The sequence below is a fragment of the Halobacillus seohaensis genome (assembly GCF_042663045.1).
Classification (GTDB): Bacteria; Bacillota; Bacilli; order Bacillales; family Halobacillaceae; genus Halobacillus_A; species Halobacillus_A seohaensis.
This window is the reverse complement of record NZ_JBHSZV010000047.1, coordinates 57,672-115,342: the sequence shown is the minus strand read 5'-3', so window position 1 is coordinate 115,342 and position 57,671 is coordinate 57,672. Positions and strand designations below refer to the sequence as shown.

Annotated in this window: 58 protein-coding genes, 3 pseudogenes and 1 riboswitch (1 of these 62 only partly in view); of the genes and pseudogenes, 41 read left to right on the top strand and 20 right to left on the bottom strand. The window is 37.7% G+C overall.

Annotated features, from left to right (window positions below):
• Positions 1-1,143: 1,143 nt before the first annotated feature.
• Genes ACFQIC_RS16830 through ACFQIC_RS16820 form a run of 3 tightly spaced genes read right to left on the bottom strand, consistent with a single transcriptional unit; the run spans position 1,144 to position 3,291 of the window.
• Entirely contained in the window at positions 1,144-1,566 is a 423-nt protein-coding gene (locus tag ACFQIC_RS16830; RefSeq protein ID WP_204708574.1) for a universal stress protein, read from the bottom strand.
• Positions 1,567-1,590: 24 nt separating this feature from the next.
• Positions 1,591-3,051, bottom strand: a complete 1,461-nt coding sequence (locus tag ACFQIC_RS16825; RefSeq protein ID WP_204708573.1) for a SulP family inorganic anion transporter — start codon at positions 3,049-3,051, stop codon at positions 1,591-1,593.
• A gap of 57 nt (positions 3,052-3,108) precedes the next feature.
• The gene (locus tag ACFQIC_RS16820; protein WP_390217476.1) at positions 3,109-3,291 is read right to left on the bottom strand and encodes a helix-turn-helix domain-containing protein; all 183 of its coding nucleotides are present in this window, start codon (positions 3,289-3,291) and stop codon (positions 3,109-3,111) included.
• Between the two features lie 535 nt (positions 3,292-3,826).
• On the opposite strand from ACFQIC_RS16820, the gene ACFQIC_RS16815 reads away from it, so the two are divergent.
• Positions 3,827-5,167 carry an aspartate aminotransferase family protein gene (locus ACFQIC_RS16815; RefSeq protein ID WP_390217474.1) on the top strand — a complete coding sequence of 447 codons (1,341 nt, stop codon included), beginning with the start codon at positions 3,827-3,829 and terminating at the stop codon, positions 5,165-5,167.
• A 36-nt stretch (positions 5,168-5,203) separates the two neighbouring features.
• Positions 5,204-6,333 (top strand): annotated as a pseudogene (gene ald, locus ACFQIC_RS16810) (alanine dehydrogenase).
• A gap of 434 nt (positions 6,334-6,767) precedes the next feature.
• Here ald and madM read toward each other — a convergent pair.
• Both madM and madL read right to left on the bottom strand, forming a co-directional pair.
• A complete protein-coding gene (gene madM, locus ACFQIC_RS16805) occupies positions 6,768-7,535 on the bottom strand; it encodes a malonate transporter subunit MadM (RefSeq protein WP_204708571.1) in 768 nt (255 codons plus the stop codon).
• Entirely contained in the window at positions 7,516-7,926 is a 411-nt protein-coding gene (gene madL, locus ACFQIC_RS16800) for a malonate transporter subunit MadL (protein ID WP_204708570.1), read from the bottom strand. The genes madM and madL overlap by 20 nt, the downstream gene beginning before the upstream one ends.
• Positions 7,927-8,260: 334 nt before the next feature.
• Between madL and ACFQIC_RS16795 the strand changes: the two genes are divergently transcribed.
• From ACFQIC_RS16795 to ACFQIC_RS16765, 7 genes are all read left to right on the top strand, one after another.
• Positions 8,261-8,947 (top strand): GntR family transcriptional regulator, encoded by a 687-nt coding sequence (locus ACFQIC_RS16795; RefSeq protein ID WP_204708569.1) that lies wholly within the window; start codon positions 8,261-8,263, stop codon positions 8,945-8,947.
• A 68-nt stretch (positions 8,948-9,015) separates the two neighbouring features.
• Complete coding sequence (gene mdcH, locus ACFQIC_RS16790) at positions 9,016-9,945, top strand: malonate decarboxylase subunit epsilon (RefSeq protein WP_204708568.1); 930 nt, start codon at positions 9,016-9,018, stop codon at positions 9,943-9,945.
• Between the two features lie 21 nt (positions 9,946-9,966).
• Positions 9,967-11,628 carry a malonate decarboxylase subunit alpha gene (gene mdcA, locus ACFQIC_RS16785; protein ID WP_204708567.1) on the top strand — a complete coding sequence of 554 codons (1,662 nt, stop codon included), beginning with the start codon at positions 9,967-9,969 and terminating at the stop codon, positions 11,626-11,628.
• A 13-nt stretch (positions 11,629-11,641) separates the two neighbouring features.
• Positions 11,642-12,511, top strand: a complete 870-nt coding sequence (locus tag ACFQIC_RS16780; RefSeq protein ID WP_204708566.1) for a triphosphoribosyl-dephospho-CoA synthase — start codon at positions 11,642-11,644, stop codon at positions 12,509-12,511.
• 13 nt (positions 12,512-12,524) lie between these two features.
• On the top strand, positions 12,525-12,830 hold the full coding sequence (locus ACFQIC_RS16775) for a malonate decarboxylase subunit delta (RefSeq protein WP_204708565.1): 306 nt from the start codon (positions 12,525-12,527) through the stop codon (positions 12,828-12,830).
• The gene (locus ACFQIC_RS16770) at positions 12,817-14,475 is read left to right on the top strand and encodes a biotin-independent malonate decarboxylase subunit beta (protein WP_204708564.1); all 1,659 of its coding nucleotides are present in this window, start codon (positions 12,817-12,819) and stop codon (positions 14,473-14,475) included. The genes ACFQIC_RS16775 and ACFQIC_RS16770 overlap by 14 nt, the downstream gene beginning before the upstream one ends.
• On the top strand, positions 14,469-15,095 hold the full coding sequence (locus ACFQIC_RS16765) for a malonate decarboxylase holo-ACP synthase (RefSeq protein ID WP_204708563.1): 627 nt from the start codon (positions 14,469-14,471) through the stop codon (positions 15,093-15,095). Before ACFQIC_RS16770 ends, ACFQIC_RS16765 begins: the two co-directional genes overlap by 7 nt.
• 81 nt (positions 15,096-15,176) lie before the next feature.
• On the opposite strand, the gene ACFQIC_RS16760 is transcribed toward ACFQIC_RS16765, so the two are convergent.
• The 5 genes from ACFQIC_RS16760 to ACFQIC_RS16740 form a co-directional block, all read right to left on the bottom strand.
• On the bottom strand, positions 15,177-16,433 hold the full coding sequence (locus ACFQIC_RS16760; protein ID WP_204708562.1) for a M20 family metallo-hydrolase: 1,257 nt from the start codon (positions 16,431-16,433) through the stop codon (positions 15,177-15,179).
• 34 nt (positions 16,434-16,467) lie between these two features.
• Positions 16,468-17,178 (bottom strand): small-conductance mechanosensitive channel, encoded by a 711-nt coding sequence (locus ACFQIC_RS16755; RefSeq protein ID WP_204708561.1) that lies wholly within the window; start codon positions 17,176-17,178, stop codon positions 16,468-16,470.
• An 89-nt stretch (positions 17,179-17,267) separates the two neighbouring features.
• On the bottom strand, positions 17,268-17,978 hold the full coding sequence (locus ACFQIC_RS16750; protein ID WP_204708560.1) for a DUF5058 family protein: 711 nt from the start codon (positions 17,976-17,978) through the stop codon (positions 17,268-17,270).
• Between the two features lie 52 nt (positions 17,979-18,030).
• Positions 18,031-19,245, bottom strand: coding sequence for a M20 metallopeptidase family protein (locus ACFQIC_RS16745; protein ID WP_204708559.1), 1,215 nt, complete (start codon positions 19,243-19,245; stop codon positions 18,031-18,033).
• A 108-nt stretch (positions 19,246-19,353) separates the two neighbouring features.
• Positions 19,354-20,793 (bottom strand): amidase, encoded by a 1,440-nt coding sequence (locus ACFQIC_RS16740; RefSeq protein ID WP_204708558.1) that lies wholly within the window; start codon positions 20,791-20,793, stop codon positions 19,354-19,356.
• Between the two features lie 1,363 nt (positions 20,794-22,156).
• On the opposite strand from ACFQIC_RS16740, the gene ACFQIC_RS16735 reads away from it, so the two are divergent.
• The 8 genes from ACFQIC_RS16735 (at position 22,157) to ACFQIC_RS16700 (ending at position 28,234) form a co-directional block, all read left to right on the top strand.
• Positions 22,157-22,582, top strand: coding sequence for a hypothetical protein (locus tag ACFQIC_RS16735; protein ID WP_390217469.1), 426 nt, complete (start codon positions 22,157-22,159; stop codon positions 22,580-22,582).
• Positions 22,583-22,612: 30 nt separating this feature from the next.
• Complete coding sequence (locus tag ACFQIC_RS16730) at positions 22,613-23,095, top strand: GNAT family N-acetyltransferase (RefSeq protein ID WP_204708556.1); 483 nt, start codon at positions 22,613-22,615, stop codon at positions 23,093-23,095.
• A 1,033-nt stretch (positions 23,096-24,128) separates the two neighbouring features.
• Positions 24,129-24,323 (top strand): hypothetical protein, encoded by a 195-nt coding sequence (locus ACFQIC_RS16725; protein WP_204708555.1) that lies wholly within the window; start codon positions 24,129-24,131, stop codon positions 24,321-24,323.
• Positions 24,324-24,379: 56 nt separating this feature from the next.
• Complete coding sequence (locus ACFQIC_RS16720; protein WP_204708554.1) at positions 24,380-24,823, top strand: pyridoxamine 5'-phosphate oxidase family protein; 444 nt, start codon at positions 24,380-24,382, stop codon at positions 24,821-24,823.
• A 383-nt stretch (positions 24,824-25,206) separates the two neighbouring features.
• Positions 25,207-25,551, top strand: coding sequence for a MerR family transcriptional regulator (locus ACFQIC_RS16715; protein WP_204708553.1), 345 nt, complete (start codon positions 25,207-25,209; stop codon positions 25,549-25,551).
• Complete coding sequence (locus tag ACFQIC_RS16710) at positions 25,548-26,000, top strand: SRPBCC family protein (protein ID WP_204708552.1); 453 nt, start codon at positions 25,548-25,550, stop codon at positions 25,998-26,000. Before ACFQIC_RS16715 ends, ACFQIC_RS16710 begins: the two co-directional genes overlap by 4 nt.
• A 69-nt stretch (positions 26,001-26,069) precedes the next feature.
• Positions 26,070-27,899: a dihydroorotate dehydrogenase gene (locus ACFQIC_RS16705; protein WP_204708551.1), complete on the top strand. Its 1,830-nt coding sequence runs from the start codon at positions 26,070-26,072 to the stop codon at positions 27,897-27,899.
• Positions 27,900-28,015: 116 nt separating this feature from the next.
• On the top strand, positions 28,016-28,234 hold the full coding sequence (locus ACFQIC_RS16700) for a hypothetical protein (RefSeq protein WP_204708550.1): 219 nt from the start codon (positions 28,016-28,018) through the stop codon (positions 28,232-28,234).
• Positions 28,235-28,617: 383 nt separating this feature from the next.
• Here ACFQIC_RS16700 and ACFQIC_RS16695 read toward each other — a convergent pair whose 3' ends face one another.
• On the bottom strand, positions 28,618-29,076 hold the full coding sequence (locus tag ACFQIC_RS16695; protein WP_204708549.1) for a GNAT family N-acetyltransferase: 459 nt from the start codon (positions 29,074-29,076) through the stop codon (positions 28,618-28,620).
• A gap of 1,046 nt (positions 29,077-30,122) precedes the next feature.
• Here ACFQIC_RS16695 and ACFQIC_RS16690 point away from each other — a divergent pair.
• The 5 genes from ACFQIC_RS16690 (at position 30,123) to ACFQIC_RS16670 (ending at position 32,908) form a co-directional block, all read left to right on the top strand.
• Complete coding sequence (locus ACFQIC_RS16690; protein WP_204708548.1) at positions 30,123-30,335, top strand: hypothetical protein; 213 nt, start codon at positions 30,123-30,125, stop codon at positions 30,333-30,335.
• A gap of 21 nt (positions 30,336-30,356) precedes the next feature.
• Positions 30,357-30,689 carry a hypothetical protein gene (locus ACFQIC_RS16685; RefSeq protein ID WP_204708547.1) on the top strand — a complete coding sequence of 111 codons (333 nt, stop codon included), beginning with the start codon at positions 30,357-30,359 and terminating at the stop codon, positions 30,687-30,689.
• Positions 30,690-30,709: 20 nt separating this feature from the next.
• The gene (locus ACFQIC_RS16680) at positions 30,710-30,943 is read left to right on the top strand and encodes a DUF3953 domain-containing protein (RefSeq protein ID WP_204708546.1); all 234 of its coding nucleotides are present in this window, start codon (positions 30,710-30,712) and stop codon (positions 30,941-30,943) included.
• Between the two features lie 700 nt (positions 30,944-31,643).
• A riboswitch (cyclic di-GMP riboswitch) is annotated at positions 31,644-31,729 on the top strand.
• Between the two features lie 85 nt (positions 31,730-31,814).
• On the top strand, positions 31,815-31,982 hold the full coding sequence (locus ACFQIC_RS16675) for an aspartyl-phosphate phosphatase Spo0E family protein (protein WP_204708545.1): 168 nt from the start codon (positions 31,815-31,817) through the stop codon (positions 31,980-31,982).
• A gap of 530 nt (positions 31,983-32,512) precedes the next feature.
• Positions 32,513-32,908, top strand: a complete 396-nt coding sequence (locus ACFQIC_RS16670; RefSeq protein ID WP_204708544.1) for a DUF6198 family protein — start codon at positions 32,513-32,515, stop codon at positions 32,906-32,908.
• A gap of 112 nt (positions 32,909-33,020) precedes the next feature.
• Here ACFQIC_RS16670 and ACFQIC_RS16665 read toward each other — a convergent pair whose 3' ends face one another.
• Positions 33,021-33,938, bottom strand: a complete 918-nt coding sequence (locus ACFQIC_RS16665) for a DMT family transporter (protein ID WP_204708543.1) — start codon at positions 33,936-33,938, stop codon at positions 33,021-33,023.
• A gap of 250 nt (positions 33,939-34,188) precedes the next feature.
• Here ACFQIC_RS16665 and ACFQIC_RS16660 point away from each other — a divergent pair, with 250 nt between their 5' ends.
• Positions 34,189-34,938, top strand: coding sequence for an SDR family NAD(P)-dependent oxidoreductase (locus ACFQIC_RS16660; protein ID WP_204708542.1), 750 nt, complete (start codon positions 34,189-34,191; stop codon positions 34,936-34,938).
• Positions 34,939-35,088: 150 nt separating this feature from the next.
• Here ACFQIC_RS16660 and brnQ read toward each other — a convergent pair whose 3' ends face one another.
• Positions 35,089-36,441 carry a branched-chain amino acid transport system II carrier protein gene (brnQ, locus tag ACFQIC_RS16655; protein ID WP_204708541.1) on the bottom strand — a complete coding sequence of 451 codons (1,353 nt, stop codon included), beginning with the start codon at positions 36,439-36,441 and terminating at the stop codon, positions 35,089-35,091.
• A 303-nt stretch (positions 36,442-36,744) separates the two neighbouring features.
• On the opposite strand from brnQ, the gene ACFQIC_RS16650 reads away from it, so the two are divergent.
• The 3 genes from ACFQIC_RS16650 to ACFQIC_RS16640 all read left to right on the top strand — a co-directional run bounded on the left by ACFQIC_RS16650 (position 36,745) and on the right by ACFQIC_RS16640 (position 41,622).
• Positions 36,745-38,700, top strand: a complete 1,956-nt coding sequence (locus ACFQIC_RS16650; RefSeq protein WP_204708540.1) for a DNA/RNA helicase domain-containing protein — start codon at positions 36,745-36,747, stop codon at positions 38,698-38,700.
• 163 nt (positions 38,701-38,863) lie between these two features.
• Positions 38,864-39,187 carry a nucleoside triphosphate pyrophosphohydrolase gene (locus ACFQIC_RS16645; protein ID WP_204708539.1) on the top strand — a complete coding sequence of 108 codons (324 nt, stop codon included), beginning with the start codon at positions 38,864-38,866 and terminating at the stop codon, positions 39,185-39,187.
• Positions 39,188-39,195: 8 nt separating this feature from the next.
• Positions 39,196-41,622, top strand: a complete 2,427-nt coding sequence (locus ACFQIC_RS16640) for a DEAD/DEAH box helicase family protein (protein ID WP_204708641.1) — start codon at positions 39,196-39,198, stop codon at positions 41,620-41,622.
• A 318-nt stretch (positions 41,623-41,940) separates the two neighbouring features.
• Here the strand turns inward: ACFQIC_RS16640 and ACFQIC_RS16635 are convergent, their stop codons facing one another.
• The gene (locus tag ACFQIC_RS16635) at positions 41,941-42,417 is read right to left on the bottom strand and encodes a small multi-drug export protein (protein ID WP_204708538.1); all 477 of its coding nucleotides are present in this window, start codon (positions 42,415-42,417) and stop codon (positions 41,941-41,943) included.
• An 84-nt stretch (positions 42,418-42,501) separates the two neighbouring features.
• On the opposite strand from ACFQIC_RS16635, the gene ACFQIC_RS16630 reads away from it, so the two are divergent.
• The gene (locus ACFQIC_RS16630; RefSeq protein WP_204708537.1) at positions 42,502-43,104 is read left to right on the top strand and encodes a TetR/AcrR family transcriptional regulator; all 603 of its coding nucleotides are present in this window, start codon (positions 42,502-42,504) and stop codon (positions 43,102-43,104) included.
• 259 nt (positions 43,105-43,363) lie between these two features.
• On the opposite strand, the gene ACFQIC_RS16625 is transcribed toward ACFQIC_RS16630, so the two are convergent.
• The 5 genes and pseudogenes from ACFQIC_RS16625 to sda form a co-directional block, all read right to left on the bottom strand.
• Complete coding sequence (locus ACFQIC_RS16625; RefSeq protein ID WP_204708536.1) at positions 43,364-43,663, bottom strand: DMT family transporter; 300 nt, start codon at positions 43,661-43,663, stop codon at positions 43,364-43,366.
• 2 nt (positions 43,664-43,665) lie between these two features.
• Complete coding sequence (locus ACFQIC_RS16620; RefSeq protein ID WP_390217463.1) at positions 43,666-43,893, bottom strand: SMR family transporter; 228 nt, start codon at positions 43,891-43,893, stop codon at positions 43,666-43,668.
• Between the two features lie 542 nt (positions 43,894-44,435).
• A pseudogene (locus ACFQIC_RS16615) lies at positions 44,436-44,697 on the bottom strand (tyrosine-type recombinase/integrase); the annotation flags it as partial.
• A gap of 191 nt (positions 44,698-44,888) precedes the next feature.
• Positions 44,889-45,419, bottom strand: coding sequence for a hypothetical protein (locus ACFQIC_RS16610; RefSeq protein ID WP_390217461.1), 531 nt, complete (start codon positions 45,417-45,419; stop codon positions 44,889-44,891).
• A 115-nt stretch (positions 45,420-45,534) separates the two neighbouring features.
• Positions 45,535-45,651 carry a sporulation histidine kinase inhibitor Sda gene (sda, locus tag ACFQIC_RS16605; RefSeq protein WP_390217503.1) on the bottom strand — a complete coding sequence of 39 codons (117 nt, stop codon included), beginning with the start codon at positions 45,649-45,651 and terminating at the stop codon, positions 45,535-45,537.
• 222 nt (positions 45,652-45,873) lie between these two features.
• Between sda and ACFQIC_RS16600 the strand changes: the two genes are divergently transcribed.
• From ACFQIC_RS16600 to ACFQIC_RS16580, 5 genes are all read left to right on the top strand, one after another.
• Complete coding sequence (locus ACFQIC_RS16600) at positions 45,874-46,368, top strand: hypothetical protein (protein ID WP_204708533.1); 495 nt, start codon at positions 45,874-45,876, stop codon at positions 46,366-46,368.
• A 395-nt stretch (positions 46,369-46,763) separates the two neighbouring features.
• Positions 46,764-47,231: a hypothetical protein gene (locus tag ACFQIC_RS16595; protein WP_204708532.1), complete on the top strand. Its 468-nt coding sequence runs from the start codon at positions 46,764-46,766 to the stop codon at positions 47,229-47,231.
• Positions 47,232-47,456: 225 nt separating this feature from the next.
• Entirely contained in the window at positions 47,457-47,804 is a 348-nt protein-coding gene (locus ACFQIC_RS16590) for a DUF4260 domain-containing protein (protein WP_204708531.1), read from the top strand.
• A 101-nt stretch (positions 47,805-47,905) separates the two neighbouring features.
• On the top strand, positions 47,906-48,157 hold the full coding sequence (locus tag ACFQIC_RS16585; RefSeq protein ID WP_204708530.1) for a hypothetical protein: 252 nt from the start codon (positions 47,906-47,908) through the stop codon (positions 48,155-48,157).
• A gap of 106 nt (positions 48,158-48,263) precedes the next feature.
• A complete protein-coding gene (locus ACFQIC_RS16580) occupies positions 48,264-48,548 on the top strand; it encodes a hypothetical protein (protein WP_204708529.1) in 285 nt (94 codons plus the stop codon).
• A gap of 299 nt (positions 48,549-48,847) precedes the next feature.
• On the opposite strand, the gene trpB is transcribed toward ACFQIC_RS16580, so the two are convergent.
• The gene (trpB, locus tag ACFQIC_RS16575; RefSeq protein WP_204708528.1) at positions 48,848-50,008 is read right to left on the bottom strand and encodes a tryptophan synthase subunit beta; all 1,161 of its coding nucleotides are present in this window, start codon (positions 50,006-50,008) and stop codon (positions 48,848-48,850) included.
• 297 nt (positions 50,009-50,305) lie between these two features.
• Here trpB and ACFQIC_RS16570 point away from each other — a divergent pair, with 297 nt between their 5' ends.
• From ACFQIC_RS16570 to ACFQIC_RS16530, 9 genes and pseudogenes are all read left to right on the top strand, one after another.
• Positions 50,306-50,677, top strand: coding sequence for an iron chaperone (locus tag ACFQIC_RS16570; protein ID WP_204708527.1), 372 nt, complete (start codon positions 50,306-50,308; stop codon positions 50,675-50,677).
• Between the two features lie 175 nt (positions 50,678-50,852).
• Entirely contained in the window at positions 50,853-51,497 is a 645-nt protein-coding gene (locus ACFQIC_RS16565) for a DUF1801 domain-containing protein (RefSeq protein ID WP_204708639.1), read from the top strand.
• A gap of 106 nt (positions 51,498-51,603) precedes the next feature.
• Complete coding sequence (locus ACFQIC_RS16560) at positions 51,604-52,059, top strand: hypothetical protein (protein ID WP_390217458.1); 456 nt, start codon at positions 51,604-51,606, stop codon at positions 52,057-52,059.
• A gap of 305 nt (positions 52,060-52,364) precedes the next feature.
• Positions 52,365-53,120: pseudogene (locus ACFQIC_RS16555) on the top strand (AAA family ATPase).
• A 191-nt stretch (positions 53,121-53,311) separates the two neighbouring features.
• Positions 53,312-53,971, top strand: coding sequence for a hypothetical protein (locus ACFQIC_RS16550; protein ID WP_204708526.1), 660 nt, complete (start codon positions 53,312-53,314; stop codon positions 53,969-53,971).
• Positions 53,972-54,207: 236 nt separating this feature from the next.
• On the top strand, positions 54,208-54,756 hold the full coding sequence (locus ACFQIC_RS16545; protein WP_204708525.1) for a hypothetical protein: 549 nt from the start codon (positions 54,208-54,210) through the stop codon (positions 54,754-54,756).
• A 27-nt stretch (positions 54,757-54,783) separates the two neighbouring features.
• Entirely contained in the window at positions 54,784-55,554 is a 771-nt protein-coding gene (locus tag ACFQIC_RS16540) for an FxLYD domain-containing protein (protein ID WP_204708524.1), read from the top strand.
• A gap of 34 nt (positions 55,555-55,588) precedes the next feature.
• A complete protein-coding gene (locus tag ACFQIC_RS16535; RefSeq protein ID WP_390217456.1) occupies positions 55,589-55,969 on the top strand; it encodes a hypothetical protein in 381 nt (126 codons plus the stop codon).
• Between the two features lie 499 nt (positions 55,970-56,468).
• A protein-coding gene (locus ACFQIC_RS16530) for an MFS transporter (protein WP_204708522.1) crosses the window boundary here: on the top strand, positions 56,469-57,671 show its 5' portion. Its footprint extends 60 nt past the window's final position; 1,203 of the gene's 1,263 nt are visible here — the first part of the coding sequence; it begins with the start codon at positions 56,469-56,471; its stop codon lies off the right edge, out of view.

Here is a 57,671-nt window from a genome sequence, read left to right as displayed (position 1 = left end):
GGACACTGAAAAATTGATAATATAAGAGAACAAGAACTAAATCAATCAATATATAAGGCAAAGTCGATGGGATCACCGATATATAGTAAGTGGTCTCATTGTATTTTTCCTTGAAAGACTTTTTTAGTGGCCTCGCTAAACTCTGCGGGGCTCATCTAGTCCGCTTTTCCCGACCCTCTCTGCTTTATTTTCACGAACGGACCCGAGTAGGAGGCCTTCCTCCATAGTGAAAATAGAGGATAAACATGCTGTTATAACAATAGCTACGTGCAAATTTCTTAGATTCGTAGATGTTCCGTCCCTCTTCTTCATGGCAAGGTGGTCGGGGAAATGACGTGACTCCTGTGGGAATAGAGGACATGGTGAGACCCCGCAGGACGAAGTCCAAGGAGGCTCACCGTACTCCCACGGAAAGCAAGTTATTTCCCCGACCACCTTCTCCTCATACCAATGACGGAACAGCCACACAATCATCTCGGAATCGATTCTTAAACAATCCTGCTGTGTTAGTATAAGTGTATTTCTTCACAAACTTTGTAGTTATTTTAACATAAATATTGATAGGTAAAAGAACCCCTTGGTGCTTCCCAAGGGGTTCTTTTAATAATTTATATAGATTTAGTTCTTATCGTAAAATGCTCTGTACTTTATTTTTCTATGCCCATTCTTACAGCAAGTACTATAAATGAGAAAAGGTTAACGTTTTTTGTTTTTTTCATGGTTATGCCCTCCTGTTAATTGTTTCAATATTTTGATTAATCAAAGGATAGCATTTTATTTGTATCTTTTATATCTTTATGTAAGGATATCTAACACGAAATTTATGAAGATGGTGATATTGCTTGGGTGTGGAAATTAAAAGGTGAGGATCGGCAAAAACAAAAAATATGCTGTTTAAGCGTTTAGTTTTATCACGATAAAATAGATCTAAAGTTCAATCAAATTCACTGTGAGATAAATTGGAATGGGCGACACACCCTGTGGAAAAGCGGACGAGCAATCCCTTCGTAACGTAGTATTTTAACTGCCACGATCCCTTGCGATTATGGTGTGAATTCATATAAAAAAGTAGTTCAGTTAAGGGGGTACAAATTGCTTTTGTACTCCAAAACTGAACTACTTGATCTAGGTGACACGTTTTTATTATTTAACGACAATAACAGGTTTTGTTACATATTTTAGTAGCTTGTGACTGACACTTCCGAGAATCAATGTTTGAAATTTGTTTCTTCCCCGACTGCCAATAACTACGCAATCATAATTGCCTTCATTTGCATATTTAATGAGTGACTCTGCTGGTTCACCATGAAGAATAGTGATATCAGACTTCACTCCTTCACCTTCGATAATCTGGACCGTATCCAGAAATTTTTCTTTTCGTTTAGCCGTGGCCGTATGGGAGTCTCCGTGTTTTAAGACATCTTTTTTAGACTTTTCTCCATCGACAGCATAGATCAGTTCAATATGAACTTCATCTTTATAAGGGGAAACCATTTTTAACGTTTGGTCAATCGCTCGGTTTGAGTGTTCTGATCCATCTGTAGCTAGTAAAATATTTTTAAACATAAGTTATCTCCTTTGAAATTAAAATTAGTGTCCTGCACTCTTGGAAACACCGCCGAGACGGTTTAACAAGCGTGAACTTTCTCCATTTAAGCCCTTGAAATGAACGTGAACGCCATTTTGTTCAAATTTAGTTTCCAGGTTATCGAGTGCTCCAATAGCTGAGTCATCCCATAGATGAGACTCAGTTAGATCAATAATTACTTCTTCGATGTCATCTTTGAAATTAATGGACTCAAGGAAGTCTGTGACAGAGGCGAAAAATAGCTGCCCTTGTACATAATAAATTTTCTTCTTTCCTTCATTCACATATAACGGAAGAACACGTACTTTAGAGATTTTAACTGCAAAGAAAATCATGCTGAGGACCACGCCGGCCAACACACCGTAAGCCAAATTGTGGCTAATAACAACCGTGAGTACAGTAACGACCATAACGGAAGCGTCTGTTTTTGGTACGCGGTGAATATTTCTTACGGAACTCCAGTCAAACGTACCAATGGCAACCATAATCATAACTCCTGCTAGTGCGGCCATAGGAATTTGGACCACTACGCCACCTAAAACAATGATGAGGAACATTAGTACAATTCCTGAAACAAGTGACGATAAACGCCCGTTACCTCCGGATTTCACGTTTATAACTGATTGGCCGATCATGGCACAGCCAGCCATACCACCAAAGGATCCGGCTACGATGTTAGAAATTCCTTGTCCTCTGCTTTCTTTGTTGCTGTCACTATCTGTGTCTGTCATATCATCAACGATTGAGGCTGTTAATAGAGATTCTAAAAGCCCAACAATTGTTAAAGCTAGTGCGTAGGGAAAAATAATCATTAGCGTTTCTAAATTTAGGGGAATATTCGGAAGAGCAAATATAGGTAATGATTGACTGAGTTCTCCCATGTCTCCAACATTACGAACTCCAATATTCATAAAAATAGTTATAGCTGAAACGACAACTATCGCTACTAATGTAGAAGGAATAGCTTTTGATACAAGTGGAAAAAGATAGATAATAGCAAGTGTTAAACCTACAAGTGCATACATAATCCAAGCTTCATCTACGAAGTGTTGGAATTGAGATGTGAAAATCAAAATGGCCAAAGCATTAACGAATCCGACCATTACAGATCTCGGAATAAATTTCATAAAACGAGCAAGCTTAAAAACTCCAAATATAATTTGCAGAATTCCCGTTAAAATGGTCGTAGCTAATAAATATTCAATACCATGGTCGGCTACTAAAGTAACCATTAAAAGGGCCATTGCCCCAGTAGCACCTGAAATCATTGCAGGCCTTCCGCCCACGAATGCTATAACTAAAGCAATACAAAATGAAGCATAAAGTCCGACCATTGGATCGACTCCTGCAATAATCGAGAATGCAATCGCTTCAGGAATAAGCGCTAAGGCCACGACTATACCAGCGAGGACATCCCCCCTAACATTTCCAAACCATTGTTCTTTCATTGCTGCAATAGACATATATACCCTCTTTCTTTTATTTTATAGACTGTTGATTCTCACAACAGTCAAGTTTGTTTATATGGTTTCACCGTTTTTTAATTTTTCAATACAATCATGGAGGTCTGTTTTTTTCATTCTCCAGTGACTCCCTATTTTAAAAGCAGGGATTCTTCGCTCGTTCGCTAGTTTGTATACTGTCATTTCGTTGAGCTGTAAATATTCAGCAACTTGAGATATCGTCATAATATCTCTTTCCATGTTCATACCTCCATTAGTTTATCCATTTTTAACGTAATTAGTTGTTATTTATGCAAACCATTTATAACTGACTATAATAGAGTATAAGATAACTGATTGAATTGCAATAGGTTTTCATATAGTAAGCGCTTACCTGTTGAAAAAGCTTTGTTTTATATACAAAATGAACAGGATGGACTTACTGGTGGTAAGTCCATCCTGTTGAACCGTGATTTAAATTTTTAATAAAGGCCTAATTTCTTAATTTGATGACAAAAGTCATATGTATGATAATTTTAAAGATAATAAATGCTTATCAATACATAAATCGAGGAATGCCTTATTTTTGAATGATATATAAAATGGGTAGCCTATTGATAAATTCAAAACGGTCAGAGCTTAAACCTCTGACCGTTTTTTATATTGTCATTATGTGAAAGTGGGAATATAACGTTTTTACACAATGTCTAATGAAAATTTTTATTAAATATTAGATAATTAAGATAATTCTAAAAAAAGGCGTCATTTTATAAACAACTCTAAGGAGGTTTCTCCGTTGACAAAAGCTGGTGTAAGTCAAGATATGCTCACTAAAGACGAAAAGTACGTATGGCACTCGATGAAACCATATACTCCCAATGACACAATGATTGCTCAGAGTGCGAAGGGTTCTTGGATTACAGATATTGAAGGTAATAAATATTTGGATGCTATGTCTGGCTTATGGTGTGTAAATATTGGCTACGGAAGAGAAGAATTAGCGGAGGCGGCCTATGATCAACTTAAGAGGTTATCTTATATGCCTTTAACGCAAAGTCATGAATCAGCGATCAAACTAGGTGAAAAAATTAATCAGCTTTTAGGTGACGATTATGTCGTTTTCTTTTCTAACAGTGGATCAGAAGCAAATGAGGCCGCTTTTAAAATTGCCAAACAATATCATCAGCAAAATGGGGATTTCTATAGAAGCAAATTCATTTCTAGATATCGTTCTTATCATGGGAACTCGACTGGTTCACTTGCAGCAACAGGCCAAGCGCAACGTAAATATAAATATGAACCACTCGGACCAGGCTTCCTTCATGTTGCCCCACCCGATGAATATAGAAATGACCATAGTGAGAAAGACAACTGGGGAGCGAAGGAAATTGATCAAGTCATGACTTGGGAGCAAAGCGAATCGATTGCTGGCGTGATCATGGAACCCATTATTACAGGCGGTGGTGTTATCGTCCCGCCAGAACAATATATGTCAGAAGTGAAAAAGACTTGCGAACGTCATGGTGCTCTAATGATTGTGGATGAAGTCATCTGTGGATTTGGAAGAACGGGAGAACCATTTGGGTTTATGAATTATGGAGTAAAACCAGATATTATTACGATGGCTAAAGGAATAACTAGTGCTTACCTGCCATTGTCTGCAACGGCTGTGAAAAGGGAAATCTATGAGGCATTTAATGGGAGTGATCAATACGAGTTTTTTCGCCATATCAATACCTTTGGAGGAAACCCAGCTTCGTGTGCTGTAGCCTTAAAAAATATCGAAATTATGGAAAAGGAAAATCTTTTTAATAGATCCAAAGAGTTAGGCAAAGTCGTAATGAATGAACTTCGTGATCGTTTGCAATCACATGTCAACGTGGGAGATGTGAGAGGGAAAGGCCTTCTTATAGGAATTGAGTTAGTTGAGAACAAACAAACAAAAGACCCGCTTGAAGCTAGCAAAGTAAACAGTGTTATTGCGTATTGTAAACAAAAGGGCGTGATCATTGGGAAGAATGGAATGACCGTCGCAGGCTTTAATAATGTACTTACCATTGCTCCGCCTTTAACGATTGAAGAAGAGGATTTGAGTTTGTTAATTGATACAGTCGTAGATGGAATTTATAAAATATAGTATACGAGAACTAGAAAAAGTAGGGAGGTAACATAAGTGCGTATAGGAATTCCTAAAGAAATGAAAAACAATGAAAATCGAGTAGCTATGACGCCATCAGGTGCATTGAACCTCATTAATGAAGGGCATCAAGTATTTTTGGAAATGGATGCCGGCCATCAGTCAGGTTTCACGAATGAACAATACGAAAACACCGGAGCAATTATCGTTGATACGGCAGCTGAGGCTTGGGCCCAGCAAATGGTGATCAAAGTGAAAGAGCCAATTCCTGAGGAGTACCACTATTTTTATGATGGCTTGATTTTGTTTGCCTATCTTCATCTAGCAGCCGAAAAAGAATTAACAAAGGCCTTAGCAGAAAAGAACGTCGTTTCTATCGCTTATGAAACCGTACAGTTAAATAATGGGGCACTTCCGTTATTAATACCTATGAGTGAAGTGGCCGGGCGAATGGCTACACAAATGGGAGCGCAATTTTTAGAAAAACCTAAAGGTGGAAAGGGTATTTTACTTGGCGGCGTGCCCGGAGTGAAAAGAGGTAAAGTGACCGTGATTGGCGGTGGAATCGTGGGAACTAATGCAGCGAAAATTGCTGTTGGTTTAGGGGCTGATGTAAATATGATAGATTTAAGTCCAGAACGACTCCGACAATTAGATGATCTTTTCGGAACTTCGATCAATACGTTAATTTCTAATCCATTTAATATAAGTGAAGCGGTTCGAGAATCTGATCTGGTCATTGGTGCTGTCCTTATCCCAGGAGCTAAAGCACCTAAGCTTGTAACAGAAGAAATGGTGAAAGGTATGAAAAAGGGATCCGTCATTGTAGACGTTGCTATAGACCAGGGGGGATTGTAGAAACCGTGGACCATGTGACCACACATGACAATCCAACCTACGTAAAACATGAGGTGGTTCATTATGCTGTTGGCAATATGCCAGGAGCTGTACCAAAAACGTCTACTATTGCTCTTACGAATGTAACGATTCCATACGCTATACAAGTGGCTAATAAAGGGTACGAAAAGGCTTGTTTAGAGAATGATGCCTTATTAAAAGGCATCAATACTATTAATGGAAGTGTGACATATAAAGAAGTGGCACAGGCTCATGAAATGGAGTTTCTGGATGTGAGGAAAGTTTTGCAAATGGAGACTGTAATCTGATAGTACTTTTCTAATAAACCATTCTCTGGTCTCATAAAACGGGGGGTGGTTTTTTGAGGATTTATGAGATATCAAAAATGTTATGTGGGAATCATGTCCCTATAGCAGGAGAAAATAGTTCTTAAAAGAAGTAAATTGACACGAATTAGAAATGCACATAAGAGTGGAACTAAAGGTGAAGGAGCTCTTATAAAAAATTATCACAAGACTCAATGAAATCACCACTCACAAAGAAATACAGATTAAACCTTCATGGTGAGTTAATAATGGAAATATTGATCGATATCCCGATACTACTTTACTTCGAATGTTATGCTTACACTCCTCGATATTAGTCACCTTACATATAACTTGTGAAAACAATAAAGAAGACCCTCTATTTGAAACTGTCCACTTAAAAGGGAGCAGTTCATTATATAGAAGGCCTATATTAATTATGATCCAAAAACTGCTCTCGTTACTAAGAATAAAACAGATGGAGCGATAAGACACCCTAGACCAGTATAAAATGTGGCTGTCATTGCGCCATAGGGGACAAGTTTAGGGTCGGTTGCGGCTAGTCCACCAGCCACTCCACTAGTAGTGCCCATTAATCCCCCGTAAACAATGGCTGACCGCGGATTGTCTAACCCGATATATTTCGCAATAAAGGGGGTGCCTATCATCGTAAGGATGGATTTGATCAATCCGGCAGCAATACTTAAAGCAATTACTTCTGAACTTGCACCGAGCGCTGTACCGGTGACAGGACCGACTATGTATGTCGTAGCACCCGCACCTATTGTTGTTAAACTGACTGCATCTGTGTATCCAAACGCGAAGGCAATGATTACGCCGATAACAAAAGAGATAATCACGCCTGCGAATAAGGATATGATTCCTGGTAATCCAGCTTTTTTAATCTCGTCTAAACTAGCTCCAAAGGCTGTTGCTACAATTGCAAAATCACGAAGCATACCGCCGCCCATTAAACCTATTCCAGTGAAAATTCCGATATCTGCCAATCCTTGTTCGCCACCAGTATTTATACCTCCAATATAGGCCAATACAAGACCGAGAATAATGGCGATTGCTGAACCATGAATTTTTCCTTTGGTAAGCTTATCCGAGATGATGTAGGAGAGGTAAATAGTGATACCAATAACAGCGAAAGAGACAATCAGACCGTTTTCTGTAAACGTGTTACTTAACATTTCTAACATCTCCGGTCCCTCCTAGTTCTTCATTAAGAATGGACTTATCTCTTCCAATGTTACTTAGTACAGGTACCATTGCCCAACTAACGATAACAGTAGTTACTCCTGCCAATAATGCTATGGGGCCTCCATCAAGAGCAGCTACCACATTTTGTTTGGCTGCCATTGCAATAACGATAGGGATATACATAGCACCCCAGAATGCCATCCCTTCTTGTGATTTAATATTCAGTTTTTTATTCTTCTTCAAATAATCCACTAATAGTACTAGAAACACCATTGCAATACCAACACCACCAACATTAGCGTCAATCCCAATAGATACTCCTAACAGTTTCCCTAACAAAACCCCGATCAACAAGCAAATGGATAACAATGCAACTCCATAAATAACCAATGGATTCACCCTCTTTTTGTTTTTTATAAAGCCATAATGTTCCCTATAATAATTAATACAAGACGGACAATTATCGGCAAACTATATAAATAATAAAAACACTGGTAGGATTTAGACTGCGTTGATTGGTGGTTTGGTAGATTTCCCTCCTTATATAGAAAGCGTTTACATTTTGGCTGATAATCAACTGTCGACTATTCTTATTCCTCATCATAGATAAATATTTGGTAAAACGCAAATACTTTTTTAATTTTTCTGAAAATATTGAATAATGAATTTTTTTATTGTATAATTAACCGACAGTCGACAATCTGTACGTGAAGGAGGTCTTATGATGAGTAAAACGAACCTTAATCATAATGCATTATCTAATCATATAGCTGAACATATCGGCGAACAAATAATTACTGGTGAATTGAAACCTGGTGAGAAAATCGTGGAGAATACGTATGCTGTGGAATATGGTACGAGTCGCGCTCCAGTTCGTGAAGCTATATATCTACTAACGATTGAAGGACTAGTTGAGAGGATCCCAAGAAAAGGAGCTATTGTAAAAGAGCATACAGAAAGTGAAATTTTTGATTTGCTCGATATTCGAATCATGCTCGAATCGTTGGCAATGAAAAGAATAAACGAGAACGGTACCGACCAACAGCTTTTAAAAAAGATGGAAGGTCTATATGACGAGATGATGGTAGAAGAAGATGCCATTCGTTACACCAAACTTAATCATACGTTTCATCTATGTTTGATTGAAATGAGCAAAAGTGAAACGATAAAAAAAATGTATACTCGTTTAGAACTACCATTATTAAGAGTCCAGAACATTTCTTTTACAACGGAAGGAAATATTGAAAAATCAATTAAAGAGCATTTTACGCTTGTTAGTCTTCTTAAGAAAGGCGAAATTGGAGAAGCAACAACGGTCTTACAGCAACATAACCAAGATGTAATCACAAGCATTCAAAAGCGACTGTTTGAGCATCATGACGGTGTCCAAAAGGATAAGAAAGAAGGGTAGTGCTATCTCTTCTTTTTATATAAATAGTCGACTGACGACAGATTGCTTTGGTAGAGAGAGGAGATAAAATGACTAGTGCATTTCTTTTTCCCGGTCAAGGATCTCAAAAAGCTAATATGTTACAAAAATTACCTGATCATCCAGTTATCACGGAAACCTTACAAGAATCTAGTGAAGAATTAAATGAAAGCGTTATCTTTTGGGATGATGATTCTAAGTTAGAATCGACTGTAGCAGCTCAAGTATGCCTGCTTGTTTCTGGAGTGGCTTCCGCACGTTTGTTGAAAGAGAATAATGCTTTTCCTGATTTTGTTGCGGGCCACTCTGTTGGAGCTTTCGGAGCTGCAGTTGTTGCTGGTGCTTTAGACTTCAAAGATGCCATTCGATTAGTCAAACTGCGCGGGGAGTTGATGGAGAAGGCATTTCCGGAAGGGTACGGCATGGGAGTAGTATTAGGACTGAGCGAGGGTGAACTGGAAAAATTAATAGATGTGTATGCAAATGAAGAAACTCCTGTTTATCTTGCTAATAAAAATTGTCCTAGACAAATGACAATATCTGGAGCGATCCATGATTTGGAGGGGTTTATGAAGTTAGCTCTTGCTAACGGGGCTCAAAGAGCGGAACTACTGGAAGTGAGTGTGCCTTCTCATTGTCCGCTTTTACAGGGAGTGTCTTTACTCCTAGAAAGGGAACTTCAGCGTATTTCTTTTAGTACCCCTTGCATTCCTTATGCGAGCAATCATACAGGAAGAGTATTAAAAACAGGTGATGCGATTAAAAAAGATTTAGCATGGAATGTTTCAAACTCCGTCCGATGGCATGAAGCTACTTCCTTGTTATATGAGTTAGGGGTTCGATTATTCATCGAGATGTTGCCTGGGAATGTATTAACGGGACTTGCGAAAAACTCCTTCCCATCAGCACGGGCAATTTCAATATCAGAAAATGGTATGAAAACAGCAGCCATATTGGTTCGTCGTACACAGAATATTTAAATTAGAAGGGAGAAGATTGTTATGGCCGATATTAAGCAAAAGCAGCAAACCACTAAGAGTTGGACAACTAGACGGGATGCAAAAACTAAACGGATGAATCAAGTCATGAATATTACAGATGGAAGGGTTATTCCTACAGATCGAGTGGTTGAAGTTTTAGAGGAAATACTTGTTCCGGGTGATCGAGTTGTATTAGAAGGAAATAATCAAAAGCAGGCATCCTTTCTTTCTAATGCACTTGCCCAAGTAAACTCTACTAAAGTTTATGATTTACACATGATTTTATCTAGTATTTCTAGACCGGAGCATTTGGATATTTTTGAAACTGGAATTGCAGAAAAAGTGGACTTTGCTTACGCCGGACCTCAAAGTCTTCGAATGGCGCAAATGATTGAAGATAAAGAACTTAAAATGGGGGAAATACACACGTACATTGAATTGTATGGACGTCTTTTTATTGACTTAATCCCTTCGGTAGCATTAGTTGCTGCTGATAAAGCTGATAGAGAGGGGAATCTGTACACGGGTGCAAATACGGAGGAAACACCAACGCTTGTAGAGGCTGCTGCTTTTCGGGATGGTATTGTAATCGCCCAGGTAAATGAAATCACCGATGATTTGCCTCGAGTGGATATACCTGGTTCATGGATAGATTTGGTTGTTGAAGCTGATGCGCCTTATCAATTAGAACCACTTTTCACGAGAGATCCAAGGCATATTACCGATATGCAAATTTTATTAGCGATGTTAACGATTCGTGGTATCTATGAAAAACACCAAGTACAATCTCTTAACCATGGAGTTGGCTATAATACAGCAGCTATAGAGTTGTTACTACCTACCTATGGGGAGTCACTAGGTTTAAAGGGCAAGATTTGCAAGCATTGGGCGCTTAATCCTCATCCTACTATGATACCTGCCATTGAATCAGGTTGGGTAGAGAGCATTCATTGTTTTGGAGGAGAAGTGGGAATGGAAGACTACACGTCTGAACGACCTGACGTATTTTTTACTGGACGAGACGGCAGCCTCCGTTCTAATCGAACGCTTTCTCAGTTAGCAGGTCAATATGCGGTGGATTTGTTTGTAGGGTCTAGTCTGCAAATAGACTCTTATGGAAATTCTTCAACAGTTACAAAAGGAAGGCTCGCTGGGTTTGGAGGCGCTCCGAACATGGGACATGATCCAGGGGGGCGTAGGCATTCTACTCCAGCATGGTTAAGTATGATAAATTCTGACGATGCACTTGTACGAGGGAAGAAACTAGTGGTTCAAGTAGTAGAGACGCACCAGACAGGTAACACGCCGGTTTTTGTAGAATCATTAGATGCAATTGATGTAAAAAATGAAGCCGAGTTAGCTACAGCTCCAGTTATGATCTATGGAGAAGATGTAACCCATGTTGTTACGGAGGAGGGGATCGCTTATTTATATAAAGCTAAAAGTTTAGAAGAAAGACGTGAAGCTTTGGCTGCAATTGCTGGGGTGACACCAGTAGGAATTAAGCATTCTCCGCGTAACATTGATCGTTTGAGACAAGAAGGTATTGTGGCATGGCCTGAAGATTTAGGTGTACGTCGCTCCGAAGCCAATCGCTCTTGGCTTGCTGCAAAAAACGTGGAAGAGCTCGTGGAGTGGTCAGGAGGACTTTATCAACCTCCAGAAAAATTTAGAAGCTGGTAAGGGGATTAAACCTATGACTTGGAGAAGTGTGAAAGAATGTCGTGAAACGCTAAGTAATTGGGCTGTTCAGGCCCTGGTTGAAGAAGCTGAACTCGCTCCGAAACCAGGGCTTGTAGACCCAGAAGATACAGGATCACATAGTGACTTGACATTTGATTTGATGGTTTCTTCAGCTAATTCTTTACGAGAAACCTTTGGCTTGATAACTGAAGTTTCATACCTTAGAGAGCCTGATCAACGACTGCGTGAAGAAATAGCAGACATTGGTCGGGAGGGGGAGAAGAACATGATGCAAGCGACTGGTGGTACCAACACTCATAAGGGAGCGATATGGGTGCTCGGTCTTTTGACATCTAGTGCAGCGTTGAATAAGCCTGGAGTAGGCATAAAGGGAACGATTCAAACTGCTTCAAAGATTGCTTGCTATCCTGATCGCTATGCCCCAATTACTACCACCAATGGTTCTAGGATTTATGAAAATTTTGGAGTGAAGGGGGCTAGAGGGGAGGCTGAATCAGGTTACCCTCATCTAATAAATATCGCCTTGCCTATGCTTAAGGAATCCAGAAGTAAAGGACTTTCGGAGCCTCTTGCAAGATTGGAAACTCTAGTATCCTTAATTGCTCACCTAGATGATACGTGCATTCTTCATCGGGGAGGATTACCCGCTTTAGAAATAGCTAAGGTAATGGCACATGCTGTGTTACAAAATGGAGGCGTCTCCACTTTAAAAGGATGGAGAAAACTAGAAGAACTCAATGAAACATTACTTGAACGTAATGCTTCCCCAGGTGGAAGTGCAGACTTATTAGCAGCGACTATTTTTCTGGATAAAATAACTAAAAAAGATTATTTGAATAAAAAAGCAATGTCCACTATTTAAAGGAGGTACCCTATTGGAAACCATGATTTTTGAATATCCTGCCAATGAGAAGTTAGGACAAACGGCACATGTAGGTGTAGTGGGGTCTGGTGATTTAGAGGTTCTAGTTATCCCTTCAAATGAACCGAGAATCAAAGTAGAAGTGAGAACGGGGATGACAGGGTTTCATGAAACCTGGGAAAGGGTCATTGAGCGTTTTTTTTATCAGCACGCCGCACAAGCCAACATTCAAATTAATGATTTTGGTGCAACTCCTGGTGTTGTTTCTTTACGATTAGCTCAAGCTTTGGAGGTGAGTGGACAGTATGAACGTTCTTAAAGTAAGTTTTGTAGAGTTGAATGCACGTGAACGTATAAAATCTTTATTAGATGAAGGGACGTACCGTGAATTACTAGATCCTTTTGAAGGTTTTGAATCTCCCCATTTAGAAAAACAAAATATTGTTCCACAAAGTGATGATGGTGTAGTGGTAGCTAAGGGTGAAATAAATCAAGAACCTGCCGTCGTTATTTCCATAGAAGGGAATTTTCAAGGAGGGGCTATTGGGGAAGTCTCTGGGGCAAAAATAGCTGGAGCTCTTGAATTAGCTCTTCGCGATAATAAAGAAGGAATTCCCACTCGGTCAGTCATTTTGTATGATACAGGTGGTGTTAGATTACAAGAAGCAAACTATGGATTGTTAGCGATAGCTGAGATATCCTCTGCTATTATATCCCTACGTGAATATACATCTGTCGTCGGAGTGATCCCTGGTAAAATTGGATGTTTTGGAGGCATGTCATTAACTGCAGGATTGTGTAGTTCCCTTATTATGACGAAAGAGGGTAGGCTTACATTAAATGGACCAGAAGTAATCGAACAAGAAGCAGGAATCGAAGAGTTTGACTCCCAAGATCGCCGATTGATCTGGAATACAATAGGTGGAGAGCAACGCCATTCCTTAGGATTTATAGATCACTTGGTGGATGATGATGTGGAATCGATCAAAGGAATAATGATCGATCCTCCAAAGAACAGCGGACCTTTTCGAAGTGAGCAAGTGGACTTGTTTCACTCACGTCTACAGGATATAGACCTTTCGAAACCTTTGTCTTCCTCTGATGTTCAAGAGGTATGGAATAAGGAGATAGGCTTTAACGAGTTTAAAGAAGCTGATGAGAACTTAGATGAAAGCAGAGGGAGAACATGGTTTACAGCCCTAACGGATCATAATAGATGTGATGATGTAGCTTCTGTCTTATGTACGGATAAAAGGGTCGGAAATGAACGTATTCGTTATATTGCCGTAGTACCAGATTCCAATAATCGTTTTCCTCGCGCTCGTAATGGGGAACTAGGATTAGAAGAAGGTTGGGCAATTGCTCGCTATGTAAGAGAAGCAATGGAACAGGATGAAGGTGGAGGACGTCGTGCCATTGTTGCGATTGTTGATGTTCCCAGTCAGGCTTATGGATACAATGAAGAGTTTCTAGGATTACACCAAGCTGGGGCAGCAGCGGTGGATGCTTACGCTAAGGCTAGGCAAGCAGGTCACCCTGTGATCACTCTCATTGTAGGCAATGCTATTTCTGGTGCATTTTTAACCCATGGTCTCCAATCCAATCAGATACTAGCTTTAAATGATAAAGGTGTGAATGTTCATGTCATGTCGAAACAATCTGCTGCTCGTATAACACGTCGTTCCATTGAAGAATTAGAGGAAGCTACTAAAAAAAACCCTGCCATGGCCTATGATGTTCAATCATTTGCTACACTAGGAGCTCTTGACGATCTAATGGATGGAGTGGACCCACAGAACCCAGAGAGTCAGGACATTGCAAAGGTGGAAGACAGACTAATAGAAGCTATAATTAGAGCACGATCAGGACCTTTTGATTTGAGCAATCGTCTTCAATCTCTAGAGGCGAAAAGTAACCGTATGGCATCTATTAAAGTTAGAGCTAGATTAGCAGAGCAATGGTAATAAAGACTCATGATCTATTACGAATTAAAAAGACAACAGAGTTAACAATGTGTCCGCCTGTTCCTGACTGGGCTGTTCAATCATTGAAGACAGTACCTTTCGTGGTAGTACGGCGTGCTCCAATAATTGAAGGGAAGATTCCTATAGGGATCCGTGGTAAACAACGCAACCAACGGTTTGGAGCATATATAGCACCAGAGGCTGTATTAGAACATACCCCCCCAAATCAATTGGTATATGAAAGTGGATGGAAGCGAAAAATTCAGGAAAATCCAATGCCTGCTTTGGCGGCATTGGACAAAGTGAATGAGATACTTTTATCTTATAAGTTGTTATGGGGACCTGGAGGAAGCGTAGGATTTGAACTAGCAAGTAATAGTAAAACAGTCTCCCTGAGTAGTGATTTAGATATTATTGTATATTCCGAAGAAGTTCTGCCTATAGAGAAGGCGAGGAACATGATTACTAGACTTCACCAACTCTCGATAGCAGTTGATGTCCAACTGGAAACACCGAATGGAGCGATCTCATTAATGGAATATGCAAAAAGTGAGGTTCCTATATTACAAAAGACCACAGATGGAGCCATGTTAGTCGAAAGCCCTTGGAATAAAGAATGATTAAATACAATCATTCACAACTCACAAAAATCCGAATAGTGGATTCCATTTGATCCACTATTCGGAAGGGTTGTATGCATTTTATTTGTTTTTATTTGTCATTTTTAAAGTGGTCCGTAACAATAACTCCGTTCCTATTGCTATATCATCATCGGATGCGAATTCCATTGGGTTATGACTAATTCCTTTTTTACAACGTACAAAGACCATGCCGTAATCACAGGCATCAGCCATGATGAGGGCATCGTGGAATGGCCCGCTCATTAACTCAGGTGCATCTATTCCCATGTTTCGACTTTCGTTATGCATGATTTGCGTAATTTCCTTATCACAGTATCGTGGTTCATTATTGGTATCCTCTTTAATTTCATATTGAAGTCCATTTTCTTTTGAAATTTTTGCTATACATTCCCTTAATTGAGTTTCATAGCGATCCCGTCGGTCTTTATTGATATCACGTAAATCAATTGTGAAACTTGCTTTTTCTGGTATTACACTTCGACCATTAGGGAACACTTCAATATTTCCTACTGTACCAACGGTTGGAGCACCTTCTTCTTGCTTGACAATATCATTCAATGCAGTGATTATCTTAGCTGCTCCAAGTAGTGCATCATTGCGAAGTCGCATGGGTACAGACCCGGCGTGCCCTGCAAACCCTGTTAGTTCAACGGTTAACCAAAGTGGACCTGATATTCCGGTTACAATACCTACTGGAGCATTAGATGCTTCTAGGATAGGACCTTGTTCAATGTGCATTTCCAAGTAAGAAGCAATCGAGTCTTTCGCATACTCTGATGCATAGAATCGGCTTGGATCACTACCGAATGTTTCCAAAGCCTCTCTTCGAGTAATACCATCTTTATCGGATCGTTCTAATTCATCATTATCTAATTTTCCTAGAATTCCTCTGACTCCAAATAATCCTTTGCCGAAACGGTGACCTTCTTCATCACATAAAGAAATGACTTCGATAGGCATATCTGGTTGAATACCGCTTTCTTGCATGGTTTGAACAACTTCTAGACCACCTAATACTCCAATCGATCCGTCAAATCTACCACCATAAGGTTGGGAATCGATGTGGGAGCCGATTATGTGTACAGGAGCATCAGGATCTTTTCCTTCTAGACGACCAATTAGATTTCCGAAGTGATCCACTCTAGTTTGTAGACCTGCTTCTTCCATCCATCGTTTCACTTGCTCAATACCTAATTTGTATTCTTCTGAAAGTGCTAATCTACAAACCCCTGTTTCTCCAAGTTTTCCAATTTTGGCAAGTTCTTTTAAGTTTTTGCTCAATCTCTTCTTATTAATCGTTAATTGATCTACAACCATGGTCCGTATTCATCCCTTTCGCAATAAACGATCATTAGGTATTTGCTTTTTTATCTTTCTGGTTCTCCAAATAAAGAATAATAGAGATCGTTAGTCCCACACATATCGCAATTTTAATTAAACCGAAGATAGGAGAAAATAGTACAGCCATTCCAACTACCAGAGCAATTATCCCGTACGTTGGCGTTTTATAGGCGAATTGACCTAGTACAGCCCCAAATATAGCGGGAAGAACAAAGGCAAATGCACTCTCTACTGCAGGTGGTATAACAGAAAGAATGTATGTTCCGCCAAAAATAATGAAGACGATAACTACTATATTTACTAAGGAGGCGATCGCGATACCAAAAACACCAGCAATTTCTGCTTTGGGTGAACCACTTTCTGCTCCAATTGATTTTTGAGCAGAGGCAGAACATGGAAGACACATATTGGCAATGTTTCCTGTTAAAAACGCCAAGTAAGTTCCAGCAATCCCAAGTGTAGGGTAATAAGTAATTGGTTCTAGCACCCACATAATACCAATAAATCCTGCATAGCCTACAAGACCTGTAAAAATGGGGCCCCAGCCTGGGTGAGCATCTAATATAAAAGACATATATAATGGTGGAACGAGACACATGATAATTAGTGTGAAAAGAGTTAAACGCCCCCAAAAATGGGCCTTATTATGAAAAAAATCTAAGCCATTTGTCGTTTCGGTCCGGATATCATTTGGTGTTACCCTTTCTGGATTCAGACTCATCTATTTTCCTCCTTGTCGTTTCATTTGCACATAATCCTCACATACTTACACTTACGAGATGGTTAGATTTGTTATTAAAAAACTAAAACTTAAAGTAAGGTGGATAAATAAGCACTAACCATACCAATGACCATCGCAAACCCTAAAGCCCACTCTTTTAGCCATGATAGGTTACCCTTTTCAGCAACGAGCATGATAATTACCATAGAGAACAATGCAGCTACACCAGCTATTGTGTGGCTCATACTAGTGATCATTTGGTCACTTGCGAGGTAACCAAAAGCTCCTAACATGGCAGCTGACGAAACAATAGCCATCGCTTTAGGATTTTTCTTTTCAATCCTTTTCTGTGTATTTCCAAGAGATTTTGTGAAAAAGAGAGTAAATAGGAGCCATCCCATACCACCTAAACACATCGTCCAAACCACGGTAGTAAAAGCCTGCGTTGAAAAGTTATCGGAGGTTAAATCCATTCCAAAAGCATCTGCCCCTATTCCAGCAGCGGCAGATTCAGTTGCTGCAGAACCTATAATCCCAATTCTCATTAAAGTAAGGGGAGAACCGAGCAGTGCTATTAATGAAACGAGAACGATTGCAATTCCAAATGAAGGACCTAAAGAGCTAATAAACCCCGTTCTTATCGCTGTTTTTACTTCTTTGGGAGTCATCCCAACATCCGGCGCAGACTTTTTTGCTAGTCTTAAAAATACTAATGCCTGAAATATGACAATACCCACAAAAATAAAAGCCATGACCCAAAGTGCACTGCTATTGGCAATGTCTATTACTCCATCATCCAAAATAAGTTTCCTCCTTTAATTGTTAAATTGAAAAAATAGCAACAAATTACTCTTATCTAGTCGATTCTTTCTCTTTAAAAGCTTCTTGCTCGTTACCTGACAAGTAATCTAACACCGTAGATATAAAAAGCTTTCCAATATAAAGCATTGCTTCTTCTTGTACGTTGAATTTAGGGTGGTGGTGTGGATAGACATCGTTTTTTGCTTCTAATGCCCCTCCAACCCAAAAGAATGTACCTGGAACTTCTTTTAAATAATAAGCGAAGTCTTCCATTCCCATTTGAGGCGATATATCTTTAACATTTTCATCACCAAATAGTTCTGTTGCAATTTTTTTAACTCGCCTTGTTTCTGCTGGATCATTCACAACCGCTGGATAGCCGCGTACATAATTAAATTTAACAGATGCTCCGAAACCACTGCATGTAGATGCTGCTATTTTCTCGATAGACTCTTCCACCCAATCACGAACATCCTCATCAAACGTTCTTGCAGTTCCTGTAATTTTTACTTTATCAGGGATGACGTTAAAACCTTCTCCGCCATTAAAGGAGGTAACGGATACGACTGCTGGTTTTAGCGGATCTACTTGACGACTTACAATTTGCTGTAGGTTAAGGAGCAATTGGCTTCCTACCACAAGAGGATCGATTCCTAAATGAGGAGAAGCTGCATGTCCACCTTTTCCTGAAATCTCTATTTCGAATTTGTCCCCATTTGCCATAGCGTTTCCTTCTTTTAAACCGACTGTTCCTAGAGGATCCGTAGAACTAACGTGAGCACCAAATACAGCATCAACTCCGTCTAGGCACCCATCCTCGATCATGAATTTAGCTCCACCAGGTATCACTTCTTCTGCGAACTGGTGAATTAATACGACTGTTCCTTCTAAAATGTCCCGGTTTTCACTTAATACTTTGCATACTCCTAGTAAACTAGCAGTATGCAAATCATGCCCGCACGCATGCATTATACCTGGTACACGAGATTTATACTCCACGTCTTTCTCATCTTGAATAGGAAGAGCATCGAAGTCCGCGCGTAAAGCAACTGTTTTGCCAGGTTTCCTTCCTTTTAAAATGCCGACAACACCACGACCGCCTATACCTGTCTTTACTTCTACCCCTAAGTCCGTGAGATAATCTGCTATTTTCTTAGGTGTATCAACCTCCGTATGAGAGAGCTCGGGATACATATGAAGATCTCTTCTGAATGCTATTAAATCAGGATGAATTTCTTCTAACCTAGAAAAAAGCTTCTCTTTCATAAATACCAGTCCTTTCTTAATGAGTAAGATAAATGAAGCGAATTTATTATCAACACTAGGTTTAGCCTAGTGGTAATAAAGTGTTTACTGTTAAGCAATTGCAATATCTTAAGAAATATAGTGATCTTTTAACGTAGCAATTGCGGGACGCTTTTTCCCGTAATTTGTAGCTTGTTCAAAGGCATGACCGATTCGAAGCACTTCATAATCAGCTCGATGCGGTCCTACTACTTGCAGTCCAAGTGGAAGTCCATCAGATGTAAATCCGCTTGGTACCGACAAGGCAGGATTTCCCAGAGCAGAAATATAATAATTGGAACGCATCCAATCAATGTAATTTTCCATTGGAACATCGTTTATTTGTTTAGGATATTCTAAATTCGCATCAAATGGTGGTACTTGGCTGACTGGTACTATTAGAGCATCGTACTGATCGAAAAAGTCACGTGTTCTGTGATATAGCTGATTACGTAATCTCTCCGCTCTGCCAATTTCTATGCCACTAAGTTTTCGGCCTTTATTAAAATTCCATTTAAAACTTGGTTTCATAACTTCCTCGAATTTATCAAACAATTCCTTGTGAGACATTTCCATTTCCCAAGCTCGAAATACATGAAATACTTCATCTGCTTCTGTTAAATCAGGGCATGCTTCCTCAACATGGCACCCTAAATCAGTGAAGATCTTCATTTGCTCCTCAATATTACTGCGTATGGATGGATCTACTGGAATTAATCCTCCTAAATCAGCAGACCAAGCAATACGAAGTCCTTTTATATCCTTTGAGAATGGTTGAAGAAATAGTTTTCCAGGTTCTTCGATAGAGATTGGTGAACGGGTATCGGGTCCTGCTAGAACAGACATCATAAAGGATGCATCTTCTACACTTCTTGTTATAGGACCTTGAGCCAAAAGAGGGGAGAATAGAGCAGGTTTAGGGTATGTTGGCACACGTCCAGGTGATGTTCTCATGCCTACTACATTATTAAAGGCGGCAGGGTTACGACAAGATCCTCCCATATCGCTGCCTTCTGCAAATGGCAGCATACCAGTAGCTACTGCAGCAGCCGCACCACCACTGCTTCCACCAGCAGTACGGTTAAGGTTATAAGGATTTCTTGTAATACCAAATACCTTATTAAACGTATGAGACCCAGCCCCGAATTCTGGGACATTGGTTTTCCCAATAACGATGGCACCAGCTTTTTTCAATCGTTCCACAACAAGATCGTCATCAGTAGAAATATTGTCGCGTAAGGCGAGGGATCCGCTTGTCATTGGAAAGCCTTTTGCATTGTGCGTGTCTTTAATAGCAATTGGTAAACCGTGAAAGGGACCTACTTCCTTCCCTGCAGCAAGTAACTCGTCTGCTTTGTCTGCTTTCTTTAAGGCATGCTCTTCATCTAGTGAAACAATAGCATTTACTTCGGGATTGATAGTTTCTATCTGTGCTAGGTGTGCTTCCATCACCTCACGTGCAGATAATTCACGTTCCTGAATAGATTTAGCAAGATCACGTGCAGAAGAAAAGTAATTATATGATGCCATTAAAAAAACTCCTCACTATTGTAAAATAGAATAGAAAACTCCCTTAATTATCCTTAAGATACTTAGCTCTTTCACAATTCATATAGTCGGTAGTCGACTGTCTGGATTATCTTGCTACCTTTTTCGAATGTATAAAAAAAGGTTTAAAGTGGATCCTTTAAATGAGGAAATTATACAGCTACTGCAAAAGCAAGGGAAACTATGGAATAAGCATCATTCCTCCATTTGATTATATGTACACCTATAAATGTATATAAAATAGAATACAACGAATAGTTAGAAAAATCAAACTATTTAAACTATTAAAAAATAAAGTTTGATAAAGAAAATAGAGGAAGGTTGGATTGGTGCGGACCTTCTATGCTATGGAAAAATTAGGTTGTGAATAATATTTATCACCTAAAGCAATCCAATTATGTCTATTTAAGATGATTCATAATAGGTATATATACTATCTAAAAGAAGGATATGTCATTCTTGACTTTTGTACGTAAAATATCTATTGTTTGTGCTGATTTAAGGAAAAATACTACGGAAATGTTTTATATTTTCAGTTAAAAAGTTCTGTTCGTAAGTTAAAGCAAAGCTTTTCAATAGTGAATTACGGGTCTAAGGTATTGGTGTTTGTGATGCTGTTTTTATGCGTATACAGTTAAAAGACATTTTAACTAAAATTGGGCACGAGGACGTTGGAAAGGGATGTAGATGGAAAAGATTCCGTAGAGAAATACGAGGAATTAAGACCAGAACTAGTTACAATGCCAGATTTAGGTGATGGTGTTAGTGCGGTAAAAGAAATTAAAAAATAGATAGAGATTCCAAAGTTATTATGTTTTCTGCAATGGTGTACTTCTAAAAATATTTCATTGAAAATACTTACAAGGTTTGGAACAATGAATTTATAAGCTAGCCCAAAAGTGTAGCTTCTATTAATTTGGTGAAACAAACGATACTAAAATAAAAACGTTTCTGGATTGTAGTGTACGTAACAGATCCATGCTACATATTATTGAAAGTTCACTTGCCTCTTTATCTATTTCTTACATACTAGTTATAAGAAGATAGGAATATTTAAAGGAACCAAACCTTATTGGAGGTGATGGGAATATTAAAGTTTTTAAAGTTATTTCACTTTGTTGGTAGCTTTGTAATTTTCCATTACTTACTTGGAGTCATTTATTTTCATAGAGCTCCCGTGGAAAATCATCTAATAAGTTTACTAGGGTATTTTATCGTTTTTGTACTTTCATTATCGACTACGCTTTTTACTTTTTCATATGCTGAAAAGGTTTACACTAGCGATTCTTGAAAAGGATAAGCAGCTATAATTTAATGGAGGATTTTTAATTTAATGAGGTTCTTTTTGAAATTGAATGTTGTAAGTATACTGTATGCCTTTATGCTATTTGTCCCCATAGAACTTATGCTAAATGCTTATCGTGTAAGCAGGTTAACGGGATGGAATTTAGATAATCTACTTATTGCAATGAGTATAGTTGTTATTATTGGGTTCATAAGTTCCACGATGTTTTTAATTTTTCTAACAAAAAAGTGGATGATAAATCGTAAGTCTGCTTTTTGGTCAATGCTCCTCTGGTTTCCGTATTTAGTCATTTTTGTATTCATATTTGTTACTTTATTTCCGATTAATAATCCAGCAGACCAACCAGGGCCTGGGGGTGGAATTATAATTTTGGCTACGTTAATATTATATCCTTTTTATTTGTTGCTCACTAATGTTTTTGGCACGGGTATAGGTCTTACTGAGGATGAATACGAAGTTAAATAACAATAGCTATTAAATAAAGGAGGGCCACAATTGAACAACATCGTTATTAGGAAATCTAAAGAGTCTGATTTTCCGGAGTTAGTGAATATAGACAAGTTAATTATAAATAACATGAACACACCTGCGTTAAATTATTCGCTATCGGTAGAGGAATACTCTCTACATCGTCCAGGAGGAAGTCAATTTGTGGCAGTTATCAATAATCAAGTGGCAGGTTATATTGGTCATAATAACCCTACTAAACTAAAGTCTAACAGCCATGTATTAGAGATTGATATTGGTGTTCACCCTGAATTCCAAAGAAAAGGGGTAGGTAGCGAATTGTTAAGCTACATTTTCTTGTGGGGTAAAGAGAATGGTTATAGAAAAGTTTCAATTCGTGTGCTTTCTACAAATAAGGCTGCTATCCCATTTTATATTTCAAATGGTTTTAATGAGCAAGGACGACTTAAAGATGAGTTTCTACTCAATGGAGAATTCGTGGACGATATTTTAATGTATAAAATGTTATAGGAATTTCTGCAGTTTAGTTTTTAATAATCATATGAAATTCCTCTAGTACTTAGGCTGTGTGACCGTCATTTAAAATGAAACAGTTTCTGCTAAAATAACTTACACACTTTACTGGAAATTATTATCCCCATTTTATAGTGAATTGTAGCCTCTCATAACAAAACATTTGTTAATCATTGTCCTGATTTATACGGTGGTTTCCGTTACAAAGGATGGCGTTTGAAGGTCCGGGAAATCACTCGCTTTCCGTGGGCATGTGGTGAGCTTCCTCAGGCTACGCCTTGCGGGATCTCACCGATCATGTTCATCCCACAGGAGTCTCGCAATTTCCCGGACCTTCTTGCCTTCGTGAGGAGAACGGAAGCATCAGATGTGGTGCTTCAAGTGAAAAGCATTCCTTACGAGTGAGAATTGTGCTGTAAGGTGCCTTCTTGCCTATCGCTTAAAGCATCGGATTATTCAATAAAAGAATCGTGGTTCCGTTGCTTTTCATCGGAGCATGGGGGATGGGTAGGCATACACAACAGGCTTAATGGCTCAATCTGTGATGGCCATATCCCCTATCTGTATCAGGCTTCAATTGGCGTTATATCAGATATCTCATGCTTTTACAGGGACAGTAGAACGGCACGATTTCTCCACACAATCATATTGTGAGCATCGATATTGATAAGAGTAACAATGGTTGTATGATTGTTAAGACGATCATACACACTCTTACAAATAAAAGGGCAGTCCTTAACTGGAAAAAAGTGTTGTATTTTAATAAGCAAAAACTGTGTCAACTCTTTCAAGCGGTCACAGGCTGTCCTCTACAACAAATTGCCACATTTCATCCGAAATAAGTTAGATCTGCTAAAACAGGAAGTGGGATATTCAAGTGATGAAGCCATGAAGGTTGCTGTGACAAATGATGTTGGAGAAGTAAATGGAGTATTTTAACAGTCATCTGATAAAAGTTATTGATTGAACAGATTATTAGATAAAAACAAAAGACGAATTGGTAAAGAAAACAAATATAGGAGATGGGGCAATGGCTTCAGTAATGGGTATGATAGCTATTTATTTAACTCCTTTTCTCTGCATCGGATTTGTGTTTAATAGCATTAAATTGGCTAAACAAATAAAGCAGGGCGAGGAAAATATAACAAAAAGTTCAGTTTGGGTTACGATTACATTTACTTTAATAGTATATTCGTTAGTGTGGAGTGGTTTCTTATCGTATTAACGGTCGTTTAGTTTTAAATATTTATATCTTAAAGATTCTTGGAAAGGGTGTATCCATTGGAAATTATTAGAGGAAATAGAAGTTTTGACTTGGATGAGTTCCTCAAGAAGCCTTTATTTGCTCATCTTTCGACTTTGTCTGCGGACGGACCTAGAGAATCTCCTGTTTGGTTTCACTGGGAAAATGAGTGTATTTGGATAATTGGAACTCCTTCTTCAGATAGCTTTCCAGGAAGAGTGGAGGCAAATCCTAAATGTGCGATCGGTATAGTTGAACTAGAACATACGACCGGAAAGGTATTGCACGCAGGATTTAGAGGGTGTGCTACGGTAGAGTCTTTTGATAAAGGTATTACAAACCGCTTACTGACACGTTATTTAGGTTCCAACCATGAAAAGTGGGATCCTATGTTCAGGGAGTTAGATGATAATAATATCTTAATTCGATTTGTTCCAGAAACGGTGGTAGTTCGGGATCAGTCCTTTAATCCGAGCATTTAAATGGTTGTTATTCATCTAAAGTTATTAGTGTTGGTATTGTTAGTTGTCTGGGAAACCACTTGACTATTCTAAATAAACGTTAATGTTTTGTTGTCCGCGCTGAAGATGAATTTTATTCAATTATGGAGCAACGGCTGACTTGTACTTGTTGAGAAAATCACTACTATCCTATTAATAACATTGATGAGTTAGTAAAGCTTACAAACAGTATGGAAGGATAAAATTATACATAATAACGATTTATATCAACAGACAGTTATGAAATTGGGGTATAGTGATAGTATCTATAAGAAACTCCGGGATCGGAAGTGGTCACTTTTTTAAATCAAAACCTTGACCCTGTGGTGCACCCCACAGTTTATGATGAAACTGGGAGGGAAAAGATGTACAAAATTAGTGAATTTGCGGAGTGGACGGGATTAACGAAGGAAACCCTGCGTTATTATGCGGAGGTTCAATTACTGGAGCCAGCCTACATTAATCCTGATAATAACTACCGCTATTACGATGATGGCAGTTATTTTCTTGCGATTCTTTTAGTGAAGCTAAGAGCGTTTGGTTTTACGATTCAAGAAATGATTTCAGTTATGAATGATGAATCATTTGAAAGCCTCGAAGTGTTACTGCAGGAAAAGCGAAATAATATACAGATGCAAATGGAATCCCTTCAATTGAAAATGGATGAGATTGATGGTTTTCTGACATCAGGAAAGGAGGAAGATGAGTGATCGAGTGGAAAAGAGAAACGGTTATTGATACGAACATAGAAAACCTTTGGAGATTATTTTTGGATGAGAATATTAAGAGCATTATGCCCAAAGTGGAGGAGCATGTTCTAATTGAAAAAAGAGAAGATGAAGTAGGGGCCAAGCATAGGCAAACATATCGTGAAGGAAAGCGGTTGGAAACGTATATCGTTGATACCTTGGCTTATGAGAATGACGAAGACGAAAAGTATAAAAAAGTGACTTTCATTATAGGGAAGGCATTTGAGATCACGGTTTCCTATTATTTAATAAAATTGGATGAGCAACGGACGAAGTTTATTTATGAAGGTCAGAATAGAGGCGTGAATTTTGTAGGGAGAGCAATGCTGAAACTTGCTAATAAGAAAGGGAATAACGATGTCGTAGAGGAATTTATGGATAGAGTTGAGCGAGAAGCGATTAAGGCTTAAAGCAGTATAGAAATATCAATCGTTTTAAAATATTTTTATAAAAATTTAGGAATTAAACAGGAGAATTGTATGCCGGATTGGACGTATCATCCATTGTTTAAACCTTGGCTAACTAAATTGCCGCCAAGGATAGCAAGAGAATTTATATACAGCAGTATGGGATTGGTTTCTTCGATTCCTGGAGGGGGTTCTTTCATTGAACTGCTTGGTCATTCGAATCCTCCAAATGAATTGAGTTGCACGATAGATGGAGTACGTTATGCAAGTTCGAACGGTGTAAGCGCACGATTGGATCCAAATGGAACGGGGGCAAAGAGTTTCTCGTCATTAGGGATTAGTGTGATTGAGGTAGGTCCTGTATCTCTTAGAAAGAGTCAGAAAAGCGAACCTTTACTTAACAAAGAGCAAGAGAAAATATGGTTCCCCTTCCCTGAGCCAACGATTACGGTAGAGGAGTGTAGGGTACAAATCGAACGTTTCGATGGCCCTGCAATTGTTTCTATTGATGAGCATATGACAGGAATAGAAGCCATTCATATCATTACAAAACTTAGTAGCATTGTTGAATCCTTTTCGATAAGTTTGCAACAAGCATATGATTTAAAGGACGCTGCCCTACATAAAACTCTTTACATTAACCAGATCGCCAACTCCCTTGAAGTTAAGCAACTTACCGCTTTGATCGCATCAAATCATGTTCATGGAGTGATTTTAGAGCCTCCTAAAGTAAGGGAAGGAGAACACTTTACGGAGAGTGAGGATGCCACTAGAAAGTTAGTCCATGGGGTTCAAACGATTCGGAAGGAAGTATCTAAAAATTGCACGGTTATAACTAAGGGAGGGGTAAAGGAACCGATTGATGCGTTTGAGTTACATGAAAACGGTGTCTCCCTTCAATTACTTGAGGAAGGGTACGTTTTCTCGGGACCGGGTTTACCGAAGCGAATTAATGAATTGCTGTTACCTAAAAATTCAAAAGAGGGAAATGGAGAAGGAGCGCGGTGGGGGTTATGGTTTGGAGTAGCGATCCTCATTGCTGGCATAACAGCGTTATTGTTTAGTATGACTCGAATAATTTTGCCATATGACGAAGCTTTTATTGGGATGACAAGATCGGAAATAGCTGCATTTAATCCACAAGTTTTGGCATTTATGGCCCATGACCGAATGAGCTTGGCGGGAACTATGATTAGTGGAGGAATTCTCTATATACAATTGGCCCGTTATGGATTGTCCTATAGGTTTCGGTGGGCTAGCCGAGCTTTTCATGTTGCAGCCATTGTAGGCTTTTTAGGTATACTGGCTTTTATTGGTTATGGGTATTTTGATTGGCTTCATGGGTTGTTTTGGCTTGTTCTACTGCCAATTTATATTTGGTGTTTTCGATCTACTAAGCATTCAAACGCTCATCCTAGTTCTATGAATCAATTCAATACTTTGGCATGGAAAAAAGCAAATCTCGGGCAGCTGTTATTCGTTATCCTTGGTAGTCTCATTGCAATAGGTGGGGTAGTAATTATGTTCATAGGGGTGACGAATGTCTTTGTGCCAACGGATGTAACCTTTTTGTGTGCAACCCCTGAAATGCTTCAATCAGTTAACAATCGACTAATCCCAGTTATTGCCCATGATCGTGCGGGTTTTGGCGGGGCTTTAGTAAGTGTAGGTATTTTAGTGTTTCTCCTAGCGTTATGGGGATTCCGAGAAGGAGAAGGTTGGGTTTGGAATACGCTGGCAATTGGGGCGCCACCTGCGTTTATCGCAGGCATTGCCACTCATTTTGTTATTGGTTATACTTCGTTTTATCATCTGCTCCCAGCCTACCTATTAGTTGTCATATATGGACTGGGGTTAGTTTTATCCTATCCTTATTTAAAGAAAAGCTATGTTAATCAATAATGTTGATATTAAGTGACTCGTACATACTTAGCTTTTAGCTATCTCTGATAAAGAGGATTTTTACATCGTAATAACAGTAAGATTTAACATAGTCTAAGAAAAATGGAGGAAGAAAATTGACAATTGGTCGTATATTGTTTTTGTTAGGAATGAGTTTTGTATTTTTTAGTGTTGTGATATTAATTATGAGTTTATTTAGTAATGGGGGAAATCTAGTATTCCCGCTTTTTGGTTTGCTGAATGGCTTTATAGCAATGGGAGTGGGGGAGATTGTGATTGACTTAAACCATAAGAAAAGATTTAACAAAACTTCTCCTAATTCAAATACTTCTTAGTATATTAATAAAAAAGAAAGTTCCCTCATTTCCGATTCAGTAGTTCCGATTTGTGGAGAAAATGTTTTTATAATGTCTTGTTAAACTATAGCCCCAGATTGTGGAAGACTCAACTTCGAGACATTCCGGTGGTTTCCGTTACAAAGGATGGCGTTAGAAGGTCCGGGAAATCACTCGCTTTCCGTGGGCATGTGGTGAGCTTCCTTAGGCTAGAACGGCTCCGATTCCGATGGAAATATACGGCAGGCAACTCCTTCCCCACCGGCTCTTTCTCCACATGATCATCTCGGAATCGATCTTCAACAATCTTGCGTCTAAAGTTGAACAATTGAGTGTGAATCCTTATTCAAGATAAGCACCCGTTAAGTATAAAATATCATAAACTACAAATGTTTCTCATAACAGCCTACAACCCTTCCATCCCATTCGCTGTTATCATAAAACTTAAACCCCAATGATTTCCAAAATACTATTGCCTCTTTATTACTCTTTATTACAGCCAATCTAACACTTTTAAATAATTTTTGATGTATTATTTTCTCCTCAAACGAAAGGTATGCCTTTTTCCCATATCCCATAGAGTGATAATCACGATGAATCATTAATAATCCTATCCACGGATGATTGTCTTTAGGATTATTATTAAGAAAATCTATTATTCCGATATATCTTTCTTCATGTTTTACTAAATAACTTTCAGTAGATGAATTAAGAAATTCACTACTTAACTCTTGTATTGTCCTTAAGGGGTTTCCATTTTCAAGAACATTATAAGATGAGTTTGAATTCACTATGTCCATTACTATTTCTAATGATTCTTGAGTAATTATTTCGAACACCATTAAATTTAGTCTCCCTATATGATCAAATTGGATGATCGCCTTGTTTAACCTTGCCCCAGAATGTGGAAGACTTAACTTCGAGACATTCCGCTAGTTTCCATTACAAAGGATGGCGTTAGAAGGTCCGGGAAATCACTCGCTTTCCGTGGGCATGTGGTGAGCTTCCTCAGGCTACGCCTTGCGGGATCTCACCGATCATGTTCATCCCATCTCTTACGCCTTATAAGGACGAAGGCTACATCTAGTTCATCAATCCTATCGGGCGTTATCCAGCTCCAGCGCCTAGCGGCTAGTGAGACTTCCCTCGCTTCTGTACGATAAGTCAACATCTAATCACGATGTTCTTCGTGTTTCCTTTATCTCCGACAGCTCAGTCCAGTCCATACGCCGCTGACCAAGGCGCCTCCGCTTTTAAAGGTAGGAGTCTTGCGATTTCCCGGACCTTCTTGCTTTCGTAAGGATAACGGAAGCATCTTCACGTGAGCAGAAGCTTCATACGTGAAAATCGTGGGGCTGTGTAATTATTGCCATTGAAATGTTCCACTTAGGACATCAAATTAACCTGTAATGTAAATTTGAAAATGGTTTTACAAGAGTAGGCATACATGCCAATTAAGCTCCTAGCCATACCACGTTTTTTAACTAGTGGCTCAATAGATATAACAGATACCTCATACTTTAACAATCATCTCGGAATCGAGTCTTCAACAATCCTGCCAAGTTTAAGTACGAAATTTCACAACCTTTATATTTATTTTAACAAAAAACTAGATTTAATTTTTGAGTAATATCAAATTAACATATCAAATAGCTTACGCATGTTAGAACACTCTAATTAGCATTTTTTGTTACAATGATTTTGGGGGAACTGTAATGGATTGATATTAAATAAGGCAGTGTTTCTAGTCAGTTTTCATCTGCGGCCATCCCATCCATTTTGATAGAAATGCACTAGCTGACAAAATGGTGTTACAAAAGAAAGAATGGACAAATAAAGAAAAGGAATTGTACTAGAAACAGGCAGTAGAATAGGAAGTGAAATGTATATGGATGAAAGTAAAGAAGACCAGATTTTACAAGAGTTAAAGAACATAAATCAGAAATTAGATAATAGGGAGAGTCACGACGATCTTGATGGAAAATCGGGTAATATTATTTTTGATATTATTAAATCCTTATTGATTGGCACGATGATTATAGGGCCAGCCTTGGCTGTTGTTATTGTAGTGGTTCCTTATATATTTAATTGGCTGTTCTAATATTGGACTAGGAGGGATAACTTGGAAAATCAAATAACCTACGACCCTTCAGGTGTAACCGTATTAATCGTCATACATATCGTAATTGCTGTGATCGCCTTATTGATAGCAAATGTTTACGAAAAATCGATTATTACAGACAGGGCGAATAAGTATTTGTTCTTTGTCTTAAGTCTTATTTACAGCATGATTGTGCCTTATATTGCGGCAGGCGGGCTACTATATCTTCACCAAACAGGTCTTTTTTCTAGTGTAGCCTTTCGTTTATGCACAGGAGGGATGATCGGAGCGTTTATTCTTAGTCAAATCTTAGTATATAAATGTTTGAATACCATAGAAATAGCTGAATATTAGCTAGCTGAGGGGGAATCCTTATGGGAAAAAAGCTGAAAATTGGATTAGCATTACTAGTGATTGTTATGGCTATTTACGTAATGATCACCGATAACTCAACTCTTGTTCCCTATTTAATGTTTATAGTAGGAGTACATGTACTGACGGTTGGGATCACAGAAATAAAGAAAGACAACAAAAACTTCTGGGGATATACAAGTATAGCCTCAGCTGTATTTGTCTTTTTCGTATCTATTTATACGTTCTTGTATTAAGGTTATTCCCTAGCAAAGGCGCCCTGATAAACAAAGATCTTTTAAGCTATGTTCCAGTATAGATTTGTCATTTTATCAAGGGTGGTGTTGTTGATTGACTGGAACTCTTAGCTCGGTTTCTGGCTCGACCTGTTCGTCATTGGAGAGCGATCGTTCCCCCCTTGAGTCCTTTCTCTATTTCTAACGTTGGAACCATGATTCTATTTTTGAGAGTCATTTTGCTTATCGTACATACTTAAACGACCAATTAATTAAAAATGGAGAACGGGGATATTTACGTTCCCTTCTTTTCTATATATTGACTGGAACAATAGTCATGGGAGGATTATGGATAGGGACTTCGGGGTAGTCCGACTTAACCAGGATAGTACATATTGCCTTATTTGGGTGCTGTTGTTCGATTCCTTACTACCCTGTACTCTTACTTATTAGAATGTGGAGTATGATCTCTTAAGGGTCTACATAACAGGTGTTTGACATGGTTGCCTGACAAAAGGAAACTATGTCATTTTTTTCATTATGGTAAAAGTGGTAATGAATAAATAGATTTATACTATTTACAAACAGGAGTCATATATCCTATTATTATCTTTAGTATTTAGATTTAATTATAGGTATAAATACCTTTTATTTAATATTATTAATAAAAATGTTGGGTTTAATATAGAATGTAGTATAATAGGGCTAACGAAATATGTCATACCGATAATGGCAAACTTATCGAAAGGTAAGGACGCAAAGCTAAGGGCCTAAAGCAGTTTCTGTTATGGTAGCCTAGCCGCCGAAGATAGTGTACCTAACAGGTGAACCTTCTTTGGTTTACCTGTTTTTTTGTTTTACACATTTGGCTATATTTTGGGGGGAATGAAATATGGTGCTTATCTATGAAGGTGAAGAAAAGTACTTGTCAAAGTTGATCGATCTAAAAAGAGAAGAGATGCTAAAGATCGCGAAAAAGTTTGGAATGAACAATCAAAAAACATTAGAATGTAGTCAAGAACTTGATAAATTAATAATTAAATACCAAAAAATGTTATAAGACATGTGATTTATTATGATAACTTTCAACTCGTACTTATTTGTAGTTTAAAATAAGTATGAGTTTTATTTAGGTTATCGTGGATTTATAAAAATTATATCCATTTTAATAATTATCGCTGGTGTGATTGGACTAAATTTGGCTGGGGGAACAGAAGAAACTACCTCTCAAGTTCATTCAAATAACCACGGAATAAATAACTTTAAAAATATTCTTTAACTAAAGGGTAGCTTAATAGCTATTTCCATATTAGAAAATGACCTATTATCGCGTTCTTTTTCACAATGTTAAACTTGGTAGAAAAAATCTATGTGTGAGAGGGGGAAGAGGATGACGATTGTATATATATCGAATTTTTTTATATCTATTTGGGATGATTATTAACTTTCTTGGAGCATCACTAATTGTAAAATCAGATTTAGGGGCTGGCGTTTGGATGGCTTTTTTTGGTATGACTGCTGGGTTTTGGTACGGGGATTTCAACTTCTATTTATTTTCGTCAATACCCGGTTATTAGGTGAACGACCCGAATGGGAGGCAATCATTCCACTTGTATTAGAATCTTTATTTTTGATTTTTGGCTAGAAATTGCCCTTCATTCATTACATTTACAATCTGCACCCGTATATGAAAAAATAACTGTTTTTACTATCGGACTCACTTTTGTTGGTCTTGGAGTAGCCATTTACATTCTACCAAATTTTACAAAGGCACCTGTCAATCAGTTGTTTTTATCAGTCAGTGTGAGATTTCAATGGAGTATTAGGAAATCCCAGACAGTATTAGCATTAATTGTTACTAGCTTCTCCTTACTACTAGGTGGTCCAGTCGGTGTAGGTACAGTCATTGCTACACTTATGATGGGACCGATGATACAATTCTGGCAAAATAGAGTAGTAAATTGGTATACACCAGATATTACATAAACTTTACTCAATAATAAACGCTTCGCATAATGAGCTTTCTCTGAATATTACCCCTTAACATGAAGAACTGAAGTGGAGGAAAAGTCTTAAAATCATGGTGTCTTAAGCAGACTTAGACACTTTTTTTCCACTTGAAACTTCCGCCCTTAATTTGGACCTTTCTTTGTTTGTGAAATACCGTTAGAAAGGTGGAGGTTATTACGAATATAATTCCAACAACTTGCAAAAATTTCAGTGAATCTCCAAAAACTAACACACCAACTAAAACGGCGACAATGGGTTCCATTGCTCCTAAGATAGCGGCTTTACTAGATTCAATGTAGCTTAGTCCCAAAGTATATAACGTATAGGCCAATATGGTTGATAAAACAGCAACTCCAAAAATATTAAGCCAAACATCGACGGATTGAAAAGCTTCTGTTTTTTTCCACAATCCACTTGTAGGAAAAATGAATAAACTGCCCATTAACAAAGCATATACAGTAATGGTTAAAAAGTTGTAATGCCAACTAATAAATTTACCTATAATACTATAAAGAGCGCAGAAAAAAGCAGATAACAATCCTAAGATAATACTTATAATTGGAACGGAGATATTGCCCAGTGGTATTAATTTAATAGCGAGTGAACATCCGACAATGGTGAGTATAAGTGAAGCGGTTTTTGTTTGAGTGATCCGTTCTTTAAAAACTATTTTTGATAGAATCGCAACAAAAACAGGAGATGTATAAAGTAAGACTACTGCAATTGATAACGAGGTTTGCTCCATAACCATGAAATAACACCAATTAAATATGACAATACTTACAACCCCTAAACCGATAAAATGGGGGATGTGCTTTATTTGAATGCGTAGGTGCTCTCGTGCGAACAAACTCATCAAAAAGATTAGTATAATAGTTGAACTAGTTAGGCGAATCGTCACAATTTCCCATGCTGTAAAACCGTGGCCATACAAAGACTCTACAAATAATCCCGTTAACCCCCAAAAACTTGCTCCTAGAATAGTTATCAGGTATGCATGCTTCATACTTTCACCTTCTTTTCTCTCTTTTTAAAGGTTTCTGTACAATGACTTTATATCTTAATTTATTCAAAGCTATATTTGGTTTGAAATGGGATAGGTTGAAGTATAGGATGGATAATAAAAATCTTATTTTTTTGTGAGACGTCCACTCAGTATGAATAACTATGATCACTTGTTATTAAAGAATAATAAATTCTGTATTTGCTCATTATATGTTAGTGTATCATAAAACAAATGACTAAGGAGAAAGAGTATGGCTGACTTGAAACAACAAGTAATTCTTGTTACTGGTGCTAATCGTGGTCAGGGAAAAGCTATCGCTGAACACCTTGCCTCATTAGGTGGCATAGTAGTGGTTGGTGCCCGGAATTATGACAAGGCTCAGGAAGTAGCAGTGGCTATAGGTGAAGACCACGCATATCCGGTGCAGTTGGATGTCACAAAGGAATCACAGTGGAAATCAGCTGTGGATATGGTCATAGATAAATTCGGCAAAATCGATGTGCTCGTTAATAATGCCGGGGTCTTAAAACGTAAACCCTTCACAGAGATAACCATAGATGATTATGAACAAATGATTAATGTGAATCAGCTAGGAGTATTTCGGGGGATGCAAGCAGTTATTCCGCATATGGAAAAACAGCAAAAAGGTTCTATTATAAACAATTTATCGGTCTCCGCGTTTGCTCCAATTGGTAATTCCTCTGCTTATGCTGCGACAAAAGCATCCGTAGTTGCGATGTCTAAAGCAGCAGCCATTGAATTGGGGCAAAAGGGAATTCGGGTAAACATGGTCCATCCGGGTGGAATCGAAACAGACATGGCTACCCAAGGCAAGGGTGTTCCGGACTTTTACAATTCGGTTCCTCTGGGACGTATCGGACGGCCAGTTGAAATTGCCAGGACTGTAGCGTTTCTTGCTTCTGATGAAAGTTCATATTGCACGGGAACAGAAATTGTCGTTGATGGTGGGATGACGTTGGGGACTAACGACGGAGATTAGTTCGGTAAGAAAAAATACTTAATCTACCCTTTACTAACTATAAACTTAAAGACCAAATCACAAATGATTTGGTCTTTTCTAGTAGCTGGTTTATTAAATGCTAGCGAAACTTCAAATATATCACTACTTTTCATTGTCAGTTCATTTCTGTCATGTGACTTCAATTGGACGATGTCGTGTTGGCCAAAAATAGCCGATGATGGCACCGACTAAAGCTGGCAAAATCCAACCAAGTCCAATGCTATAAAGCGGTAAATAATGAAGATAGAACTCTTTAATAGATTCAATTAACGAAAGAGTTACTCCTGGTAAACTACTGGATAAAGTATTGTAGCCATCGATAATACTAACCAAGAATGTCAGAAACATGGATACTTTGTAAACACTTTGCTTATTGGCAAATAGTGGTGAGCAGAGTCCTAACAAAATAAGAACAATTGCTAGCGGATACAAGAACATTAACACTGGTAAAGCAAATTGAATGATATTGTTTAGGCCAAAGTTTGCAATTGAAAATGATACAAGGCATAGGACAAGCACAAACATTTTATAGCTCACTTTTGGAAAAGTATTATGAAAAAATTCACTACATGAGGTAATGAGCCCGATACTCGTTTTTAAACAAGCGAGAACGATAATAATCGCGAGTAATATAACACCAAATGACTCGAAATAGTGTTGAGCTACTGCAGCAAAGGTCAGACCGCCATTAGCGAATGTCCCAACGGCTGATACGCTCGATGCTCCCATGTAAGTAATAAGTCCATAAATCAGCATCATTAGGCCCATGGCGAAAACGCCTGATTTCCATGTTGCTGTTGCAATCGTCTTTGTATCTGTAATGCCTTGTCTCTTAATGGTATTAATGACTACAATACCGAATGCGAGTGATGCGAGGGCATCCATTGTGTTATAACCCTCTTTAAAGCCTGTCATAAATGCCAAATTGATATAGTCATCCGCCGGCTCACCGAAGTTACCCATCGGTTTAACGATGGCAACTATAATTAAAATGAATAAGAACACTAAAAATGACGGTGTTAGATACTTACCAATGTAATCCATGATTTTCGCAGGATTTAGTGAAAAATAATAAACAATCACAAAAAATAAGAAGCTAAAGAGTCCGAGCCATAAACTGACGTGCTCCGGATTTATAAGTGGTTCAAAACCGACAACAAATGGCACGGTCGCTGTACGTGGAATGGCGAAGAAAGGTCCAATTGTTAAGTAAAGGGCCATGGAAAAGGTAAGACCAAATAGGGGATGAACCCGACCTGCTAAATCTCGCAATCCATTACTTCCAGATAAACCAATCGCCAAAATCCCCAAAAAGGGTAGACCTATTGCCGTTACTAAAAACCCTGTTAATGCTGGCCAAAAGTTCGTACCAGCCATCTGTCCCAGCTGGATAGGGAAAATTAAATTCCCTGCACCGAAGAACATCCCAAACAGCATCGTACCAATGATTGCATACGTTGAAAACGGTATTTTTTTTTGCATATGCATTGCTCCTTCTAGTTGTATATTGGTTCTCGGTTATGAACAATAAAAAATAATAGTAACAAGGATTGTTAAGAGTTACAATACATTCGTTATGCTAAAACAAATTCAGGGTATGTTACTTACTATAGTTGCTAACTAAATTTTGTATTTTTATACTTCTGCACTATGATACGATTGGAAAAAGAAGGATGTAATCGATTGGAAAGCACGGGCGACAAGTTTAAATACTTTTCCTTTAATTTATTTGGGTGGAAAGGTAATAGTTAGCTGTTTAAACTTCAATAAGAGGCTGGTGATAAAGTGATCGTATATGAATCTACGAAAAATGAATTTATTAATGACGTATTTAATGATGAACTAGTCAATAACATATGCAGGAATTATAATGCGAAGATCGGAAAAATCAATGAAAATGAGGTGCGATCGTGGGATAATTCAATGCAGTATATGTACCGTGTCCTTTCAGATCGTGATATACCTGAAGATGCAGGTATAGCGATTGAATTTAATATTCCTCATACATCTCGTCGAGTGGATTTATTAATCTCTGGAAAAAAAGAAGATCGTGACTCCATTATTATTGTAGAGTTGAAACAGTGGGAAAAGGTAGAGGCTATCTATGGAAAAGAAGCGATTGTCAAGACAAGGTTTCAACATGGTCCTACTGAAACGACTCATCCCTCTTATCAAGCTTGGTCTTATTCAGCTTTAATCAAAGACTACAATGAGAATGCCCAGCAAGGTAACATGGATTTGTATCCATGTGCATATTTACATAATTATATCAATCAGGGGGATCAAGACCAGCTAACAGATCAAGTTTATGATTACTATATTGATCAAGCACCTGTTTTTGTAAAAGGAGAAGCTGCAAAACTTCGTGATTTTATTAAACGTAATATTCAAGTTGGTGATCAGAAAGAAAACTTGTATCAAATAGAAAAAGGGAAAATACGCCCTTCTAAATCCTTGCAAGACTCTCTTAACAGTATGCTTCAAGGAAATGAAGAGTTCATTATGATTGATGATCAAAAAGTTGTATATGAACAAGCAATTTCTTTAGCACAAACAGCTTTACGTACGAATAACAAGCAAGTTTTAATTGTACAAGGTGGACCGGGCACGGGGAAGTCTGTTCTTGCCATTAATTTATTAGTGGAACTGACGAAACAAAGCATGGTAACTCAGTACGTCACGAAAAATGCCGCTCCTCGAAATGTCTATGCTCGAAAATTAAAACAAGATTTTAGGAAAGGGCATATTGATAACTTGTTCAAAAGTTCTGGAATCTTTGTTGATGCGCCTAAAGATGAAAGGGATGCACTGATTGTTGATGAATCCCATCGGCTAAATGAGAAGTCGGGTTTGTTTCAGAACAAAGGAGAGAACCAAACAAAAGAGATCATCCAGGCATCAAAACTTTCAGTATTTTTCATTGATGAAAGACAGCGAGTAACTTTAAAGGATAAAGGTACGATGTCTGACATTCGAAATTTTGCTGAAGAATTAGGTGCTGATTTATCCATAATGCAATTAGACTCACAATTTCGTTGTAGTGGATCGGATGGTTATCTTGCTTGGTTGGACGATGTGCTAGAGATTAGAGAAACAGCGAACGCTAACGAAATAGGAAGCCAGTATGATTTTAGAGTATTTGATGATCCTTTGGTTCTAAAAAAGGAAATTGAACGACTGAATGATGCGAATAACAAATCAAGAATGGTGGCTGGGTATTGTTGGGATTGGGTGAAGCAGGGGAAAAATGACCCGAATCATTTTGATGTTGTTTTAGAAGAGTACGATTTTAAAATGAGTTGGAATCTAGGAGACACAGAAACGTGGGCGATCGATGAAAGCTCTATTAGTGAGATAGGCTGTATTCACACTTCGCAAGGGTTAGAATTTGACTATGTTGGTGTCATTATAGGAAATGATATGCGCTATGATAACGGTGAGATCCTAACAGATCATACAAAGAGAGCTAAAACAGACACTTCACTACGAGGTATAAAAAAAATGATGAAAGAGGATCCGGAAAGAGCGGAAATCCTTGCTGATGAGATCATTAAAAATACGTACAGAACATTAATGACGAGAGGTCAGAAAGGTTGTTTCGTTTATTGCACGGATTCTACACTAGCAAATTATCTCAAGAATCGGTATGAACAAGTGAGTAAAAGGTTTGAAGAGAATGATTTGTTTTCCAATTCTTCTCAGAGAGTGGCGGAGGATGATGGGGACTACCGCACACACTGATAGTAAACTCAGTGGGAAGAGGGTAAAGGTAGAGAGTTCATTAAAAGTGAACTGTTAATAACCGTAGCTCACGACAAAAAAACCTCAAATAAAAAACTTTCGAATATAAGAGAATAAATAAAGAAAATTACTAAAAAGAAAAAATTAGCAGGAGGTCCTTTATATGCCAACATACAACAAACTAGTCCGCGATAAAATTCCGGAAATTATCGAAAAGACGGGAAAGAACTTCGAGACACGAATACTAAAAGAAAATGAATACATTGACTCCCTAAAAACAAAACTTCAAGAAGAATTGAATGAATATCTAACCGCAGAGAATGATCAAGAAGCTTTAGAAGAAATGGCAGATATGTTGGAATTAATTCATGTTTTATCTGAAGTTCATGACGGGTCTATGGAGCGAGTAGAAGAGATCCGTAAAGAAAAAGTGGAGAAGAGAGGATCATTTAAGGAACGTATCTTTTTATTAGAGGTAGAAGATTGAGTTTTGAAATGAAACTACACACGGGTCAACTGCTTGAAGATATTCTTTCACATATTGAACAATCATCCACGATATATATTATGACGTCGTTTATTATGAAATCTGGTGTGGAGCAGATCTTTCATGGTCTTGAAAAAGCTGCTTTAGCAGGGGCCGATATCAAAATTCTTACAGGGGATTACTTATATGTCACTCAACCGCAGGCCTTAAAGAGGCTGACAGATCTGCCCGATCAACAGGTGGAAGTTCGTTTATGGCAAAGTAATGGTCGTTCTTTTCATCCTAAAGCGTTCTTATTTAAGTATGAAGAGCAAGGGACGTTAATTGTTGGTTCATCGAACATGTCAAAATCTGCTTTCATGGATGGGGTGGAGTGGAATCTCAGCATGCCTCGCCAAGTATCTGAAACGGTCTATGATCAATCGTTAGATGAATTTATCCATATGTTCCAGGCTGATAATACTATTCATATTAATAAAGAAACCGTGAAGAACTACGAAGAGCAATATGATCAATTTAGAGAAAGTCATCCGGATTTAGCTCAAACGTGGTCGAAGCAAGAAGAATTGAATATGACTTTTGGACACATCGTGGGTCAAGAGCCATCCTCTGTTATTTATGAAGAAAATGCGGATTATCAGGGGAAGCCTGAACCACGATTTGCCCAACCGGAAGCACTGGATGCTTTATACGAAACGATTGAAGAGGGCTATGATAAAGCGATGGCTGTTATGGCGACAGGACTTGGTAAAACGTACTTAGCAGCTTTTTTTGCTGAGAAGTTTGAACGTGTGTTATTTGTCGCCCATCGTGAGGAAATCTTGCATCAAGCTAAAGGTTCCTTTCATCATGTAATGCCAGACAAAACGGCAGGCATTTACAATAGTCGTAGCAAAGAATACCAATGTGAACATGTTTTTGCATCAATTTTTACGCTAAGTATTCAAGATAATTTACATAGGTTTAATCCTGATGACTTTGATTTAATTATTATGGATGAATTCCATCATGCTGCAGCGAACTCTTATCAAAGTGTACTGGACTTCTTTAATCCGGACTTTCTCTTAGGGATCACAGCTACCCCTGAAAGAACAGATGGTCAAGATGTATTTGCCATTTGTGATGGTAACGTTGCGTATGAATTGGATTTTATTCAAGCAATCCAGCGCGGCTGGTTATCCCCGTTTCGTTATTATGGGATCTATGATGAAACCGACTACTCTCAAGTCACTTGGCTTGGCAACAAGTATGATCAAAAAGAATTATTAGAGGTCCAGTTACAGGAAGAAGTAGCGGAGAAGATCGTTACTCGTTGGTCCGAGCATAAACAATCACGTACGATTGGTTTCTGTTCATCGATTAGACAAGCAGAGTTTCTGACTCAATATTTTAACGATAATGGGTATCGAGCGATAGCTATCCATGGAAAAACGCATCATGTAACTAGACGGGAATCTATTAATCGTTTAGAAAGCCAGCAACTGGATATCATTTTCACGGTGGATTTATTTAATGAAGGTGTCGATATTCCATCCGTCGATACCATTCTTTTTGTCCGTCCAACAGAGTCTCTTGTTGTTTATACGCAACAAATAGGTAGAGGACTACGATTAAGTGAGGGGAAATCTCATTGTACGATCATTGACCTAATTGGTAACTATAGAAATGCTGATAACAAGCTGGCTTTACTGGATACCAATCGAGGCGAACATAAACCCGGAGCGTCCGTTGTACCAGTTGTACCACAAGGGTGTGAGTTGAACCTTGATACGAAAGCTATTGATTTGTTAAAAGAGTTAAGGAGGAAAGTGAGTCCTCGTAAAGAAAAACTACGCACGGCTTACCATAAAGTCAAAGAACAAAAAGGGCGTCGTCCAACTTATTACGAGCTGCATCTATATAGCGACGTGAATGGTAAAGAGTACAAGCGAATATTTAAAAGCTATACTGGATTCTTGAAATGGGCAGAAGAGTTAACCGTAGAAGAAGTAAGGGTCTATGAACGATACAAACACTGGTTGGAAGAAGCTGAAAAAACACTCATGTCAAAAAGTTATAAAATGGTTGTTCTCCAATTAATGTTAGATCGTGGAGTGGAATCATTTGAGCAACCAGTGAAAGCGAAAGAGATTGCAAAAGACTTTCATGATTTCTATATGAGTAAATCCTACCGAAAAGAGACAGACTTTTCTACGAGCAATACGAAAAAATTGTGGGAGTTTGATGAACGCAAAGTAGCTAAATTAATAGAAGACATGCCATTTACGAAGTGGGCAGGGTCGAGTGATGGACTCATTGATTTTGATGGGGAAGTGTTTATTGTGAATATGGAAGTTGAGGAGATCGATAGGGAAATTCTTTATGCTTTCACAAAGGACATATGTGACTATCGCTTGCATCATTATTTTGAGAAGAAGGCTTCGGGTTCAAAATAAAAGTCCATCACGTACTGTATTTATAAAAATTTACGCCAGAGTAATACCCTAATGCGAAGATTATATACTCTATCAAAAGGTGTGTTTCCTCTTGATCAAAAATAAAATTTATTTATAATAGCTATTATTTCATCTCTCCCAAAGTAAGACAAGAAACTTAGAATGAATAGGGAGTAAAGTACATAGTTCATCAATACGAGATAATATAAATAGTATCCCTCAGACAGATTCGATTCACTCGTAAATGATCGCTTATTCGCAGTGATACTAATTATTTAGTGTAGAGTTGTTTTAACAAAATTTTTCTTTTATAATTCACTATAAATTCACTAATGAAGAAACTAATCCTTCTGCCACTACAGATAATGTTGCCATTACTACTGCCAGCGTACTCATTCCTAGATTTGTCCAAATAAACACTTGACTTTTTGAGGCCCCTAGAGTCGTTATTGCACCAGCACCAATCTGGCTACTAAACAGAATAGATGATAAAAAACATACTCCTGTTGCTCCAAAACGATCGAAGGTTCTTTTTATTCGAGGGTTAATTTCCATGGGCGTTTTATCGCTCTTTCGAAGTTTATTATATATTGTGTTAAAGAGTTTGTTAATTTCAGATCCAAAAAGTACAAATAGAAGGACACTAATTGCATTCCCGAGAATAGCTACAATTAATGCTACAACAGGCGGAAAGTTGAAAACGATAATGGCCGTTGGAACAGTTAAAAATGCTTCAAGGAAAGGGATCATACTTACAAAAAAAATAAAAGTATACTGAAGAAAAACGTTTTCCATATAAGCACCTACCTTTCTTTTTTAAGTCAATTGACCTAAAAAGATTATAATACAATCGACTTAAAAAATCAAAGGAGTTATAATATGCCTAAAAAAATAGATCACGCTGAAAGAAAAGACCAAATTGTAGAAGCAACGTTTCGCATCATTCATTATTTTGGTTTCGAAAAAACTACATTACGAGAAATTGCCAAAGAAGCAGAATTATCCTTAGGCTCTGTTCAACACTTTTTCCCAAAGCAAAAAGACATATATATGTTCGCAATGGACGTTATCTATCAAAGATTTGAGGAGAGAATGCAAAATGTAGTACAGGTAAATCTGGGGGTTTTTGAAAACGCAGTTCGTATGATTAAACAGATTGTTCAAGCTAATACAGAAGAAGAAAGAATTGAGAATGATATATGGGTGAAATTTTCAATAATGGCAACTATGAACTCGGAATATCAAGAGCCTAAGAAAAGATTTAGAGAAGTAAACCTTAGTTTTGCAAAGGATATATTTAGGATGCTTCATAAGGATGGCTATATAAAAAATTCCATAAGTATTAACGACAGCGCCAATTCATTAATTATATTCATCCACGGCTTAGTATTTGAATCCGTCATTTATGCAAATTTATATAACGCTCAAGTTGTTGAAAATGAAATCAGAGAATATTTACGAAGGATTTGTAACTACAATTAATTAAGCACATATGGTCTATTTTCAAATTCAGAAAATGCCTCCTATTGCTCTTATTTTAAATTCAAGGTAAGGGTAATAATTAGGGCGCAAACGTCTAAGAGAGAAAGTGATTTAATTTTTCTGATAATGATATTTTAAAGAGTAATTACACTATCCATTATTATTCTTCATCTACATAACTAGGGTGTATAGTGATTTTTCACCGCCAAGCCTGCCACATACTGGAGAGAAGGGATTTCATAGAATTCCCTCTCGCCTTTTATTTAATAATTACGATGCCAAGGATGATGAAACTGATAAAGAGAAATTTTTTACTACTAGCTCTTTCATTAAAAAGAAGAATTCCAAATAATGTGGTGGCCATGATGGAGACACCGCTCCAAATGGCATAAGCGATTCCGATTTCAATGGTCTGTACACTCATCGTAAGAAAATATAGACAGGCTCCGAAAAAAACAAACGAAGTGACACTAGGAAATAAACGCTGAAAACCTGATGAGAATTTTACTGAAATATTGCCGATGGTCGCTAATACTAGAGAAAGGACCAAATAACCCATAGTTATATACTCCTTTCTTTTCTAGGTACAGTCAATCCCATTATTCCTGCTAGGATCAACGACAGTCCGAGAACTTTGGACATGGTCACCGATTCATGAAATAAACCGACACCTAATAACATAACAAGGAGCGTACCACCGCCCGACCATAAGGCGTTGATCATACCGATTTCATTGTCAACCCTCCTCGTTTCTTTAGAGAGAGGGGAGAATAAATAGATGAAAGACAATGGGATTTAAAAAGAAGTTAAGCATTTAAAAAAGAAGCAATTAGACCAATTCAATCTCGTAATGCTTTTGTTATTCGTGCTATTTGGTTATTTTGCCGAGAACAGAAAACCATCCCTCCTCATTGGGGGATTTTGTGTGCTTATGTGGATAATAGTAGTCATTACGTTGTCCACCCTAACGTTTATTAAGGATTTTAACTCTGTAAGATTGGACTTTCCTCTCGACGCTTTCCCAATTATCGGGGCTTGGGTGGGCGCTAATATTGGAGAGATTATCAGAATGAACAATTTGTAAGGATATTGAAATATAAGAAGAAGCTTTTGTTAAAGTAACGGGGCTTTACTTTAACAAACCTCATAAATAAAAAGACCTTCAATATACATCAATTTATACATTGGAGAAATATTGATTACGGCCACTGAAATGTACCACTTCTGCCATAGTTTTTACCACCGAATGACAAAGAATGTACCAGTAAATGCCATGTGTTTACCACTTCATAGATTTGTGTGATTTCAATGGGTTTAAAATTTAAATCGAACTAAAAGTATTTTCTATAAAAATCTTGTCAATTTTTCACTCAACTGAGCAAAGATACGAGTAGTTTCACTCTTTTCATGCCCAAGTAAACTCTGGATAACATCAAGAGGAGCGCCGTTATTTAGTAATTGAGTTGCATAACTGTGGTGCAATTGGTGAGGGTGTATGGTGTTATCTATACCAGCACGATTCGATATCCGTTTAATGACATACCTCATCTGGGCAATGCTCATTCGGTGAGGAATTCGCTCCGTCACAAGTATGTATTGGTCTTTATCTTGATCCCTCCAATGTATTTTGAGTGTTTCAGAGGAATTATTTCCATATATGTGGAAAATAAGAACAACAATTCGTTATTTTCTAGTATAATATTCTTATTAAGAATGGTCAGTTTGTGAAGTGTTGATCTTAAACTAACGACGCAGGATAGTTGAATTAGAATAATTAGCTTTCTTTATCTCATTTTTAATTTATCTTTTGCACGGTTATTTACGTATTTTTCAATTAAATGCCCTACTATTCCACCTATTACCCCTAAGGCAAGACCATTATGAACTGGACTTGTTAAAAATCTAATGAGAGAAATTTCATCCAAAAAATGATGATGCCAATAGACACCGAAATTCATCCCCGCAACTAATCCAATACAAAAACCTGTTAAATATGTTCTGGGCTGAGGTTCTTCACCTTTTCGTTGATGATTCATTAATATTGCCTTGTTATATGCTTGCCAAATAGAAAAAACATAGACAGAGGGATAAAACAATCCCCATTGATAATCAACTACATTATGTGCACCTAAAAAATCCCCATGAATAGAATGATGAATAGCCAAGTTTAAGTTTGATGCTATATTGGCTGAAAATTCAGTAATCAAAAGTACAAAACCAAATATATATTGACCGTTATAAAATTGACCGAAACCTGCCATCATAACTGACCATAGTAAAGCTGCCACAGGTGACTTATATTCATTTGTTTTCAAAATTAAACCTTCTTTATTATATGGATGTTATGCTAATAACAATATGATTTCCAATTATTTGGAATTTCACCCTGGTGAATTATACCTGCTTTAATTTGTTTTATTGGACTTTCTTTTATTTTATCAGTTTAATGTGTCTTGGTTTATCAACTCTCAAATTTCTTCTTTTAATTTCGTTGAATGCAAGTTGGATAAAGTCTTTATCCAATTCCTGGTCAGCCTTTCTATAGATAGTTCTAATAAATCATTGGATACGTAGAACCAAGGATGTATCATAATTTGTCACTTCCTCAATATGAAACTTCATATTTATGATTTATATAATATAGATTATTTATTCAAGTAACAGGTGCAATACTTCAAGAAGGTAAAGCCTATGCTTATTGAACTAACAGGCAGAATAATTGAATAGTAAATGGAGACAGTAAATATATAATTTATGAGGGAGGTAAAAATGGATAATTATTGGAATGAAGTAATAAAACGTTTAGACTTGACACCTGAAGGTGCATGGATGGTGTATCTTGCTGGTGCAATTTTAATACCTCTTTCTCTTTTGTTAAAGAAACACCTTTCTTGGAAAGAATGGTACACAACTTTTGGTGTAGTAGGATTCCTTGCTTGGATGGGAAACATTGTCTTTTTTTATCAACTGGATTTACTTGATTCAGGAAAACCCTCAATAGGTAGTATTCCAGATACAATAATGTTTTCGATTGCTCCTGCTTGTATTAGTGTAATTTATTATAATTATTATACTTCTTCTAAATCAAAATGGGTTGTTGCAACCATATTCACTGTCGGTTCTTTGATTACCGAGTATCTTTTAGTAAATGTTGGTTTCCTGATACAAAAGGGTTGGGAAATTTGGTATTCAATACCTTTTTATGTAATTATGTTTTTTCTTTTTCTTCCATGGCACATTAAATTTATTAAGAATAAAAATTAAAATTGAATTAAGTGGGCAATTTTGAAAAAAAGCAGTAAGAATACTCTTGTACTAAAGGGTGCAATAGTTTAACAAGGGGTCGTCGCTTACGGCGATCCTATTTTTGTATTTGAAGAATAATTGGAATATTATGTTAAAATAGATATGTGAACAGATGTACTTAAATTAACAACGCAGTTTAGTGCAAGAGCAATGATTAACTGATATTCAACAATCGGACCAGATTGTTGAATAAGGCTTATTGAACAGTTTAGTAGCATAAGAAATATTAATTAAGTGCAATAACCTTTTGTTCAATAACATATTACTTATTAATTAACAATTATTCTATGGAACTAACAGACTCAGTTGTTGTATAAAAAAACTAATCTTATAAATATGAAAGGAGAAATTTAATGCAACTTTTTTTAGGCCTTCTCATAATTTTTTCATTTATTTTAATTGCTATAGGAATTATATGGTTTATAGTAATTATGATAAAGAAAAGAAGATTCGGATATCCCATTGTAGTTTTTGTTGTAGGTATTTTGCTTCTTATATCTTCTAGTTTCGGAGCTTATTTTATCGTACCAGATTATAATGCAACCAATGAACAAGAAGGTGAGAATTTTTATCAAGTGTTAGCTAGTGGCGAGGATGTTCAAGGTGAAAGTTTAACTTTCACAGTTGATGAGATAGGTTCAAATGAACAACAAGGTCTTGTTGGATTAGGAGTTGTGTCTACAAAGGAGAAACCTATTACTGTATTGTTGAATGGTAGCGGAGAAAGTCAAGCTATTCAATCAGGAGATACTGTGACTGTCCAAATAAATTCAATAAGTAACTTCGCTAGCTTGTTTATTTTGAAAGCTACACTTGAATAAATGTTCAGTATAAAGGGTGTTAGGTTAGTCAGTATTCTTAAGCAAAAGGGCGCGTTTGTTGAATAAAATGTGAAATGATGTACTTAAATTAAAGGGTGCTTTCCTTTAATAAGGAATAGCGCTCTTGTTCAACTATATCAGCAGTTATCTTTAACAAAGGTGATATACGAATAATTTTCTAATAAAATATAAATAGCAAAACATTGAATAGAGAGGGGAACAGAGTTGAATAAAATTATGTTACATATTGAAGGGCTGGCAGTATTGGTATTAAGTATATACTTTTATTGGTTTAATGAGTACAGTTGGGTTATGTTTGTAATTTTTTTGTTAGCACCTGATATTTCTATGTTAGGGTACTTGTTAAATAGTAAAGTTGGAGCAAAATGCTATAATATTTTTCATACTTATAGTTTGTCCATTACTATTATTTTAGTAGGGTTACTCCTATCTAATCAGTTAGTGTTGGCAATAGGTTTAATATGGTCTGCTCATATAGGGATGGATAGAGTAATGGGGTACGGGCTTAAATATTCAACTAATTTCAAGGACACACATTTAAATAGGGTTTAAGTTGCTTTACTAATGGGAGCATTACCATAACAACGGTAATGCTCTTTCTTTAAGTAAAGAGGCAGGAGAATTTAATAAGAGCATGTATTGGAGGTAAAAAAATGAGGGTAGTTAATGTTGTACTTTTGTTGGTCTTGATGTTAGTTGCATGTTCGAATTCCGATGAGATTACAGGGGAAATCACAAAGATTGAAGGAGGTATGGTGTATATAGATAAATCTCCATTAAAAGTGGAGGACACATCTGAGCTTGAGGTTGGTCAAAATGTGAAAGTAACTTTCATAGATACAACAGCTGAGGATGATTGGGACCCTAATGATTTTGAGGTGAAAAATATAGAAATTCTGGAGTAATTAGAAGCAACTTCCCTATTCAAGAAACGGGTCGATTGTTCAATAAGAACAGTCACTTCTTGCCTGAAATAAGGAGAATAACGTTTCAAAACCAAACGAAGAAACAATGAATAAAGAAACTAACGAAAATTATGAAATTGCAGGGGTTATTACGGAAGTGAATAGCGAAAGTAAAAGGGTGTTATTAAATTTAACAAAAAGAGTTCAAGAAGATGAAGAACAAATGTGGGTTTCGGTTGGCGAAAACACTAAAATTTCTAATGAAAAAGAAGAAGATTTCAGTTTTGAGGATTTAAAAACTGAATTTCAATTGAAAGTTAATCTTACTGGCGGTCAGTGTTTAGAACCAAAGCCACGTATATGTTCTGCTGGAAAAATAGTAATTGAATAATAAGTCTATTCAACAAGATGTGGTATATTATTGTGGCGGTAATCAAATATTGAAGGTCTTTTGAAATGCAAAAAATATACTGCCATTTCATACATGGGTTGAATGCTAAATAATAAATACAGAAATATTCGTATGTGATCGATGAGTACATTTATTTTTATTAACTATAGATACCAAAGACTAAACGCCTTAGCCCTACCGAATATAGAGCTAAAGCTGCTTAGCATTTTTATTATTTCCCCTGTCTACTTGATAAGGTAAGATCAGTCAAAAGCTGGAATTTTACGTTCATCAAAACTCTATTTCTTCAACATTTCATAAACCTGATCAATATCTTTATCCCCTCGACCAGACAGGTTAACAATAATAACATCATCTTTTGATAAGGACTGAGCAAGTTTGATTGCATGAGCTATGGCATGTGAACTTTCCAATGCGGGAGTAATCCCTTCCACTTTAGACAACTCTTGAAATGCTTCTAGCGATTCTTCTCCCGTTACGGTGACATATTCAGCTCTTCCAGTTGTACTTAAATGACTATGTTCTGGACCAACACCAGGGTAATCTAATCCAGCTGCTATGGGATTGGTGGGTTGCGGTTCTCCATTTTCATCAAGCAATGTTAAACATTTAAACCCATGAATGACTGCAGGAACTCCTTTTGTAATCGTTGCTGCTTCGGCTGGTTCCACACCAATCAAGCGAACCTCGGCTTCGTCAATATAGTGAGAGAATGCGCCGATCGCATTACTTCCGCCACCGACACAGGCAACTACCGCTGTTGGGAGCTTGTTCTCTTTTTCCATGATTTGACGCTTCGATTCTTTACTAACAACCGATTGAAAATGCTTCACCATGGTAGGGAAGGGATGTGGTCCTACTGCAGATCCCAACAAGTAAAAGGTATTTTCATAGTTTTCGACTAAATCACTTAACGCCTCATCCACTGCATCCTTTAATCGTCCTTGTCCTTTTTCTACAGGCACTACCTTTGCACCTAATAATTCCATACGAAATACGTTCAATTCCTGTCTTTTAGTATCGGTTTTTCCCATGTAGATCGTACAGTCCATTTCAAACATGGCGCAAGCCGTAGCAGTTGCTACTCCGTGTTGACCAGCCCCTGTCTCAGCGATCACACGAGTGATACCCATTCGTTTCGCTAACAGGATTTGACCAATAACATTATTAATCTTGTGTGCACCTGTATGATTTAGATCTTCACGTTTTAAATAAATTTTAGCTCCGCCTACTTTTTTCGTAAGGTTTTTAGCAAAAGTTAATGGATTCTCACGTCCTACGTATTCCTTTAAATAGTAACTAAGATCCTCTTCAAATTCCGGATCATCGCGATACTTTTCAAATTGTTCGGCAAGGTCTGATAATACTTTTTGTAAATCTTCCGGTAGATAACTTCCTCCGAATTCTCCGAAGAGACCTGTCTCTACATTGTCTGCCATTTGTAAGTTCATCCCCTTTACCATTCATATATTCCTGTCTATTAATTTAACACATTATTTTTAATTTTACTTTTGCATGCTTTTCTTTAAATTATTCTTAGATTTTACTATCTATATCACTTCTTGACTTGAACTTACACAAACAAGTGGTAGGATGGAGGTCAATAAAGGAAATTCTTCCATTTTTTATTATTATAAAATTGGTGCTCATCGATGTATTACAACACTCTTTCTTTATTACCCTATCCATTGGCTGTACAAAATGTCGTTCAAAAATAATATTTAGGAGGGAACAACATGGAGGTTTTTTCAAAATATTTAGCAGGAATTGATAACCCTGACCACCGTGACCGAACAGAGGAAGTTTTGAGTTGGGTTGCTAATAAATTTCCAAATTTGGAACCACAAATCAAGTGGAATACGCCAATGTTTACTGATCACGGCACATTTATTATCGGCATTGACACAGCGAAGAACCATATGAGTTTAGCACCCGAAGAAGTAGCTATGGCACACTTCTCTGATGGCATTGCACAAGCTGGCTACAGCGCTACCAAAGGCTTGTTTCGAATTAAGTGGAGTGAGCCGGTAAATTACGAATTGATTGAGGAAATAATTGAATTTAATATTCAGGATAAAGCAGAGTGTTCAACTTTTTGGCGGAAATAAATGTCTTGATCTCATGTTTTCAATATAAAGAGAACTTTCAATGAGTCGCAACTGAAAAGGTGGCAGAGAACTCGGTCTAGACTAAACTCCTCTCCACTCGAGAAATGCAAGTTTGGGGGTGGGTTTCTTGCAAGTTCTAAACTATGAATATTTTGATTGAAAGGGGGGGTTCTTGATTACAAATAGTAGCATGAATCCAAAGGTTGATGAATATTTAAGTAAAGCAAAAAAGTGGAACGAAGAATTTGAGAAGTTGAGAAATATCGTTCTTGACTGTGAGCTGACCGAAGATTTTAAGTGGATGCATCCTTGTTACACATTTGAGAGAAAAAACATAGTTTTAATTCATGGATTTAAAGAATATTGTGCGCTTCTATTTCACAAAGGTTCCTTATTACAGGATACCCACGGGATTCTAATCCAACAAACGGAGAATGTACAGGCGGCGCGCCAGATACGATTTACCAATGTTGAAGAAATAGTTGAAATGGAAACCATCTTGAAAGCTTATATTCATGAAGCGGTTGAAGTTGAAAAAGCAGGTTCAGAAGTAAAAAAGAATACAGAATTCATAATTCCTGAAGAACTTCAAAATAAGTTCGATGAAATCCCTGCCTTGAAAACGGCTTTTGAAGCATTGACCCCGGGGCGCCAAAGAGCATATATTCTTTATTTTTCTAAAGCCAAAAAATCCAAAACTCGAGAGGCAAGAGTTGAAAAATATATGCAGCAAATTCTTAATGGAAAGGGATTAAATGATTGCTCTTGTGGACTATCTCAAAAGCAGCCCTACTGTGACGGCTCGCACAAGTACAAGTAACTATCATTTAAACAACTGAATAAACTTCTATTGTTTGAGTTAATTGTAATGATATGGAACGATGGAAACAGATAATGACTCTTCAAAGTAAATTAGGAGGGATCTGTTGAGAAAAGAGATTTTTCGACTAGTTTATATGATACTTGTTGTTTTAGCTGTGTTTTTGGTGGGGTGCTCTGAAGAAGAATGGAAAGAAAGTGAATTATTTGAATCTGGTTCGTTTACAATGCTTGGGGAAGAAGGCCAGTTAGGTTTTATTTATGATGGTGAAGAAGTAACTAAGTTTTATCCAGACAAAGAACAAAAATATATGTGGCATTTTTGGGGTAATGAAGAGGCGTTAGATGGTCAGTTAAAAGTCGTTGGAACCCACAATGTATCTGGAAGTAATGTTGATGCTTTAGACAATCAACCATTAATTGTTAAGGAACACAATGGTGCTGATGCTTCTGTTCCGACGATTATGTCTTTACCCAAGAGTGGGATGTGGAAGTTAGATGCTTATATAAATGACACATTACACGGATCTGTTTATGTTCAAGTACATGAACGTAAGAGTTAATTTTTGTACCAACATTTTTTTTAGTTGATCATTTTTTCCACAATATCATCAATGTGAGTGCGGTGCTTGTTCTAGAAAAATCATCAAAATTATCATGATATAGTGTGAGTTTCAATTAATTTGATATCGAGTCTTCCTCATAAAAGGGGGAGAGCTGAATATTGGTTGAATGAGCTCTAGCTTTAACTTTATTCAACAACGGGGCTGTACTTTGAATAAGACTTGGTAAAAGGAAGGAGTACAGGCTTCAACCGTTATTTATCTTTTTCCTCTCAATAAGAAACTGGAAAGGGGAATATTGAATAGTGATATTAAATCAAGACACTCAGTATATTAAAAGTCTCCATTTAAAGTCGGAAAATATAGGTTCGTATGAGTCTTTTCCTTTTCATCTACACCGTGATTAGGAAGTTTTCAGAGCTGCTTTTTCATCCTAATGTTACTTATATTGTCGGAGAAAACGGTATGGGGAAATCTACTTTGCTAGAAGGCATTGCGATAAAGTTTGGATTCAACCCTGAGGGAGGTACTTTGAATTTTAATTTTTCCAATTATGATTCCCATTCCATCTTAGCGCAATATTTGCGATTGTCTAGGGTGTGTATAAGGCAAAAGATAACTTCTTCTTTAGGGCGGAAACATTTTACAATTTAGCTACAAATATTGAGGAATTAGATCAAGCTCCATCGTTCGGACCTAAGATTGTAGACTCATTTGGGGGAAGGTCACTACATAAACAATCTCATGGAGAATCTTTTTTTACAGCATTTACCAATCGTTTTCAAGGTAATGGGTTATACATATTAGATGAGCCAGAAGCCGCCTTATCCCCTTTAAGACAAATGTCTATGCTCACTCGAATCCATGAACTTGTGAATGAAGGTTCTCAGTTTATCATATCCACTCACTCACCAATAATCATGGCTTATCCAAGCTCGAAAATTATTCAGCTTACTGAAGAGGGCATGAACGAGACAAAGTTAGAGAAAACGGACCACTTCAATCTAATGAAGCAATTTTTTGAAGATAAGGATCGGTTACTGCATCATTTATTTCAATAAGGCGGTTAGTTAGTTGTCCATTATCAGGACGATGAACCATTCCCTTCATTAAATAATGGGAAGGTTTAAAGTGGTTATTCCATTAACTAAGGCAAAAGCTAAAGATTGATGGAAGAACAATTTGATTTCTCTATTTGCTAGGTACTTTCACTTATTACGATACAATTCATCCATAGAAGGTGTGTTTCCTATTGATCAAAAATAAAAAGTTTCTCTATATTGCACTCATTTTGTTAACCATATTTATGGTGTTAAATTTTCCATTTCCATATGAGAACCCATACGGTATGACAGTTGTTTCGATTTTAAATGTACCTATCGAAATCGTAAATGGTTTTAATTATATAGGGCTTTTATACTTAGTCGTGTTCATAACGGGAATCTACTTCCTAGTGAAATCTCTGGAAAAATACCGAGTGCGTGCTGTCATTCTTTCTTTTATAACGATCGCTGTGTTGCCAATGATCTTTGCTAGTTTCTACCAGAATACATTTGCCGAAGGTGTTTATGCAGTTTCCTATGATCAGGAGGACAGCATGTGTGAATTTGAAATGACGGATTCAACGAAATTGAATGGGGTGTGTGAATTTCCATTTAAAAATCATAGTCAAGACGATGTCCAATTTTCGATAGACTTTTATGAGCAGTACAGCAGAGGAGGGGAACAACCCTTGATGTCGCTAATGCAAAACAACGGGCCGTTTGAAGTGAGTTTAGCAGGGAAAGAAAGGAAGCGCGTGAAAGTAGAAGCGGATATTGATATGTCGGAGATGGATGATCCTATAAGAGGTGGTAGTGCGTCAATGGTTCATATTATTCTCCGTTCAGACGAGCTTGCTAGAAAGTTATAAGGACTACTCTAATAGATTCGATAGCACCCTACCATTTTTATGGTAGGGTGTTTTAGTTTTTAGATGATAAATTAATTGTACAGTTAACAAACAGGGGGGAGCCACATAAATGAGAAATAAGTAAAGTTGATTTTCCAATATCAATTATTCCTCAATTGTACAAAAAGGAACTCAACAAGATGAACAATTATAGCAACTAATAGATAACTTATAGATTTGAGTAGGGGGATTTAATTTTGCCATCATCACTAATTAAACTATTCGGATTGACTACTTTTTCTTTGGGGTTAATTGCCGGATGCGGAAGTAATGATGCAGAAAGTCAAGAAGAAACATTATCGGAAGAACAGCAAAAAGAAGAAAATCAAGAAAAACAAGCGAAACAAGAAGAACCGGAAATAACTGAGAACGAAGAATTAGCGAAAGAATTCGTTGATGTCATGTACAATCTCGAGGATAGAGAACAAGCCAAATCGTTCATCAAAGGAGAAAACATGCATGAAGATGTGCGTGACTTGTTCTTATTAGGAGCTGGAGAAAGGGTAAGTGAAGATAGCAAGGTAGAACAAATTACGATTGTTGATAGTGTGAAATATAAAAGTGAAGGCGAGACAGGTGAAATTGTTAAGATCCAAGCCGATAATGCAGGAGGAAAACCTGTTGATATCTACGTAATGCTTATGGATGATAAGATCGGCTGGCTTGTACGTGAAGATGAGGCAGATACTGAAGAAGGCGAAGAGATGTTGAATGAATTTGAAGATATTTATGAGAAAGCAAAATAAACAACAACACATTAGGGGGATTTGAAATTGAATAAATTTGCAAAAGTACTAGGAATATCTGTTTTATCAGCGAGTGTTTTGGCGGCGTGTGGTTCGGAAGATGCAACCATGAGCAGTGATGATAATAACGGCACTGAACAACAAGAAGATCAAAAAGGACAAGAAGAGGAAGAGGTAGAGGAAGAACAGGCGGAAGCGGCTGTTGAAGTCCAATCTGAAACATTCGGTGCACGTAAAGACAGCATTGATAATGTGTATGGCAGCTATTCTGCGGTCATTACGAATACAGGAGATAAGCCTGCAATGATTGGTGATGTTCAGGTCAACTTCGAAGGAGAAGGTGACACGATTATTGGAACGGCAGCAATGGTTTCTGCTGTTCCTGATGTGATTATGCCAGGTGAAGTAGCTTATCTTGGAGTGTCTAAAGGATTAGAATCGGCTACTTCCGCAGATGAAGTCACTGATGTTAGTGTCAATATTGATTTTGATTCGACGAATGAAGAGCCGATGATGCTAGAAACGACAAGTGTTGAAGTTAAAGAGGGCAGTCACTATCCTTATGTCGTCACAGGTACAGTTATGAATCCAAACAAAGAAAAAGCTGATGATATTCGTCTAGCTGCAGGCTTGTATGATGAAAACGGTGAATTCTTAGGAACATTAAACGGTAGCATCCAAGTGAGCTTGAATCAGGACGGAAAAGCTGGATTTGAATTGAATTATCCAGAGCTTCCTGAAGATGTAGCAGGTAAAGCATCTGAAGTGAAAGTTAAAGCGTATAACTGGTCATTTTAAAGAAGGATGGCTAGGGGGGTATTCCCCTTCCATCATGGTTAAGAACTTATTCTATATTTATAAAATGAAGAAAGAGGAGCATAAAACAATGAAAGTATGGATTGCTGTATTAAGTATATTAGGTGGTATTTCTGGCATTATAAGCGGATTTATTGTAACAGCAGGAGGCGAAATGTTTGGGGAAGCGGAAATGGCGAACGATGGAGCCGCGGTCTTTTGGTTATCTGCACTAGCCATCTTCCTTGGATTTTTGGCTTGGAAATTTAAGAAAATCGCAGGATGGGGATTGATCGCGATTTCTCTTTATGGATTTGTAGCCAATGGACTATTTTTCATTTTTGCGTTTATTTTCCTACTCATAGCCGGGGTATTAGCTCTACGCCTACCAAAAAAACAAGGTGCGCTATCTGCATGATTAGATAATAGAAAGGTCAACAACAGTGAAACTTTATCAGGCGAAGTTGTTAGAACAGAATATTTATAAGTTTAGCTTCCTTGATTAGTTAATGTACTAACTTGTTGGGGGATAGGTACCGATTAAATCTACAACTTAATGAATCCTTAGAGTCATGGTTTTAAATTGTTGAACTGTTAAAGGGACACTCGATAGATGGACTGATATTTTAAACTGTCCATCTATCGAGTTTTTTATCTTAGGTTAATAGAGTATAAAGGATAATTGTATGGAAGAGCTGACTATATATTTCATTAAGCTACAAGGTGGGAAGGAGAAACAAGTAGATAGATTGTAGCGCAAGGTCGTTGCTCTTTTGGTTTATATTAATTTAGAGGATTGTCTCTCTGACATGTTGATGTATCTGTCATGAAAAGACGGTTGCAAAACGACATCAGTATCGATATAATGAAATTAACAAGTCGACACTGATGTCGTTTTAGTGGGAGGGGCCAATGACATGCAACGTTTATTGAAAAACAAAGGGTACATCACCTTGATGTCCGCACAAGCGATTTCCAGCATCGGCGACTGGCTCAGCATCGTTGCGATCATTACACTCGTTGGTTTGAAATGGGAGGCTTCACCGCTTGAAGTTTCGTTCGTTTTCTTATGCTTAGCGGCTCCAATGGCGTTGTTTGGCCCTGTAGCCGGTATCGTGGCTGACCGCTTCAGCCGGAAAACGCTCATGATCGTTTCTGATGTCGCCCGGACGGCTTTGATTCTCCTTTTGACTATCGCTACATCGCTTTGGATGGTGTATGCCACGCTCTTAGCGATTGGAATTTTTTCCTCGTTGTTCATTCCTGCGAAAAACGGGAAGCTGAAGGAATTGGTGGCAGAGGAAGATATGAAAGGGGCGATGTCGATCACCTCGATGATCGATTCGTCGACAAAAATTCTTGGTCCGCTTGTGAGTGGTTTGCTTGTCACTGTATTCGGTGCCCAGCAGGTGTTCATCATCGATTCAGTCACCTTCGCGGTCTCTGCGGTCATCCTGCTGTTTATTCCGAATGCCGTCCGTCTGGAATTCTCGGAAACTGAACCTGCACAGGAGTCATTCAGGAAGGAATTCGTTTTAGGATTTTCTTTTCTCAAATCAAGTCGCTTCATGTTGACGGGCTTGATGCTTGTGGGACTCAGCCTTTTGATCCTGCAAGCTGCCGATTCACAACTGATTGTCCTGATTAGAGAATTGACCTATGCTTCCCCTGACTTATTCGGGTACCTTGTGACAGGATCGGGTCTCGGCATGTTCGTTGCTGGCTTTCTACTAGCGAAAAAAACCGACTACAACCCTTACCCACTCATGGTCCTTGGGGTTTGTGGAATCGGCGCGAGCTTTGGCATAATGGGATTACTCACCCATTATGACCTCAGCTATTCGATCCTTTGGGGGCCAGGACTGGGATTCACCGCCGGTTTCTCGGCGAGCCTGATTTTCGTACCTTTCCAGGCGACCGTCCAAGTCCACACTCCTGTCCATATGACCGGCCGCGTGTTCGGTGTCATCAACAGCGTGATGACAACTGCGACCATCATTGGTCCACTGCTTGGAGGATGGATCGCGACGATCATCGGAGTGGTTCCGACGTTTATGATTACGGCGAGTCTTCTCGTCCTGGTATCACTGATTGGATTTTTGACAAAACGAAAAGTAGAG

Coding starts and splice junctions, on each gene's coding strand:
- ACFQIC_RS16725 (WP_204708555.1), top strand. CDS start 24,129: ATGGCTTCAGTAATGGGTATGATAGCTATTTATTTAACTCCTTTTCTC.
- ACFQIC_RS16670 (WP_204708544.1), top strand. CDS start 32,513: ATGGGAGGCAATCATTCCACTTGTATTAGAATCTTTATTTTTGATTTT.
- ACFQIC_RS16695 (WP_204708549.1), bottom strand. CDS start 29,076: ATGGTGTTCGAAATAATTACTCAAGAATCATTAGAAATAGTAATGGAC.
- ACFQIC_RS16780 (WP_204708566.1), top strand. CDS start 11,642: ATGACTTGGAGAAGTGTGAAAGAATGTCGTGAAACGCTAAGTAATTGG.
- brnQ (WP_204708541.1), bottom strand. CDS start 36,441: ATGCAAAAAAAAATACCGTTTTCAACGTATGCAATCATTGGTACGATG.
- trpB (WP_204708528.1), bottom strand. CDS start 50,008: ATGGCAGACAATGTAGAGACAGGTCTCTTCGGAGAATTCGGAGGAAGT.
- ACFQIC_RS16600 (WP_204708533.1), top strand. CDS start 45,874: ATGGATAATTATTGGAATGAAGTAATAAAACGTTTAGACTTGACACCT.
- mdcA (WP_204708567.1), top strand. CDS start 9,967: ATGGCCGATATTAAGCAAAAGCAGCAAACCACTAAGAGTTGGACAACT.
- ACFQIC_RS16635 (WP_204708538.1), bottom strand. CDS start 42,417: ATGGAAAACGTTTTTCTTCAGTATACTTTTATTTTTTTTGTAAGTATG.
- ACFQIC_RS16535 (WP_390217456.1), top strand. CDS start 55,589: ATGGTTAAGAACTTATTCTATATTTATAAAATGAAGAAAGAGGAGCAT.
- ACFQIC_RS16795 (WP_204708569.1), top strand. CDS start 8,261: ATGAGTAAAACGAACCTTAATCATAATGCATTATCTAATCATATAGCT.
- ACFQIC_RS16755 (WP_204708561.1), bottom strand. CDS start 17,178: ATGAGTCTGAATCCAGAAAGGGTAACACCAAATGATATCCGGACCGAA.
- ACFQIC_RS16680 (WP_204708546.1), top strand. CDS start 30,710: ATGGGAAAAAAGCTGAAAATTGGATTAGCATTACTAGTGATTGTTATG.
- ACFQIC_RS16760 (WP_204708562.1), bottom strand. CDS start 16,433: ATGGTTGTAGATCAATTAACGATTAATAAGAAGAGATTGAGCAAAAAC.
- ACFQIC_RS16820 (WP_390217476.1), bottom strand. CDS start 3,291: ATGGAAAGAGATATTATGACGATATCTCAAGTTGCTGAATATTTACAG.
- ACFQIC_RS16585 (WP_204708530.1), top strand. CDS start 47,906: ATGAGGGTAGTTAATGTTGTACTTTTGTTGGTCTTGATGTTAGTTGCA.
- mdcH (WP_204708568.1), top strand. CDS start 9,016: ATGACTAGTGCATTTCTTTTTCCCGGTCAAGGATCTCAAAAAGCTAAT.
- ACFQIC_RS16690 (WP_204708548.1), top strand. CDS start 30,123: ATGGATGAAAGTAAAGAAGACCAGATTTTACAAGAGTTAAAGAACATA.
- ACFQIC_RS16580 (WP_204708529.1), top strand. CDS start 48,264: ATGAATAAAGAAACTAACGAAAATTATGAAATTGCAGGGGTTATTACG.
- ACFQIC_RS16675 (WP_204708545.1), top strand. CDS start 31,815: ATGGTGCTTATCTATGAAGGTGAAGAAAAGTACTTGTCAAAGTTGATC.
- ACFQIC_RS16830 (WP_204708574.1), bottom strand. CDS start 1,566: ATGTTTAAAAATATTTTACTAGCTACAGATGGATCAGAACACTCAAAC.
- ACFQIC_RS16660 (WP_204708542.1), top strand. CDS start 34,189: ATGGCTGACTTGAAACAACAAGTAATTCTTGTTACTGGTGCTAATCGT.
- ACFQIC_RS16825 (WP_204708573.1), bottom strand. CDS start 3,051: ATGTCTATTGCAGCAATGAAAGAACAATGGTTTGGAAATGTTAGGGGG.
- ACFQIC_RS16705 (WP_204708551.1), top strand. CDS start 26,070: ATGCCGGATTGGACGTATCATCCATTGTTTAAACCTTGGCTAACTAAA.
- ACFQIC_RS16745 (WP_204708559.1), bottom strand. CDS start 19,245: ATGAAAGAGAAGCTTTTTTCTAGGTTAGAAGAAATTCATCCTGATTTA.
- ACFQIC_RS16770 (WP_204708564.1), top strand. CDS start 12,817: ATGAACGTTCTTAAAGTAAGTTTTGTAGAGTTGAATGCACGTGAACGT.
- ACFQIC_RS16570 (WP_204708527.1), top strand. CDS start 50,306: ATGGAGGTTTTTTCAAAATATTTAGCAGGAATTGATAACCCTGACCAC.
- ACFQIC_RS16740 (WP_204708558.1), bottom strand. CDS start 20,793: ATGGCATCATATAATTACTTTTCTTCTGCACGTGATCTTGCTAAATCT.
- ACFQIC_RS16715 (WP_204708553.1), top strand. CDS start 25,207: ATGTACAAAATTAGTGAATTTGCGGAGTGGACGGGATTAACGAAGGAA.
- ACFQIC_RS16630 (WP_204708537.1), top strand. CDS start 42,502: ATGCCTAAAAAAATAGATCACGCTGAAAGAAAAGACCAAATTGTAGAA.
- ACFQIC_RS16645 (WP_204708539.1), top strand. CDS start 38,864: ATGCCAACATACAACAAACTAGTCCGCGATAAAATTCCGGAAATTATC.
- ACFQIC_RS16595 (WP_204708532.1), top strand. CDS start 46,764: ATGCAACTTTTTTTAGGCCTTCTCATAATTTTTTCATTTATTTTAATT.
- madM (WP_204708571.1), bottom strand. CDS start 7,535: ATGTTAGAAATGTTAAGTAACACGTTTACAGAAAACGGTCTGATTGTC.
- ACFQIC_RS16640 (WP_204708641.1), top strand. CDS start 39,196: ATGAAACTACACACGGGTCAACTGCTTGAAGATATTCTTTCACATATT.
- ACFQIC_RS16665 (WP_204708543.1), bottom strand. CDS start 33,938: ATGAAGCATGCATACCTGATAACTATTCTAGGAGCAAGTTTTTGGGGG.
- ACFQIC_RS16765 (WP_204708563.1), top strand. CDS start 14,469: ATGGTAATAAAGACTCATGATCTATTACGAATTAAAAAGACAACAGAG.
- ACFQIC_RS16625 (WP_204708536.1), bottom strand. CDS start 43,663: ATGGGTTATTTGGTCCTTTCTCTAGTATTAGCGACCATCGGCAATATT.